Source organism: Kribbella sindirgiensis (assembly GCF_004331435.1).
Taxonomy (GTDB): Bacteria; Actinomycetota; Actinomycetes; order Propionibacteriales; family Kribbellaceae; genus Kribbella; species Kribbella sindirgiensis.
In genome coordinates this window covers 168,380-225,382 of record NZ_SJKA01000008.1, presented here as the reverse complement: position 1 = coordinate 225,382, position 57,003 = coordinate 168,380, and the positions used below count along the sequence as shown (strand labels likewise).

At 67.2% G+C, this 57,003-nt stretch carries 54 protein-coding genes (2 of these 54 only partly in view); 27 read left to right on the top strand and 27 right to left on the bottom strand.

What is annotated here, in order from left to right; all coding sequences use genetic code 11:
- Positions 1-452, top strand: the end of a protein-coding gene (locus E0H50_RS24395) for a tetratricopeptide repeat protein (RefSeq protein ID WP_131292472.1). It extends 811 nt beyond the left edge of the window; the window shows 452 of its 1,263 coding nt (coding positions 812-1,263); its start codon lies beyond the left edge, outside the window; the stop codon is at positions 450-452.
- Between the two features lie 402 nt (positions 453-854).
- Here the strand turns inward: E0H50_RS24395 and E0H50_RS24390 are convergent, their stop codons facing one another.
- Positions 855-3,017: an elongation factor G-like protein EF-G2 gene (locus tag E0H50_RS24390; RefSeq protein WP_131292469.1), complete on the bottom strand. Its 2,163-nt coding sequence runs from the start codon at positions 3,015-3,017 to the stop codon at positions 855-857.
- A gap of 120 nt (positions 3,018-3,137) precedes the next feature.
- Between E0H50_RS24390 and E0H50_RS24385 the strand changes: the two genes are divergently transcribed.
- The 3 genes from E0H50_RS24385 to E0H50_RS24375 are packed head-to-tail and all read left to right on the top strand — an operon-like array spanning position 3,138 to position 8,919.
- Positions 3,138-5,030 carry a DUF2207 domain-containing protein gene (locus tag E0H50_RS24385; RefSeq protein WP_131292466.1) on the top strand — a complete coding sequence of 631 codons (1,893 nt, stop codon included), beginning with the start codon at positions 3,138-3,140 and terminating at the stop codon, positions 5,028-5,030.
- Positions 5,031-5,080: 50 nt separating this feature from the next.
- Complete coding sequence (locus tag E0H50_RS24380) at positions 5,081-6,988, top strand: DUF2207 domain-containing protein (protein ID WP_131292463.1); 1,908 nt, start codon at positions 5,081-5,083, stop codon at positions 6,986-6,988.
- Between the two features lie 32 nt (positions 6,989-7,020).
- Entirely contained in the window at positions 7,021-8,919 is a 1,899-nt protein-coding gene (locus E0H50_RS24375) for a DUF2207 domain-containing protein (RefSeq protein ID WP_131292460.1), read from the top strand.
- A gap of 1 nt (position 8,920) precedes the next feature.
- Here the strand turns inward: E0H50_RS24375 and E0H50_RS24370 are convergent, their stop codons facing one another.
- From E0H50_RS24370 to E0H50_RS24360, 3 genes are read right to left on the bottom strand one after another with little or no spacing between them, the layout of a single operon-like run.
- Positions 8,921-9,448: a ferritin gene (locus E0H50_RS24370; RefSeq protein WP_131292457.1), complete on the bottom strand. Its 528-nt coding sequence runs from the start codon at positions 9,446-9,448 to the stop codon at positions 8,921-8,923.
- A 51-nt stretch (positions 9,449-9,499) separates the two neighbouring features.
- A complete protein-coding gene (locus tag E0H50_RS24365) occupies positions 9,500-11,407 on the bottom strand; it encodes a DUF2264 domain-containing protein (protein WP_131292454.1) in 1,908 nt (635 codons plus the stop codon).
- Positions 11,404-12,420 carry a hydroxyacid dehydrogenase gene (locus E0H50_RS24360; protein WP_238151177.1) on the bottom strand — a complete coding sequence of 339 codons (1,017 nt, stop codon included), beginning with the start codon at positions 12,418-12,420 and terminating at the stop codon, positions 11,404-11,406. The genes E0H50_RS24365 and E0H50_RS24360 overlap by 4 nt, the downstream gene beginning before the upstream one ends.
- A gap of 151 nt (positions 12,421-12,571) precedes the next feature.
- Between E0H50_RS24360 and E0H50_RS24355 the strand changes: the two genes are divergently transcribed.
- Positions 12,572-13,486, top strand: coding sequence for a proteasome assembly chaperone family protein (locus E0H50_RS24355; protein ID WP_131292451.1), 915 nt, complete (start codon positions 12,572-12,574; stop codon positions 13,484-13,486).
- 314 nt (positions 13,487-13,800) lie between these two features.
- Positions 13,801-14,652: an acyl-CoA thioesterase gene (locus tag E0H50_RS24350; RefSeq protein ID WP_131292448.1), complete on the top strand. Its 852-nt coding sequence runs from the start codon at positions 13,801-13,803 to the stop codon at positions 14,650-14,652.
- A 3-nt stretch (positions 14,653-14,655) separates the two neighbouring features.
- On the opposite strand, the gene E0H50_RS24345 is transcribed toward E0H50_RS24350, so the two are convergent.
- On the bottom strand, positions 14,656-16,014 hold the full coding sequence (locus E0H50_RS24345) for an aminotransferase-like domain-containing protein (protein ID WP_165547280.1): 1,359 nt from the start codon (positions 16,012-16,014) through the stop codon (positions 14,656-14,658).
- Positions 16,015-16,166: 152 nt separating this feature from the next.
- On the opposite strand from E0H50_RS24345, the gene E0H50_RS24340 reads away from it, so the two are divergent.
- From E0H50_RS24340 to thrS, 6 genes are all read left to right on the top strand, one after another.
- A complete protein-coding gene (locus E0H50_RS24340) occupies positions 16,167-17,120 on the top strand; it encodes a substrate-binding domain-containing protein (RefSeq protein ID WP_131292442.1) in 954 nt (317 codons plus the stop codon).
- Complete coding sequence (locus tag E0H50_RS24335; RefSeq protein WP_202868307.1) at positions 17,117-17,941, top strand: deaminated glutathione amidase; 825 nt, start codon at positions 17,117-17,119, stop codon at positions 17,939-17,941. The genes E0H50_RS24340 and E0H50_RS24335 overlap by 4 nt, the downstream gene beginning before the upstream one ends.
- A 16-nt stretch (positions 17,942-17,957) precedes the next feature.
- On the top strand, positions 17,958-18,893 hold the full coding sequence (locus E0H50_RS24330) for an ABC transporter substrate-binding protein (protein ID WP_131292439.1): 936 nt from the start codon (positions 17,958-17,960) through the stop codon (positions 18,891-18,893).
- A 2-nt stretch (positions 18,894-18,895) separates the two neighbouring features.
- On the top strand, positions 18,896-19,819 hold the full coding sequence (locus E0H50_RS24325) for an amino acid ABC transporter permease (RefSeq protein ID WP_131292436.1): 924 nt from the start codon (positions 18,896-18,898) through the stop codon (positions 19,817-19,819).
- Positions 19,816-20,580, top strand: a complete 765-nt coding sequence (locus E0H50_RS24320) for an amino acid ABC transporter ATP-binding protein (protein ID WP_131292433.1) — start codon at positions 19,816-19,818, stop codon at positions 20,578-20,580. The genes E0H50_RS24325 and E0H50_RS24320 overlap by 4 nt, the downstream gene beginning before the upstream one ends.
- Positions 20,581-20,734: 154 nt before the next feature.
- Positions 20,735-21,982: a threonine--tRNA ligase gene (thrS, locus tag E0H50_RS24315; protein WP_131292430.1), complete on the top strand. Its 1,248-nt coding sequence runs from the start codon at positions 20,735-20,737 to the stop codon at positions 21,980-21,982.
- A 44-nt stretch (positions 21,983-22,026) separates the two neighbouring features.
- Here the strand turns inward: thrS and E0H50_RS24310 are convergent, their stop codons facing one another.
- Genes E0H50_RS24310 through E0H50_RS24295 form a run of 4 tightly spaced genes read right to left on the bottom strand, consistent with a single transcriptional unit; the run spans position 22,027 to position 26,267 of the window.
- Positions 22,027-22,884 (bottom strand): MaoC/PaaZ C-terminal domain-containing protein, encoded by an 858-nt coding sequence (locus E0H50_RS24310; RefSeq protein ID WP_131292427.1) that lies wholly within the window; start codon positions 22,882-22,884, stop codon positions 22,027-22,029.
- 1 nt (position 22,885) lies between these two features.
- A complete protein-coding gene (locus tag E0H50_RS24305) occupies positions 22,886-24,232 on the bottom strand; it encodes a 3-oxoacyl-ACP reductase (RefSeq protein ID WP_131292424.1) in 1,347 nt (448 codons plus the stop codon).
- A gap of 8 nt (positions 24,233-24,240) precedes the next feature.
- Positions 24,241-25,518 (bottom strand): acetyl-CoA C-acetyltransferase, encoded by a 1,278-nt coding sequence (locus tag E0H50_RS24300; protein ID WP_131292421.1) that lies wholly within the window; start codon positions 25,516-25,518, stop codon positions 24,241-24,243.
- Positions 25,515-26,267: a TetR/AcrR family transcriptional regulator gene (locus E0H50_RS24295; RefSeq protein ID WP_131292418.1), complete on the bottom strand. Its 753-nt coding sequence runs from the start codon at positions 26,265-26,267 to the stop codon at positions 25,515-25,517. Before E0H50_RS24295 ends, E0H50_RS24300 begins: the two co-directional genes overlap by 4 nt.
- A 114-nt stretch (positions 26,268-26,381) precedes the next feature.
- Here E0H50_RS24295 and E0H50_RS24290 point away from each other — a divergent pair, with 114 nt between their 5' ends.
- Positions 26,382-27,662: an acyl-CoA dehydrogenase family protein gene (locus E0H50_RS24290; protein WP_131292705.1), complete on the top strand. Its 1,281-nt coding sequence runs from the start codon at positions 26,382-26,384 to the stop codon at positions 27,660-27,662.
- 13 nt (positions 27,663-27,675) lie between these two features.
- Here the strand turns inward: E0H50_RS24290 and E0H50_RS24285 are convergent, their stop codons facing one another.
- The 3 genes from E0H50_RS24285 to E0H50_RS24275 form a co-directional block, all read right to left on the bottom strand.
- Positions 27,676-29,013, bottom strand: coding sequence for a tyrosine-type recombinase/integrase (locus E0H50_RS24285; protein ID WP_131292415.1), 1,338 nt, complete (start codon positions 29,011-29,013; stop codon positions 27,676-27,678).
- A 343-nt stretch (positions 29,014-29,356) separates the two neighbouring features.
- The gene (locus E0H50_RS24280; protein ID WP_131292412.1) at positions 29,357-29,575 is read right to left on the bottom strand and encodes a hypothetical protein; all 219 of its coding nucleotides are present in this window, start codon (positions 29,573-29,575) and stop codon (positions 29,357-29,359) included.
- 83 nt (positions 29,576-29,658) lie between these two features.
- Entirely contained in the window at positions 29,659-30,072 is a 414-nt protein-coding gene (locus E0H50_RS24275; RefSeq protein WP_131292409.1) for a DUF6086 family protein, read from the bottom strand.
- A 135-nt stretch (positions 30,073-30,207) separates the two neighbouring features.
- Between E0H50_RS24275 and E0H50_RS24270 the strand changes: the two genes are divergently transcribed.
- Positions 30,208-30,783 carry a hypothetical protein gene (locus tag E0H50_RS24270; protein WP_131292406.1) on the top strand — a complete coding sequence of 192 codons (576 nt, stop codon included), beginning with the start codon at positions 30,208-30,210 and terminating at the stop codon, positions 30,781-30,783.
- A gap of 112 nt (positions 30,784-30,895) precedes the next feature.
- Here the strand turns inward: E0H50_RS24270 and E0H50_RS24265 are convergent, their stop codons facing one another.
- Positions 30,896-31,282 carry a DUF7660 family protein gene (locus E0H50_RS24265; RefSeq protein ID WP_131292403.1) on the bottom strand — a complete coding sequence of 129 codons (387 nt, stop codon included), beginning with the start codon at positions 31,280-31,282 and terminating at the stop codon, positions 30,896-30,898.
- A gap of 215 nt (positions 31,283-31,497) precedes the next feature.
- Between E0H50_RS24265 and E0H50_RS24260 the strand changes: the two genes are divergently transcribed.
- A complete protein-coding gene (locus E0H50_RS24260) occupies positions 31,498-32,067 on the top strand; it encodes a hypothetical protein (RefSeq protein WP_131292400.1) in 570 nt (189 codons plus the stop codon).
- A gap of 229 nt (positions 32,068-32,296) precedes the next feature.
- Here E0H50_RS24260 and E0H50_RS24255 read toward each other — a convergent pair whose 3' ends face one another.
- On the bottom strand, positions 32,297-32,620 hold the full coding sequence (locus E0H50_RS24255) for a hypothetical protein (RefSeq protein WP_131292397.1): 324 nt from the start codon (positions 32,618-32,620) through the stop codon (positions 32,297-32,299).
- Between the two features lie 30 nt (positions 32,621-32,650).
- Positions 32,651-32,995: a hypothetical protein gene (locus tag E0H50_RS24250; RefSeq protein WP_131292395.1), complete on the bottom strand. Its 345-nt coding sequence runs from the start codon at positions 32,993-32,995 to the stop codon at positions 32,651-32,653.
- A 286-nt stretch (positions 32,996-33,281) separates the two neighbouring features.
- On the opposite strand from E0H50_RS24250, the gene E0H50_RS24245 reads away from it, so the two are divergent.
- Positions 33,282-34,667 carry a helix-turn-helix domain-containing protein gene (locus tag E0H50_RS24245; RefSeq protein ID WP_131292393.1) on the top strand — a complete coding sequence of 462 codons (1,386 nt, stop codon included), beginning with the start codon at positions 33,282-33,284 and terminating at the stop codon, positions 34,665-34,667.
- Complete coding sequence (locus E0H50_RS24240; RefSeq protein WP_131292391.1) at positions 34,664-35,554, top strand: phosphotransferase enzyme family protein; 891 nt, start codon at positions 34,664-34,666, stop codon at positions 35,552-35,554. Before E0H50_RS24245 ends, E0H50_RS24240 begins: the two co-directional genes overlap by 4 nt.
- Positions 35,555-35,568: 14 nt before the next feature.
- Here E0H50_RS24240 and E0H50_RS24235 read toward each other — a convergent pair whose 3' ends face one another.
- From E0H50_RS24235 to E0H50_RS24200, 7 genes are all read right to left on the bottom strand, one after another.
- Positions 35,569-36,192 (bottom strand): 3'-5' exonuclease, encoded by a 624-nt coding sequence (locus tag E0H50_RS24235; protein ID WP_131292389.1) that lies wholly within the window; start codon positions 36,190-36,192, stop codon positions 35,569-35,571.
- Between the two features lie 1,267 nt (positions 36,193-37,459).
- A complete protein-coding gene (locus E0H50_RS24230) occupies positions 37,460-39,685 on the bottom strand; it encodes a S8 family peptidase (protein ID WP_165547279.1) in 2,226 nt (741 codons plus the stop codon).
- Entirely contained in the window at positions 39,675-40,805 is a 1,131-nt protein-coding gene (locus E0H50_RS24225) for an AAA family ATPase (protein ID WP_202868306.1), read from the bottom strand. The genes E0H50_RS24230 and E0H50_RS24225 overlap by 11 nt, the downstream gene beginning before the upstream one ends.
- Before the next feature lie 499 nt (positions 40,806-41,304).
- A complete protein-coding gene (locus E0H50_RS24215; RefSeq protein WP_131292386.1) occupies positions 41,305-42,831 on the bottom strand; it encodes a hypothetical protein in 1,527 nt (508 codons plus the stop codon).
- Positions 42,824-43,324 carry a Mov34/MPN/PAD-1 family protein gene (locus tag E0H50_RS24210; protein ID WP_131292384.1) on the bottom strand — a complete coding sequence of 167 codons (501 nt, stop codon included), beginning with the start codon at positions 43,322-43,324 and terminating at the stop codon, positions 42,824-42,826. The genes E0H50_RS24215 and E0H50_RS24210 overlap by 8 nt, the downstream gene beginning before the upstream one ends.
- The gene (locus tag E0H50_RS24205) at positions 43,321-43,722 is read right to left on the bottom strand and encodes a hypothetical protein (protein WP_131292382.1); all 402 of its coding nucleotides are present in this window, start codon (positions 43,720-43,722) and stop codon (positions 43,321-43,323) included. Before E0H50_RS24205 ends, E0H50_RS24210 begins: the two co-directional genes overlap by 4 nt.
- Positions 43,723-43,736: 14 nt before the next feature.
- Positions 43,737-44,054, bottom strand: coding sequence for a hypothetical protein (locus E0H50_RS24200; protein WP_131292380.1), 318 nt, complete (start codon positions 44,052-44,054; stop codon positions 43,737-43,739).
- 218 nt (positions 44,055-44,272) lie between these two features.
- Here E0H50_RS24200 and E0H50_RS24195 point away from each other — a divergent pair, with 218 nt between their 5' ends.
- The 4 genes from E0H50_RS24195 to E0H50_RS24180 all read left to right on the top strand — a co-directional run bounded on the left by E0H50_RS24195 (position 44,273) and on the right by E0H50_RS24180 (position 48,413).
- Positions 44,273-44,671 carry a hypothetical protein gene (locus E0H50_RS24195; protein ID WP_131292378.1) on the top strand — a complete coding sequence of 133 codons (399 nt, stop codon included), beginning with the start codon at positions 44,273-44,275 and terminating at the stop codon, positions 44,669-44,671.
- On the top strand, positions 44,668-45,672 hold the full coding sequence (locus E0H50_RS24190) for a hypothetical protein (protein ID WP_131292377.1): 1,005 nt from the start codon (positions 44,668-44,670) through the stop codon (positions 45,670-45,672). Before E0H50_RS24195 ends, E0H50_RS24190 begins: the two co-directional genes overlap by 4 nt.
- 826 nt (positions 45,673-46,498) lie before the next feature.
- Positions 46,499-47,368 carry a hypothetical protein gene (locus tag E0H50_RS24185; RefSeq protein ID WP_131292375.1) on the top strand — a complete coding sequence of 290 codons (870 nt, stop codon included), beginning with the start codon at positions 46,499-46,501 and terminating at the stop codon, positions 47,366-47,368.
- 37 nt (positions 47,369-47,405) lie between these two features.
- On the top strand, positions 47,406-48,413 hold the full coding sequence (locus E0H50_RS24180; RefSeq protein WP_131292373.1) for an ImmA/IrrE family metallo-endopeptidase: 1,008 nt from the start codon (positions 47,406-47,408) through the stop codon (positions 48,411-48,413).
- Positions 48,414-48,836: 423 nt separating this feature from the next.
- Here the strand turns inward: E0H50_RS24180 and E0H50_RS24175 are convergent, their stop codons facing one another.
- A complete protein-coding gene (locus E0H50_RS24175; RefSeq protein ID WP_131292371.1) occupies positions 48,837-49,520 on the bottom strand; it encodes a hypothetical protein in 684 nt (227 codons plus the stop codon).
- 221 nt (positions 49,521-49,741) lie between these two features.
- Positions 49,742-50,179, bottom strand: coding sequence for a hypothetical protein (locus E0H50_RS24170; protein WP_131292369.1), 438 nt, complete (start codon positions 50,177-50,179; stop codon positions 49,742-49,744).
- 148 nt (positions 50,180-50,327) lie between these two features.
- Between E0H50_RS24170 and E0H50_RS24165 the strand changes: the two genes are divergently transcribed.
- Complete coding sequence (locus E0H50_RS24165; protein WP_131292366.1) at positions 50,328-50,621, top strand: hypothetical protein; 294 nt, start codon at positions 50,328-50,330, stop codon at positions 50,619-50,621.
- Between the two features lie 11 nt (positions 50,622-50,632).
- Positions 50,633-51,040: a hypothetical protein gene (locus E0H50_RS24160; RefSeq protein ID WP_131292364.1), complete on the top strand. Its 408-nt coding sequence runs from the start codon at positions 50,633-50,635 to the stop codon at positions 51,038-51,040.
- Positions 51,041-51,353: 313 nt separating this feature from the next.
- Here the strand turns inward: E0H50_RS24160 and E0H50_RS43090 are convergent, their stop codons facing one another.
- Positions 51,354-51,512 carry a hypothetical protein gene (locus tag E0H50_RS43090; protein WP_165547278.1) on the bottom strand — a complete coding sequence of 53 codons (159 nt, stop codon included), beginning with the start codon at positions 51,510-51,512 and terminating at the stop codon, positions 51,354-51,356.
- A 1,124-nt stretch (positions 51,513-52,636) separates the two neighbouring features.
- Here E0H50_RS43090 and E0H50_RS24155 point away from each other — a divergent pair.
- From E0H50_RS24155 to E0H50_RS24145, 4 genes are read left to right on the top strand one after another with little or no spacing between them, the layout of a single operon-like run.
- Positions 52,637-54,061: an MFS transporter gene (locus tag E0H50_RS24155; RefSeq protein ID WP_165547277.1), complete on the top strand. Its 1,425-nt coding sequence runs from the start codon at positions 52,637-52,639 to the stop codon at positions 54,059-54,061.
- 37 nt (positions 54,062-54,098) lie between these two features.
- Positions 54,099-54,677 carry a TetR/AcrR family transcriptional regulator gene (locus E0H50_RS24150; RefSeq protein ID WP_131292362.1) on the top strand — a complete coding sequence of 193 codons (579 nt, stop codon included), beginning with the start codon at positions 54,099-54,101 and terminating at the stop codon, positions 54,675-54,677.
- Positions 54,678-54,705: 28 nt separating this feature from the next.
- A complete protein-coding gene (locus tag E0H50_RS43085; RefSeq protein WP_165547276.1) occupies positions 54,706-55,119 on the top strand; it encodes a DUF6153 family protein in 414 nt (137 codons plus the stop codon).
- On the top strand, positions 55,074-55,805 hold the full coding sequence (locus tag E0H50_RS24145) for a DUF305 domain-containing protein (protein ID WP_238151176.1): 732 nt from the start codon (positions 55,074-55,076) through the stop codon (positions 55,803-55,805). The genes E0H50_RS43085 and E0H50_RS24145 overlap by 46 nt, the downstream gene beginning before the upstream one ends.
- 76 nt (positions 55,806-55,881) lie before the next feature.
- Here E0H50_RS24145 and E0H50_RS24140 read toward each other — a convergent pair whose 3' ends face one another.
- Positions 55,882-56,490 (bottom strand): DUF2867 domain-containing protein, encoded by a 609-nt coding sequence (locus tag E0H50_RS24140; protein WP_131292360.1) that lies wholly within the window; start codon positions 56,488-56,490, stop codon positions 55,882-55,884.
- A protein-coding gene (locus E0H50_RS24135) for a molybdopterin-dependent oxidoreductase (RefSeq protein WP_131292358.1) crosses the window boundary here: on the bottom strand, positions 56,487-57,003 show its 3' portion. It continues 164 nt past the right edge of the window; the window shows 517 of its 681 coding nt (coding positions 165-681); its start codon lies beyond the right edge, outside the window; its stop codon occupies positions 56,487-56,489. The genes E0H50_RS24140 and E0H50_RS24135 overlap by 4 nt, the downstream gene beginning before the upstream one ends.

Below are 57,003 nucleotides of genomic sequence, written 5' to 3'. Positions count from 1 at the left end.
TGCTCGCCGCGACCAACGCGCCGTGGGACGTCGACGAGGCGATGCTGCGCCCCGGCCGGTTCGACCGGGTGATCTTCGTGCCGCCGCCCGACGAACCGGCCCGCGCCGACATCCTGTCCGTGCTGACCAAGGAGGTCCCGGCCGACGGCCTGGACCTGAAGGCACTGGCCGGTCAGACCGCGATGTTCAGCGGCGCCGACCTGCGCGCGCTGATCGAGCGCGGCGTCGACAAGGTCATCGACGAGGCGCTCTCGAGCGGCGGAGAGCCACCGCTCGCGATGCGGCACCTCACCGACGCGCTGGCCGCGGTGAAGCCGTCGACCCTCGACTGGCTGCACCGCGTCCGCTCGTACATCGAGTTCGCCAACCAGAGCGAGCGGTACGACGACGTGGCGGCGTACCTCAAGTCCCGCGACGTACGCCGCCGCCTCAGCCGCGACTCCAAGAGCTAGGTCCCGCCGAACCGCCCGGGTCGCCAATCAGTCAGCTCGCCCGGCCGGCGCCGCACACCCGCGCAGCGACGCCCCGCACTCATGGGCCCCAAACCAGTTCGGGGAGCCCTACCTGCCCGGATCGGGACGCAGGACTCCCCGGTTGGTGTGCTGGTGTTCCCCAAACTGGTTTGGGGTGTTTTACGTGCCCGGGTCGGGATGTGGGGTTCCCCGGTTGGTGTGCTGGTGTTCCCCAAACTGGTTTGGGGTGTTTTACGTGCCCGGGTCGGGATGTGGGGCTCCCCGGTTGGTGTGCGGGCTCCTCCCCAAACTGGTTTGGGGAGGAGGGCGTCGGTGGGTTGAGGATGGCTCGGAGTGGTGGTGGGTTCGTCGCTGAGTAGTCAGTGGTGACGAGGCACTAGGTCATTTGAGTTTGGACGCGACCGAGTCCGGCATCGCCTCGTAGCGGGAGAACTCGCGGGTGAACGACGCCGAGCCGTGCGACAGCGAGCGGAGGTCGATGGAGTAGCGGGTGATCTCCACCTGCGGTACCTCGGCCTTCACCAGCGTCCTGTTCTCGCCGACCTTGTCGGTCCCGAGCAGCCGCCCGCGACGCCCGGACAGGTCGCTCATGACGGCACCGACGAGGTCGTCGGGTACCAGCACCGACACCAGGTCGACCGGCTCCAGCATCGAGACCTTGGTCGCGGCCGCCGCCTCGCGGAGCGCCAGACCGCCGGCCATTTGGAACGCCATGTCGGACGAGTCGACGCTGTGCGCCTTCCCGTCGCGCAAGGTGACCCGGATGTCGACCATCGGGTACCCGGCCCCGACGCCCTTCTCCATCTGCGCCCGGATGCCCTTCTCGACACTCGGGATGAACTGCCTCGGCACCGCACCGCCGACCACCTTGTCGACGAACTCGAACCCGGACCCGCCCGGCAGCGGTTCGACCTCGATGTCACAGACGGCGTACTGACCATGGCCGCCCGACTGCTTCACATGCCGCCCGTGTCCCTTGGCCGGCCCGCCGAACGTCTCCCGCAGCGGCACCCGGAGCTCCACGGTGTCCACGGTCACGCCGTACCGGTTCGACAACGCGTCCAGTACGACGTCGGAGTGCGCCTCACCCATGCACCACAGGACGATCTGGTGGGTCTCGGGGTTCTGCTCGATCCGTAGTGTCGGGTCCTCGGCCGCCAGGCGCTGCAGGCCGGCGCCGAGCTTGTCCTCGTCGGTCTTCGCATGCGCCTGGACGGCGATCGGCAGCAACGGCTCCGGCATGTTCCACGGCCGGAGCAGCAGCGGGTCTGCCTTGTCGGAGAGCGTGTCACCGGTCTCCGCGCGGGTCAGCCGGCCGATCGCGCAGAGGTCACCGGCGACCACGAGTCCCGCCGGGCGCTGCGTCTTGCCGAGCGGGAACGACAGCGTGCCGATCCGCTCGTCCTCGTCGTGGTCCTCGTGCCCGTGCGTCGCCCCGCCGTGTCCACCGTTGTGGTCCCCGAAGAACGACGTGAAATGGCCCGACACGTGAACCGTCGTGTCGGGCCTGATGGTGCCGGAGAACACCCGCACCAGGCTGACCCTGCCGACGTACGGGTCCGACGTCGTCTTCACCACCTCGGCGAGCAGCGGGCCGGCCGTGTCGCATGTGAGGCCCTGGCGGGCGACTCCGTGCGGGGTGAAGACGTCCGGCAGCTTGTGCTCGAGCGGTGACGGGAACCCGCTGGTGATCACCTCGAGCAGCTCCAGCGTGCCGACCCCGGAGGCGCTGCAGACCGGGATCACCGGGAAGAACGAACCGCGCGCGACCGCGCGTTCGAGGTCCTCGATCAGCACCTTCTGGTCGATCTCCTCGCCCTCGAGGTAGCGGTCCATCAGCGACTCGTCCTCGGACTCCTCGATGATGCCCTCGATCAGCGTGCCGCGCAGTTCCTCGATCTCGGCGGCGGACGACGGGTCCGGCTCCGCGATCGAGCGTTTGCCGTCGGCGTACTCGTAGTACGACTGGGACAGCAGCCCGATCAGCCCGTCACCAGCGGGCAGGTAGAGCGGCAGGACCTTGTCGCCGAACGCCGTCTGCGCCGTGGAGAGCGCATTCTGGTAGTTCGCGCGGGCGTGGTCGAGCTTGGTGATCACGACCGCGCGCGGCATTCCCACCTGGTCGCACTCCTGCCAGACCGTGCGGGTCGGCTCGTCGACGCCCTCGCTCGCCGAGATCACGAACAGCGCACAGTCCGCGGCGCGCAGCCCGGCCCGCAGCTCACCGACGAAGTCGGCGTACCCGGGCGTGTCGATCAGGTTGATCTTGACCTTGCCCTGGCCGCCGTCGTGCGGCAGCGAGGCGAGCGACAGGCCCACCGACCGCTGCTGCCGGATCTCGGCGTCGTCGAAGTCGCACACGGTGGTTCCGTCCAGGACGGTGCCGGGTCTGTTCAGGACTCCGGAGGCCACCAGCAGGGCCTCGACGAGGGTGGTCTTGCCGGAGCCCGAAGGGCCGACCAGGACCACGTTGCGGATGGCTGCCGGGCTGTCCACAGCGGGCGCGGCTCCGGTGCCTTGGGAAGTGTTCGTCTTGTCTGCCATGACGTTCCTCCTGGTCCACCCACGATTCCCCTAACCGACACTTCGCACAAGGCCCCTCAGCTCCCGGATTCGTGTCGAGCCTGCAACCCCCGGACCCCGCCCCTCGATAGGGTCCGGGGCATGCGTAGGGCACTCGGGGTCGTCATCAGTACGTTGTTCGCCGTCCTGGCGCTGGCCGGTTTCGCCGTGCCCGCGAGTGCGCGGACGATGGAACCCGGCGACGAGGTCAAGAACTTCACGATCGCCTACACCGTGTCCGAGGACGGTGTGCTGCACGTCGAGGAGACGATCGCCTACCACTTCGAGGGCAGCGGCCGGCACGGGATCTACCGGGACCTGGTCACCCGCGAGCCCTACAAGGACGACGACTCGAAGGACCAGGAGTACCAGGTCTCGAACATCCAGGTGTCGTCCCCGAGCGGCGCGCCGGACGAGTTCACCGTCGACACGTACGAGGGGAACAAGGGCCGGTACGGCGAACTGCAGATCAAGATCGGCGACCCGGACCGGGTGATCTACGGCACCGAGGCGACGTACAAGATCACGTACGACGTACGAGGCGCGCTCCGGCACTTCGACGACCACAGCGAGCTGTACTGGGACGCCACCGGCAGCGCGTGGGACGCGGTGATCGACCAGGTCACGGTCAACGTCGACGTACCGCAGGGTGTGACCAGGACCGAGTGCTTCCTGGGCACCGCCGGCTCGAACCGGACCTGCCCGCGGAAGTCGGTGGTCGGGGACAAGGGTGTCTTCGGTGCCTCCCACCTCGAGTCCGGCGAGCAGTTGACGATCGTCGCCGGGATCGCCGCCGGCGCCGTCCGGAACGACACCCCGATCCTGGTCGACCCGCCGAACTGGCTCGAGCGCAACGGGGTGTCCTGGCTCTCGCTCATCGGCTCCGGGGTCGCGACCGTGGCCGCCATCGTGTTCGCCACGCTCTACTCGAAGTTCGGCAACAAGGACCAGCGGTACGCCGGGATGCCGCCGGGCGCGTTCCCGCCGGACGGGGTCGTCGCGCAACCCGTGAAGGACGACCTCACCGAGGACCAGATCCCGGTCGCTTTCGCGCCACCGCGGATCCCGGTCGCCGAGGGCGGTCTGCTGATCGACGCGAAGGCGAACACGACCGAGACGGCCGCGACGCTGATCGACCTGGCGGTCCGCGGCGGCGTCCGGATCGACAACGACGGCACGTCGCAGAAGGCCGTGCTGCTGAACCCGGCGGCCGCGACGGCGCCCCACGAGCAGGCGCTGATGCTCGGCCTGTACCCGGGATTGCAGCCGGGTATGGAGGTGCTGCTGGAGCGCGGCGCGGTGGGCGACAACACCATGCGGAACGCACACAACGAGATGATCTCCGCGCTCCGCAAGCAGGTGAAGGATCGCCAGTGGTACCTGCGGATGCCACGGGCCGGCGGCGGTTCGGCGTTCAAGAACGGCTTCGGCTGCGCCTGTATGGCGATGATCGCGATCTGGGTCGTCGGCGCCGGGCTGATGGGGACCGTGATCAGCGCGGCGACCGGCGGCTTCGGCCGGGCGGTGGTCGTCGCGGTGCCGGTCATCGCCGTACTCGTTGCCATCGGCATCTGGATCGGGATCCGGGGCCGCGGGCAACGGAACCCGGCCGGCCGCGCGGTGGCCGACCAGCTGATCGGCTTCCGGAAGTACCTCGCCACGGCCGAGGCGGACCAGCTGCGTTTCGAGGAGGGCGAGGACATCTTCTCGAAGTACCTGCCCTGGGCGATCGCCTTCGGCCTCGCCGACCGCTGGCAGAAGGTGTGCGAACAGCTCGTCGCGGCGGGCCGCATCACGCCCGACCCGTACTGGTACTCCGGACCGTCGTACTACGCCTCCGGCTGGACCGCGGGCGCGGTCGGCGCCACCCTGTCGAACACGTTCGACCCGCCGCCCACGCCGTCCAGCTCCGGCGGAGGCGGCGGCAGCTCGTCCGGATTCAGCGGCGGCTCCTCCGGCGGCGGTGGCGGCGGTGGCGGCGGCGGCAGCTGGTAGTGGCCCGGTAGTGGCCCGGTAATGGCCTGGTGCCCCGCTACATTCCCGTCATGCGCCGGGGGCTCGGGATCGTCATCAGCACACTGTTCACCGTTCTCGCGGTGGCAGGTTTCGCCGTACCGGCCGGGGCCGCGACCACGGCGTACGGCGACGAGATCGAGTCGTTCACGATCGCGTACACGGTGTCCGAGGACGGCGTACTGCACGTCACCGAGACGATCGATTACACCTTCGCGGAGTCCGGACGGCACGGGATCTACCGCGACCTGGTGATCCGCGAGCCGTACGCCGACGACCCGACCAAGGACCAGAAGTACGAGATCTCGAACATCCTCGTGTCGTCGCCGACCGCGCCGGACCGGTTCACGAAGGAGACGGCGAAGTACAACCTCGACCGGGACCAGACGCTGCGGATCAAGATCGGCTCGAAGGACCGGACGATCTGGGGCACCAGCGCGAAGTACGTGATCTCGTACGACGTCCGTGGCGCGCTCCGGCACTTCGCAGACCACAGCGAGCTGTACTGGGACGCCACCGGCTCTGCCTGGGACGCCCACATCAACAAGGTAACCGTGAGTGTCCAGGTGCCACAGGGCGTGCAGCAGGTCGAGTGCTACAGCGGCAAGGCCGGCTCCACGAGCTCCTGCGAGAAGAAGTCCCTTGCCGGCGGCATCGGGCTGTTCACCGGCTCCAAGCTGGTCCGCGGTGAGCAGCTGACGATCGTTGCCGGGATCAAGGCCGGCGCCGTGCGGAACGACACCCCGATCGTGGTCGACCCGCCGAACTGGCTGGAACGCAACGGGGTGTCCTGGCTCGCGCTCGCCGGGTCCGTCCTCGCGACCGCGGCCGGGGTCGCCGCCGCCGTCCTCTACCACCGCCGCGGCCCCCGCGACCTGCGGTACGTCGGACTGCCGCCGGGGACCGTCCCGCCCGCGGGCGCGAGCGCGCAGATCGGCAAAGATCAGCTCGCCGCGGACCAGATCCCGGTGGCGTTCGCGCCGCCCGAGGTCACGGTCGCCGAGGGCGGACTGATGGCGGAAGCGACGGACAAGCCCACCGCCCTCGCGGCGACGCTCATCCACCTCGCCGTCCGCGGCGCGATCCGCCTCGACAACACTGACGAGGGTGCCCGCAAGGCGGTCCTGGTCGATCCCGAGGTCGCGACGGCGCAGCACGAGAAGGTGCTGCTCAAGGGCTTGTTCCCGAAGCAGGAGCCGGGCGAGGAGCGGGCGCTCGAACGCGCCGAAGTCGGCGACTACTCGCTGGTGCAGGCAGCGGACAAGATGTATGACGCGGTGTGGACCAGCATCAAGCGGCAGCAGTGGTACCTCAGGTTGCCGGCCGCCTCCGGGAACGACGACGGTTCGACCGCCCTCGGCTGGATGCTCACGATCGCGCTCGTCATTCTCTGTTTCGGCGTCGGCCAGATCGGGTCAGGTCCGGCGACCGCCGGCCGTGTGATCGCGATCATCGTCCCCGGGAGCGCGCTGCTGACCCTGCTCTGGATGTGGATCGGGCGGAAGCGGCGCGGGCAGCGGAGCGCGGAGGGACGCGCGATCACGGACCAGGTCCTCGGGTTCCAGCAGTACCTTGCGACCGCCGAGGCGGATCAGCTGCGGTTCGAGGAGGGCGAGGACATCTTCTCGAAGTACCTGCCCTGGGCGATCGCGTTCCGGCTCGCGACCCGCTGGCAGCGGGTGTGCGGTGAGCTCGTCGAGGCGGGCCGGCTGACACCCGATCCGACCTGGTACGTCGGCCCGTCCTACTACCACTCCAACTGGTCGGCGAGCTCGATCAGCACCGCCGTCCAGAGCACGTTCGTGCCACCACCGGCTCCCGCGCCCGCGGCCGGCTCCGGCGGCGGCAGCTCGTCCGGCTTCAGCTCGTACAGCAGCTCCTCGTCGTCCTCAGGCTCCTCGGGCGGCGGGGGCGGGGGCGGTGGCGGCGGCAGCTGGTAGCCGCGACCTCTACGCTCGGTAATGTCGCGCGCATGCGTCGTGCGCTCGGTGTCGTCGTCACCATGCTCGCCGTCGGGATCGCGCTGGCGGGGTACGCCGTCCCCGCGTCCGCCGCGATCGGGGACCGGGTGCGGTCGATGGCGATCGCCTACGAGGTCGGCGCGGACGGCGTACTGCACGTCACCGAGACGATCGAGTACCACTTCGGCGACACCGACCGGCACGGGATCTTCCGCGATCTCGTCGTCCGGGAGCCGTACGCCGACAACGCGACGAAGGACCAGCGGTACGACGTCACGAACGTCCAGGTGTCGTCGCCGACGGCCCCGGACGAGTTCGACCTGTCGACGACGAAGACGAACAAGGCCCGCGACCAGGTGCTGCGGATCAAGATCGGCTCGTCGGGCGACTCGGTTCCCGGGCAGGATGCGACGTACCGGATCAGCTACGACGTCCGCGGCGCGCTGCGGCACTTCCCGGACCACAGCGAGCTCTACTGGGACGCGACCGGGTCGAGCTGGGAGGCCTCGCTGGACCACGTGACCGTCACAGTCACCGTGCCGCAGGGCGTGACCAGGGTCGCGTGCTACGAGGGACCGCCCGGGTCGACGGAGAGCTGCAACGAGAAGTCGATCGTGGGCGGCAAGGCAGTCTTCACGCAGGAGACCGATGTCGTCCGCGGCGAGCAGCTGACGGTCGTCGTCGGCCTCAAGCCGGGTGCCGTGAGCAACGATCTGCCGATCGTCGTCGACCCGCCGGGCTTCCTCGCCCGGTACGGCGTCAGCTGGCCGGCGGCGATCGTCTCGCTCGCCCTGACTGCGTTGGCGATCGTCGGCGGCAAGATCCTGGTCCGATCCAGGAGTGATCGCCGGTACGACGGGATGCCGCCGGGCACCGTACCGCCCGAAGGCCGCACGGCGCGGACCGTGCCGGATCGCGTGGCGGACAAGGAGATCCCGGTCGCGTTCACGCCACCGAACATCACCGCGGCGGAAGGCGGTCTGCTGCTCGACGGCACGGTCGACACCTCCGAGGTCGCGGCCACGCTGGTCGATCTCGCGGTGCGTGGTGCGGTCCGGATCGAGGGCGAGAACGACGTACGGACAGCGGTTCTCGTGGACGCCGGAATTGCCGAGGCGACGCATGAGAAGGCGTTGCTCAAGGGGCTGTTTCCGAAGCAGGAGCCCGGCGGCGAGGTGCGGCTCGTCGCGCCCGCGGTCGGGGACACGCGACCGCAGCGGGCCGCGGAGCGGATGGGCGAGGCGCTGTGGAAACGGGCCGCGGAGCGGAACTGGTACCTGCGGATGCCGCGCCGCCCGAAAGTCGTGGCGTCCTCGGGTTACGGCTGGGTGCCTTTCGGCTGCGGGGTCTTCCTGGCAGTGCTGGTCGGCCTGGTCGGGCTGGTCGTGTCGACGGTGAAGTTCGGGGCACCGTCCTGGCTGGGCCCGACGATCGTCGTGGTGCTGCCCGTTCTGGCTTTGCTGAATGCGCTGATCGACCTGTTCCTGCACAACCGCAAGGGGCGCCGCGATGCGCGCGGGCGGGCGCTCACCGACCAGGTGATCGGCTTCCGCCAGTACCTCACCACCGCCGAGGCGGATCAGCTGCGCTTCGAGGACGGCGAGGACATCTTCAGCAAGTACCTACCGTGGGCGCTGGTCCTCGGCCTCGCCGACCGCTGGCAGCAGATCTGCCGCCAGCTTGTCGACTCCGGCCGCCTGACGGCCGCACCTTCCTGGTACTCCGGGTCCAGCTCGTATTACGACTCCGGCTGGACCGCCGGGAGTATCTCCACGACGGTCTCCAGCACGTTCGCCGCGCCGCCCACGCCGTCCACCGGAGGCGGCTCGTCCTCCGGCTTCTCCTCCAGCAGTTCGTCCTCGTCGTCCTCAGGCGGCGGGGGAGGCGGAGGCGGCGGCGGGAGCTGGTAGGTCAGACCGTTCCGCCGGCGGCCGTCGGGGCCGTCGGGTCGGTGCCGGCGTCGCCGACAGTCTCGCGGGCGAGGAAGTCCTCGAGGTGGAACAGGTTGTCGCCGGCACGCTTGGCGACGTTCACCAGGGTCTTCATGGCCGCGACCTCCTCGACCTGCTCCTTGAGGAACCACTGCATGAACTGCTCGCCGATGTAGTCGCTCTCGTCACGGGCGGTACGCGCGAGCATCTCGATCTGCTTGGTGACCGTGATCTCCTGCGCCAGCGCGAGCTCGAGCGGCTCCAGCGCGGTCTTGAAGTCCGACTCGACCTCGCCGACCGACGGGATGTGCGGCCGGATGTCCTTGTCGAGCAGGTACTGGACCATCATCATCGCGTGGTTGCGCTCTTCCAGTGACTGCTTGTAGAAGTGCGCGGCCAGCTGCGGAAGGTCCTGGTCGTCGAACCAGACAGCAACTGCCACGTACTGCTGCGCGGCCGTGAATTCGTTACGGATCTGTTCCTGCAGGAGTTTCTCGTACGTGCTCATTCCGTCAATCTAACGGCCATCCGCCGAATCCACACCCTTGGCGAGCCTGACCTAACCGGCTCGATTCCGTCCCAGTTCGACCACCTCGGTACCGCCTCCGGGCAGGCTGATCCGCACCGTCGTACCGTGCACGGCCACATCGATGCCCTCGGCAATCGCTTCCGGCCGGAGCGCGTCGCGGGTCAGGAGTACGGCGTTCACGAGCACCAACGGCTGCCCGTGATGCGGTGCCGTCAGGTACGGCGTCGCCGAGTGCGCGCCGTACGGGTTCACTCCGAGCCCGCGGTGCACACCCGCCGCGTCGTACCCGTGCAGGCCGACCACCGCCGACACCAGTCCGTCCGAGTTCCGTGCGGAGGCAGCCTTCTCGCTGGATGTTGCCTCGGGCAAAGAGTCGCCCGCGACCGCGAACCCGCCGCTGCGCACCAGCGCACCGTCCGGGCCGTCCACCAGCGCGCACCGGATCTCCCAGCCGCTGTGCACGACCGACGTGATCTCGATCGTCCACGGCCCTTCGTCTCCGAGCCAGGCGTTGTGCCACGAGGACGCCGTACGGCCGTCCACGCCGAGCCGACGGATCCGCCCGCGCCCGCTGGCCACGCCGTCGGGGGAGACCAGCGAGATCAGGTTGTCGACGTGCGGCTCGTGATCGGACAGATCCGGGCCCGCATGGTTCGCGTACGCCAGCCGGTTGTAGTGCGGATCGCCCGCCGGCTCCACGCCCTGCGGCTCGGCCACCGGCGCGTGGTCGGCGCCGTGGTTCACCAACTGCACCACCTGGTCGTGGCGGCTCGCGTGCACGATCCACCCCGGCTCCGGCATGGCTTTGAGTTGGTCCGCGTTGTCCAGCGGAATCGAGTCCTCCGGGTCCGCCCACACCGGGTGCTCCGGCGGCAGGATCAACCCGACGAACCCCTTCGAGGCCCAGTACGGCGAACCAGGACCGGAGTACTGCTGCGTCGTCGGCAGGAACGTGTCGTACCACCCGAGCGTCAGCACGCCACGCTCGTCCGGTATGCCGTGCTGCACGAAATGCCGCGCGACTCCCGAACACAGCCGCCGCGTCTCGCCCGGCGTCAACGGCGTCGAGTCGAGGATCGCGCCCATCCAGTACGGCGCCGCGGCCGCCATCCGGTACGTCAGCGACCGCCCCTGGTAGATCGGCGCGCCGTCGTTCCCGACCAGGTGTACGGCGTCTTCGAGGAAGAGCTTGATCCGCTCCTGGTAGAGCTTCAGCCGGTCCTCGTACTGCGCACCCGGCGTCGCGGCGGCCATCCGCGCCCACAGGCCCGGGTACAGGTGCATGGCCCAGCCGATGTAGTTGTCGAAGTTCTGCCCGTCGCCATCGGAGTACCAACCGTTGCCGACGTACCAGTCCTCGATCCGGTCGAGACCTGCGTCGATGTCGTCCTGCTGGTACGGCGCTCCGACCGAGGCGAGGAACTGCTCGCTGACGACCTGGAACAGCCGCCAGTTGTTGTCGTGCGTCGTCGACCCGTTGAAGCCGCCGAGCCACTCCGCGACGTGTTCCTGCGCCCGGGTGTCGAGGCGGTCCCAGATCCATTCGCGGGTCTCGTGCAGCGACACCGCGATCGCCGCGGCCTCCACCATCTGCTGCGACCTCGGGGTGAGCCGCAGCCACGCCTCGGGGTGGTCCGGGTTCGCGCCGTTCGCGACGCCCCGCGCGTACCGCTCGATCAGGTCCTCGCAGCCCTTGCCCTGGACGCCGGCGATCCGGAACGCGGCGAGCATGAACGACCGGGCGAATCCTTCCAGCGCGTCGGACGCCGTACCCGACCGGCTCGGCCGGCCCGGGAGCTCGACCAGGGAGGCGCCGGGGGAGAAGTACGGGACCAGCGAGTCGAGCAGGTGATCCGCGAGCGCCTCCCAGTGCGCCCGGACCCATCCGGTCTGGCGGGACAGCTCACGGTCGGTGTCGGGCAGGATCAGGCGGGTCATGCGAGTCTCCCGATTTCGGCGGGGCTGATGGCGTGTTCGAGGGGTTGGCCGGCGGTGAGGCGTTCGAGTTCGCTGACCGCGAGTTCGCCGAGGCGGGCGATCTCGTTGCCGACGGCGCCGGCGACGTGCGGGGTGACGAAGACGTTCGGAAGGTCGAGCAGCGGCGAGTCCGGCGGCAGCGGCTCGGGGTCGGTGACGTCGAGGACCGCGTCGATCCGGCCGGTCACGCACTCGCGGATCAGCGCGTCGGAGTCGATGATCTTGCCGCGGGCCGTGTTGATCAGCGACGAGCCGTCCTTCAGCAGCGCGAGCAGCCGCGCGTCGACCAGGCCGACCGTCTCCGGGAGCAGCGGCGCGTGCACGCTGAGGATGTCGCTGCGGCGGAACAGCGTGTCGTTGTCGACCAGTTCCGCGCCGAGCGCCGCGGCCTCGTCGGCCGTCAGATACGGGTCGCTGATCAGCACTTCCAGGTCGAACCCGCGCAAGCGCTCCGCGACCATCTTCGCGATCCGCGACGCCCCCAGCAGGCCGACCGTCGTACCGTAACTGCCCGGCATCCCGTGCGGGTCCGCCTTGCGCCGCTCCAGCCGGTACTGCGCCGCGAGCCGGAACGCCCGCTTCCCGGCCAGCACGATCGCGGCGACCGTGAACTCGGCGACCGGCTGCGCGTTCGCCGTGGCCGCCGACGAGACCTGGATCCCGCGGTCGAACGCCGCCGGATCGACGATCGCCTTGACCGAGCCGGCCGCGTGCAGGATCGCCTGCAGTTTCGGTGCCGCGTCCAGCACCTCCGGCCCGATCCGCGGGCAGCCCCAGCCGGTGAGCAGTACGTCGACGTCCGGCAACGCCGCCCGTACGGCGGGGTCGGCGAGGAAACTCGCCCCGGGGCCGACCGGCAGCACGGTGGCGATCGCGTCGAGGCGCTGCCGGACCCGCGGCACGAGGACGCGGTCCCGGCTGGCGTCGTTCATCGCCAGCATGACGGTCAGGGCGGAGTTTGGCTCAGGGCTCACAGCGATAACCTAGCAAGCGCTTTCCAACCTGTCGCGCCGGAGGCCGAGTCTTGGAAGATCCTGAATCTTTCCCGGCAGCCGGAATTTGTCCGCGACACCGATGCGTTGGTCAAGGTAGAACGGCCTGCTGGCAATTGCGAAGGAGACGACGATGCTGCGACCGGACGACCTCTACGAGATCGTCGACGAGTCGGTGGCGACCGGCCCGGCGGCGACGCCGAAGGTGCTGGTGCACTCGCTGGACGGGTTCATGGACGCCGGCCTGGCCGGGCGCGTGACCGCGGACCACCTGCTCGAGGTGCTGGACCACCGGCTGCTGGCGCGGTTCGACGTCGACCTTCTGCACGACTACCGGGCCCGGCGGCCCGAGGTGACGTTCGCCGAGGACCGGTTCACCGACTACACCCCGCCGCACCTCTCACTGCATCTGGTGACCGACGACGCCGGCGTGGAGTTCCTGCTGCTCGAGGGCGCCGAGCCGGACAACCACTGGGACCGGTTCGCCGGGGCGATCCGGCAGCTCAACGACCTCTACAACGTCACGCTGACGATCGGTGTGCACGGCATACCGATGGGTGTGCCGCACACGCGGCCCCTCGGCCTGACGGCGCACGCGACGCGACCCGAGCTGGTCACCCGCTCGAACATCTGGGACGGCGAGATGGTGCTGCCCGCGAGCGCCGGGACGATGCTGCAGGTCCGTCTCGGCGAGGCGGGCAAGGACGCGATGGGCTTCGCCGTCCACGTGCCGCACTACCTGGCCGAGAACCGTTTCCCGGGCGCCGCGCTGGCCCTCGTACACGCGATCTCGGCCGCGACCGGCCTGCTCCTCCCTAGCAAGGGCCTGCTCGACGAGGCCGCCGTCACCGGCCGGCTGGTCGACGAGCAGGTCGAGGCCTCGGACGACGCCAGCGCAGTTGTCAAGGCGCTCGAGACCCAGTACGACGCGGCCGAAGGCTCCGTCACCCGCAAGAGCCTCCTCGCCGACTCCACCCCGTCCGCAGACGAGCTAGGCGCAGAAGTAGAACAGTTCCTAGCCGAACTCAACCGCGAAGACAACGACTAACCCCCCGCCGCGCACCGTGTATCGGGGCGCTGCACAGGAACCGGGGGCGTTGCACAGATCACTGCCTGTGCAACGCCCCCGGTACTTGTTGTGCGCCGAGGGCGCGCGACGTGGGGCCCCCTCCTCACCCCCGCATTTGCCTGGCTGACCCATCAAGTCCGGGGTTGGTGACCCTCAACCAGGGTCAGGAACCCCCGATTTGATGGGTCAACCAGGCAAATGAGGGGAGGGGGCGTGCGCGTGCGTGACGGTTTCCACAACGGCTACCCAGTGGGTACGTCGTTGTGGGGCGGTCGGGGCTGTCAGGATGAGGCATGCCTGAGTCGCTGGAGGACCTGGTCGAGCTGCTCGACCTGGAGAAGATCGACGTCGACCTGTTTCGTGGGCGTCAGCCGCAGACGTCGATGCAACGGGTGTTCGGGGGGCAGGTGCTCGGCCAGGCGCTCGCGGCGGCCGGGCGGACCGTCGACGCCGAGCGCCTCGTGCACTCGCTGCACGGATACTTCCTGCGCGCGGGCGACACGTCCGTGCCGATCGTGTACCGCGCGGAGCCGACCCGCGACGGCGGATCGTTCAGCAGCCGCCGGGTGGTGGCGTCGCAGAACGGGAAGCCGATCTTCTACATGTCCGCGTCCTTCCAGCGCCCCGAGCCCGGCCTCGACCACCAGGATCCGATGCCGGACGACGTCGTACCGCCGGAGGAGGCGCCGCGGCTCGCGACCGTCCTGGAGGCACGGTCGGGCCGCCCGGCCGCCGACTGGGACCGGGAGTGGGCCTCGCTCGACGTACGCCTGGCCGGTGTCACCGGCCGGCAGTTCTGGATCCGCGCCGCCGGCAAGCTTCCCGACGACCCGGCCCTGCACGCCTGCGTCCTCGCCTACGCCAGCGACCTGACGTTGCTCGGGGCAAGCTTGCTTCCGCACGGCATCGTCATCGGCGACCGCCGCATCCAGCCCGCCTCCCTGGACCACGCCCTCTGGTTCCACCGCCCGTTCCGCGCCGACGAGTGGCTCCTCTACGACCAGTCGTCCCCCTCAGCCTCCGGCGCCCGAGGCTTTGCCACCGGCCGCCTCTACACCGCCACCGGCCAACTCATCGCCTCGGTCGCCCAGGAAGGCCTGATCCGCCCGGTCGGCCTCGACCTGGACGAACCACGCGATCAATAGGGGTTAGCGGGCCTGTACGGCGAGGGCGACGGCGTCGGCCACCCGCTCGGGGTCGGGGATGGGTAGGCCCGTGGCGATGCGGATGGCGGGTGGGCCGGGTTTCGTCCAACTGGCGTTTGCGCCTGCGACGGCGATGCCGTGTGACGCAAGGACGAGGGTCGCCTCGTGTTCGCTCCGGACGGGGACCCACACCGCGAGACCGTCGACTCCGGTCGGCTCGAGGCCGCGTGCGGACAGCAGTCCGGCGAGGTGCTCGCGGCGTTCGCGGTACGTCGTACGCGCGGTGGCGACCGCAGACGTCGCGAACTCGTCCTGGAGGAGCCACGCGAGCGCGTTCTGCAGCAGGCGACTGGTCCACCCCGAGCCGAACTGGCGATAGACCCGCACGCGCTCGATCGGCTCGGCGGCCCCGGCCATGACGGCGAGGCGCAGATCGGGGGAGTGGGACTTGGAATAGCTTCGAACGAGCACACTCTGATCAGGCAGCACTTCGGCGACCCCGTGGTAGTCGAACGAACTCAGCTCACCGAGACCGTCGTCTTCGACCACGAGTGTGCCGGTGCCGGCCAGCAGCGCCGCCAGCTCGTCGCGGCGTGCCGGCGTGACCGAAGCGCCCAGATGCGAGCTGCTCCGGGGCTCGTACACGAACGCGACGGGATCCTGCTGGAGCGCCTCTCGCAGCGACGCCGGGATCGGGCCCTCGGCGTCGGTCGCGACGGGCACCGGGCGCGCGCCGACGTTGTCGAGGATGTCCAGCAGGCGAGGGGTGGCGGGCTCTTCGATCGCCACGTGTTCGCCGGGAACAACCGTCGTACGCATCAGCAGGAGCAGACCTTCGTAGCCGCCGTTCACGCACATCCAGTGGTCGGTCTCGAAGGGCCAGGTTCGTCCGGCGGCCTCGCGCAGGGGGCCGCTGATCGACACCACCTCGTACGAGTGCACCTCCGGATCACGGAGCGCGTGGACGAACGCCTCGGACATGCTCGGCAGGAGCGCCGGATCCGGGACCGCGCGCGAGAGATTGAGCGTCTGGTCCGGCCAGTAACGGGAGATGTTCTCGTAGCGGGCCGGTCGGGGGACCGCCAGGCCACCGAGGACCCAGGTGCCCTGCCGTCCGCCGCCGGCGACCACGCGTTGCTTGCGCAGGGTGGCCCAGGCCGCGGACACGGTCGCCGGACTCACGTCGAGCCGCGGAGCCAGCGCTCGGACCGTCGGCAGCCGGGTCTGTGGGGCGAGCTCACCATGCCTGACGAGCCGGGCGATCGCCGCCGCGATGCCGGCCGCGCTGGACTCGGCGATCTGCTCGGCCAGCCAGGCGGACGACACCGCCGGTCCGTCCTGCGGCGGGACGTCTTCGGTCATGCGCTTCCCCAGTTTTTGATCAGTAACATTCAAGATCATTGTTCGAGCATTGAGCTGAACATAGGCTACCGCGTATTCCAGCTCGCGACAGCGACGTCGCGGACCGACCCGGACCCCACGAGAGCGTCCCGGCAGCGAAGGAACCTCAGCGCGTGAAGCTTCACCTCGGCGTACGCCATTGGGACCACGTGATCCCGCTGGCCCTCGGCGACGTCCCCGGACCGACCGTCACCCGGCTGGAGGCGACGCCGGATCTGTGGGATGCACCCGAGTACGACGGCGGCGAGACCTCGTTCAGCCGCTACGTCCGGGCCCGTGCGGCCGGGGACGACCGCGTGGTCGCGCTGCCGATCTTCCTGATGCGCGGCTTCCGGCATCGCTGCATCATCGTGCGGCGGGACTCGACGGCCGAGACCGCGGCCGACCTGAAGGACGGCCGGATCGGCCTGACCGGCTGGCCGGACAGCGGCAACACCTGGACCCGCGCGATCCTCGCTGAGGCCGGCGTCGGTATCCATGACGCAGACTGGCAGGTGGGCCCGCTCACCGCGGCTCATCCGGTCGTGGACCGCATCGGCGGAGTTGCTGTCGGCAACAACGTACGGCACACCGCCGACGGTGCGCGGCTGGTGGACCTGCTGCTGGACAAAGAGCTCGACGCCGTGATGACCCCGTTCATGCCACCCGGATTCCATGCCGAGGAGTCGCCGTACCGCACGCTGTTCCGTGACACCCGGGCCGAGGAGCGTGCGTACCACGGTCGCCATGGCTTCGTCCCCGGCATCCACTTGCTTGCCCTGCGCAAAGAAGTGCCGGCGGAGAGGCCCGAGATCGCTCAGCAGCTCATCGACCTGTTCGAGCAGGCGAAGCAGCTCAGCTTCCAGCGCCGGAACAAGCTGATGGACATCACCCCCTGGCACAACGAGGAGGTCGGCGTCACCACCAGGATCTTCGGCCCGGACTGGATGCCGTACGGCGTCTCGGCCGACCGCCGCATGGTCGCCGCGTTCCAGGACCACCTCGTTGCCCAGGAGCTCCTCGCGCGGCCGGTACCCGCCGAAGACCTCTTTCCTTACCAGATCGACCCGTTGGAGAAGATCGCATGAGTACGCTGAAGGTCGCGGCCGCGCAGTTCGTCGCGAGCATCGACTGGCAGGAGAACCTGGATACGGCGACCCAGCTGATCAAGCAGGCCGACGTCGACGGCGTCGACCTGCTCGTGCTCCCCGAAGGCGTACTCGCGCGCTTCATCGAAGAGCGTGAGCGGATCCGCGAGCACGCCCAGCCACTCGACGGCCCTTTCGTCACCGGCCTCCGTAAGGCCACCGAAGGCCTTGCGGTGACCGTTGTCGTCGGCATCCACGAGAAGTCGGACAACGACAAGCCGTTCAACACCCTCGTCGTCCTCAAGGGCGGCACCATCACCGGCCTCTACCGCAAACTCCACCTGTACGACGCCTTCAGCGCGCTGGAGTCCGACAACGTCACCCCGGCTGACGTCGTACCCGGGCTGATCGACGTCAACGGCTTCAAGGTCGGCCTGATGACCTGCTACGACGTCCGGTTCCCCGAACTGTCCCGCCTCCTCGCCCTCGACGGCGCCGACGTACTCGTGCTGCCGGCCGCCTGGGTGAAAGGCCCGCTCAAGGAACACCACTGGCAGACTCTCGTCACCGCCCGCGCGCTCGAGAACACCCTGTACGTCGTCGCGAGCGGTGAATGCGGTCAGCGCAACATCGGCCAGAGCCTCATCGTCGACCCGCTCGGCGTACCGCTCGCCCAAGCAGCAGAGGAGCCGGCCACCATCACGGCCGTCGTCTCCCGGCAGCGTCTGACCGACGCCCGCCGCCGCCTGCCGGTCCTGACCAACCGGCGCTTCTCCGTCAGCCCCACCCCTCGACCGGTCGAAGCCGTCCCCACCAGCTGAAGCCGTAGGAGTAGTCGTGTCCATCCCCCGCAGCACCACTCTCGCTGTAGTCGCCGCAAGCCTGCTCGGCCTGACCGCCTGTACCGCGGACCCGGTCGACACCAGCACCAACGCCAACGCGAAGGCGCCGGCCGCCGCGATCCCGCAGCAGCAGGTCGACAAGGCCCTGCACGACCAGCTGCCGGAGAAGATCAAGAGCGCCGGCAAGATCGTTGCCGTCAACAACGGGTCGTTCCCGCCGTACGTGATCGTCGGCACCGACAAGGACACGTCCATCGAGGGCGCGACGGCCGATCTGTCCCAGGCGATCAGCCAGTTGCTCGGCGTCCGGATCGAGCACACCACGGTGGACGGACTGGCCAGTGTCCTGTCCGGGATGCAGGCGAAGCGGTACGACCTGGACCTGGGCCCGACCGGCGACTTCGTCGAGCGGCAGAAGCAGGCGACCTTCATCGACTACGTCCAGGAGTACGTCGTCTTCGCCGTGCACAAGGGGAACCCGAAGGGCATCGACGGTCTGGACACCGCGTGCGGCAAGCGGATCGCCGTACAGGCAGCGGGATCGGCGGAGAAGGTGATCAAGGCGCAGTCGGCGAAGTGCGTCGCGGCCGGTCAGCCGGCGGTGGAGGTGCAGTCGTACAAGGACCAGCCGTCGTCCATCCTCGCGGTGCAGTCCGACCGGGCCGACGCGTTCTTCTCCTCGCAGGCGCCGCTGACCTACTTCGTCGCGCAGTCCGGTGGCAAGCTGGAACTGGCCGGCGTTGGCAAGGGCAACGGTTTCGAGGACCTGTTCCAGGGTGCGCTCGTGCCGATCGGGTCGCCGCTGGCCGACGTACTGCTCGCTGCGTTCGAGAAACTGCATGCCAACGGCACCTATGACGCGATCATGGCGAAATGGGGCCTGGAGAAGAACAAACTGGCCAAGCCGGGCCTCAACCTCGGGAAGGGCTGACCATGGCAACCACGGTGCAGGACGCTCGCGCCGCCGGTCTGGAGCTCGATGTCCGCAACGCGGCGCATCGCAAACACCCGTGGCGCTGGCTGTCGGCGCTCGTCGTCCTGGTGTTCGCCGCGCAGCTGGTGAAGATGCTGGTCACCAACGAGAACTTCGGCTGGGACGTGGTCTGGGCCTGGTTGCGTGCCGAGTCGATCGTCCGGGGCCTCGGCATCACCCTGATGCTGACCGTCGTCGCGATGGTGATCGGCGTCGTGCTCGGCGTACTGCTCGCGGTCTGCCGGATCTCGGCGAACCCGCTGCTGCGCGCCGCGGCCGGGCTGTACATCTGGTTCTTCCGCGGTACGCCGACCCTCGTGCAGCTGATCTTCTTCTACAACCTGTCCGCGCTGCTGCCGACGCTGAACCTCGGCATCCCGTTCGGGCCGGTCTTCGCCAGCGTCGACACGAACACCTTGATCACCCCACTCCTGGCCGCGATCCTGGGATTGGGGCTGAACGAGGGCGCGTACATGGCCGAGATCGTCCGCGGCGGCCTGCTGTCGGTCGATCCCGGTCAGCGGGAGGCGGGTCAGGCGCTCGGGATGAAGAACTCCCGGATCATGAAGCGGATCATCCTGCCGCAGGCGATGCGCTTCATCGTGCCGCCGACCGGCAACCAGGTGATCAGCATGGTGAAGGCGACCGCGCTGGTCAGCGTGATCGCGCTCTCCGACCTGCTCTACACGGCGCAGTCGATCTACAACCGGACGTTCGAGACGATCCCGATGCTGATCGTGGTCTGCCTCTGGTACCTCGCGGTCACCTCGGTGCTGTACGTCGTGCAGTCGTTCATCGAACGCCATTACAACCGCGGCGCCCGGCACCAGGCTCCCAGCTTCTGGGACTTCCTGAGAATCCGTCCGAAGGGGTTGGCAGCATGAGTACGGCGGTATTGCAGGCGCGTGGTGTCCGCAAGAGCTTCGGGCACACCGAAGTCCTGTCCGGGATCGATCTCGACGTGACGCCGGGCGAGACGGTCGTCGTCCTCGGCCCGTCCGGGTCCGGCAAGTCGACCTTCCTGCGATGCATCAACCTGCTCGAGTCCCTCGACGCCGGCCGCATCACCGTCGACGGCCGCGATGTCGGGTACGACGTACGCAACGGCCGGCTGCACGAGCTGTCGCCGAACGAGATCGCCCGGCGGCGCCGGGACATCGGCATGGTGTTCCAGCAGTTCAACCTGTTCCCGCACATGACCGCGCTGGAGAACATCGTCGAGGCGCCGATCGCCGTCCTGGGAGAGGGGCGACGGGAGGCCACCGCGCGAGCCGTCGAACTGCTCGCCGAGGTGGGACTGGCCGGCCGGGAGAAGGCGTATCCGCGCCAGCTGTCCGGCGGGCAGCAGCAACGCGTGGCGATCGCCCGGGCGCTGGCGATGCGTCCGAAGCTGATGCTGTTCGACGAGCCGACCTCCGCACTCGATCCCGAGCTGGTCGGCGAAGTGCTCGCCACGATGAAGCGTCTCGCGAGTGCCGGTCTGACGATGGTCGTCGTCACCCATGAGATCAGTTTCGCCCGCGAGGCCGCCGACCGGGTGGTGTTCATGGACGCCGGCCAGGTGGTCGAGCAGGGCACGCCCGAGCAGGTGATCGACAATCCGCAGCACGAACGAACCCGTGCTTTTCTTTCCCGTTTCCTCTGATACCTTGGAGACATGTTGCAGCGCGCAGTAGTCACGACGACGCCGGACCTCGTCCTGGCGCGCTGACATCTGACTGTCTGACCAAGCCCCGGGGCGAGTGCCCCGGGGCTTTGTCGTGCTCCGTGGGTGCCTCGCCTCACCCCATGGAGGAATCATGTACGACCACCGCAAACTCGGCCGCGAACTCGGCCTGTTCGACTCCGACCCGCTGATCGGCGCGGGCTTGCCCTACTGGCTGCCCGCGGGTGCCGCGGTACGCCGTGCGCTCGAGAGCTACATCGCCGAGGTCGAACGAAGAGCCGGCTACCAGCAGGTCTATTCACCGGTCCTCGGCAAGCGCGAGCTGTACGAGATCTCGGGCCACTGGGCGAAGTACCACGAGGACATGTACCCGCCGATGGAGATGGGCGGTGAGGAACTGGTCCTGCGCCCCAGCATCTGCCCGCACCACGCGCTGATGTTCCGATCCCGCTCCCACAGCTACCGCGAACTCCCACTCCGCTTCTCCGAGCTCGGCGGGCAGTACCGCGCTGAACTCTCCGGAGCGATCGGCGGCCTGAGCCGCGTCCGCGCCATGCAACTCAACGACGCCCACATCTTCTGCCGCCTCGACCAGGTCGCGTCCGAGGCCGCCGAGGCGCTGCGTTTGATCAAGCAGGCGTACGCCGACATGGGCATCGCAGCGTCGCGCTACGTCCTCGCGCTCCCGTCTGCTGACGCGGAGTTCAACAGCCCGGCCAGCAAGTACGTCGGTGACGCGGCGAGCTGGGCGCAGGCCGCCGACCTGCTCCGCGAGGTGCTGAAGAACGCCGGCGTCGAGTACGAGGACGCGCCGGGCGACGCGGCGTTCTACGGGCCGAAGATCGACATCCAGATGGAGGATTCGGCGGGTCGCGAGTTCAGCCTGTCGACCGTCCAGATCGACTTCCACCAGCCGGAGCGGTTCGGGCTCGAGTACATCGGTGCCGACGGCAACAAACACCGTCCGGTGATGGTGCACCGGGCGATCGTCGGGAGCATCGAGCGAGCGGTCGCCCAGCTGATCGAGGTGCACGGCGGCGCGTTCCCCGCGTGGCTGGCGCCGGTCCAGGTCGTCGTACTGCCGATCTCCGACGACGAGGAGAAGCTCGCCGCGGAGGTTGCGCGGCGGGCCTCGGACCGCGGGCTCCGCGTGGAGATCGCGCACGCGGACGAGGGCAGCCTGGGCGCCCGGATCCGCGAGAGCCGGCTGGCGCCGTACGCCGCGGTCATCGGTGCGCGCGAGGCCGCGGCGGGCGAACTCGCGGTGCGCCTACGCGACGGGCAGCGGTGGGACCCGGCGCCGATCGGCGCCGTACTGGATCGGATCCGGGCGGAAGCGGTTCCCCAGGCCCTCGCAATTGCCGACGACGAGGAGGTGTGAGCGTGAGCCCCGACCGAGGAGCGCGATTGTGATGGCCTGGCGGTTCAGTTCGCCTGGAGTTGCCCGATCAGGTGGGTCACGTCGTGCGCCTCGTCGTACAGCGCGAAGTCGACCGTCTTTCCGGTCTGCTGGAAGCCGAACCCGACCCGCGACGGCAGCAGCAACGGCTTACGGAAGTCCACGCGGACCGTGAAGGCGTCCGGCAACACGCCGGCCCGCTGGATCGACGCCAGCGCGGCGGCCTTGGCCCACATCCCGTGAGCGATCTGGCGCGGGAACCCGAACGCCTGAGCGGTCAGCTTGAACAGGTGGATCGGGTTCCGGTCGCCGGACGCCGCGGCGTACCGGCGGCCGAGGTTGCCCCGCAGGTCCCACCATGCGCTCGGGCTCAGCACCGGGTCGGTGAGCAGGTCGGCGTGCGCGCCTTCCGTCCCGGCCGAGCGGCTGAGCAGGGTGGTGAGGTCGCTCCACACCAGTTCGTGATCGACGAAGACCTCGCTGATCACGTCGAAGACGGTGCCCTTCGGATGCGGGCGTTCCGCCGTACTGTGCACGCGGATCGCCGGTTCGGCGTGCAGCGGGATCGGCTGCTTCTGCGTGATCGTGTTGGACAGGTGCACGATCCCCATCGGCTTGTACGGGAACGAGGGATCGGACATCAGGTCCAGGTGCAGCGGGAACGCCAGGACATGCGGGTACGTCGGGGGCAGCGCGGGACCCGCTGCGAATCCGGTGACTTCTCGGTAGGCCTGGAGGTGGTCCTGGTCGATCGCGGACCGGGGCAGCTCGAGAGTCAGGCCGTCCTCGTCCGGCTCGTAGTCGGCGCGCCGCAGGGTGGCTTTGACGGTCCGCGCGTACAGCGCGCCGAGGCCGGGGGAGTCGTCGTACCGTCGGGTCGGCATCTCAGGCGCCCAGCATGCTCTGGCCGCAGACCCGCACGACGTTGCCGGTCACGCCGGCCGACGCCGGATCCGCGAACCAGGCGATCGTCTCGGCCACGTCGATCGGCAGACCGCCCTGCTGCAGCGAGTTGATCCGCCGCCCGACCTCGCGGATCGTGAACGGGATCTTCGCGGTCATCTCGGTCTCGATGAACCCGGGCGCGACCGCGTTGATCCGGATCTGCCGCTCCGCGAGGGATGGCGCCAGCGCCTGCACGAGACCGATCACGCCGGCCTTCGAGGTCGCGTAGTTCGTCTGGCCGTTGTTGCCCGCGATCCCGGCCATCGACGACACCCCGATGATCGAGCCGCCGTCCCGCAGCGCCCCGGACTCGACCAGGTGCTTGGTGATCCGCTCCGGCGCGCGCAGGTTCACGTCGAGTACGGCGTCCCACGCGTCGGTGCGCATGTTGACGAGCCGCCGGTCACGGGTGATGCCCGCGTTGTGGACGACGATGTCGAGCCCGCCGTGCTGCTCCTGCGCGTGCGCCGCGATCCGCTGCGCCGCGTCGACCGCGGTGACGTCGAGGAGGAGCTCGGTGCCGCCGATCTTGGAGATCACCTTGCGCAGCGGGTCCGCGTTCTGCGGTACGTCGACGCCGATGATCGTGGCGCCGTCGCGGGCCAGTGTGTCGGCGATGCTCGCGCCGATCCCTCGAGCCGCGCCGGTGACGAGGGCTGTGCGACCGGCGAGCGGCCGCGCCGGGTCGTTGCTGACCAGCGGTCCGGTCCCGATCCGGGCGACCTGGCCGTCGACGTACGCCGACTTGGGGGACAGGAAGAAGCGGAGCGTCGAGTCGAGTTGCTCGTGGGCGTCCGGGGCGACGTACACGAGGTTGACCGTGGCGCCGCGCTTCACCTCCTTGCCGAGACTGCGCGTGAAGCCCTCGAGGGCGCGCTGGGCGACCTGCTGCTCGGGGGAGCTCGCGAGTTCCGGCGTACGGCCGACGACGATCACGCGGCCCGCCGGAGCGAGCTGGCGGACAACGGGGGAGAAGAAGCGCTGCAGGCTGGTCAGGTCCGCGGTCGAGACGGCGCCGGTCGCGTCGAAGACGATCGCCTTCGGCCGGATCGTGCTCGACGCGACACCTTCGGCCGCCGTACTGAACGAGGCGCCGATATCGCGCAGCAGCGCCTGGACCGCCTTGCCGGCGTCGGTCTCGCCGATCGCGCCGAAGACGACCGGCCCGTCGATCACCTGCGAGCCCTCGGTCCAGCGGGGCAGCGGCGTCGGGTCGGGCAGACCCAGGTTCTTCACCAGCGTCTTGCCGAGCGGCGTCGTGGTGAAGGTCTGGTAGCGATCCGTCATCTCAGCTCCTACTTCTCGAGGATGGCGACGACACCCTGGCCGCCCGCGGCGCAGATCGAGATCAGGCCCCGGCCGCCACCGTTCTCGTCCAGTTGCTTGGCCAGCGCGGCGACGATCCGCCCGCCGGTCGCCGCGAACGGGTGCCCCGCGGCGAGCGAGCTGCCGTTCACGTTCAGCTTGCCTCGATCGATCTCCCCGAGCGGCGCGTCCAGGCCGAGCCGCTCCTTGCAGAAGATCGGATCCTCCCACGCCTTCAAGGTGGACAGCACCTGCGACGCGAACGCCTCGTGGATCTCGTAGTAGTCGAAGTCCTGGAGCGTCAGTCCAGCCCTGGCCAGCATGCGCGGTACGGCGTACGCGGGCGCCATCAGCAGGCCTTCCGCGCCCTTCACGTAATCGACCGCGGCGGTCTGCGAGTGGGTCAGGTACGCGAGCGGCCGCAGACCGTGCTGCTCGGCCCACTCGTCGGTGCTGAGCAGTACGGCCGACGCGCCGTCGGTCAGCGGTGTCGAGTTACCGGCCGTCATCGTCGCGGTCTCGCCGTTGCCGTACACCGTCCGGAGCTTCGCGAGCTTCTCGAGGGTCGTGTCGGGGCGCAGGTTCTGGTCCTTCTCGAGGCCCAGGTACGGCGTGATCAGGTCGTTCTGGAAACCCCGGTCGTACGACTTCGCGAGGTTCATGTGCGAGTTGTACGCGAGCTCGTCCTGCGCCTCGCGGGTGATGCCCCACTCGAGCGCGGTCAGCGCGGCGTGGTCACCCATCGACTTGCCGGTCCGCGGCTCGGCGTTGCGCGGGATCTCCGGTACGACGTCCTTCGGGCGGACGCGGGCGAGAACCTTCAGGCGGTCCGGGTACGTCTTGGCGCGGTTCAGGTCGAGCAGCACGTTGCGCAGGTGGTCATTGACGCTCAAGGGCGCGTCGGACGCGGTGTCGACACCGCCGGCGATCCCCGCGTCGATCTGCCCGAGAGCGATCTTGTTGCCGACCAGGATGGCGGCCTCGAGACCGGTGCCGCAGGCCTGCTGGATGTCGTACGCCGGGGTGGTCGGCGCGAGCTTCGACCCGAGGACCACCTCGCGCACCATGTTCCAGTCGCGGGCGTGCTTGAGGACGGCTCCGGCGACCACCTCACCCACCTCCTGACCGCCGAGGCCGGTGCGGTCGACGAGACCGTTGAGGGCGGCGGTGAGCATGTCGGAGTTGGAGGCGTGCCGGTAGGTCTTGTCCTGCCGGGCAAACGGAATCCGGTTGCCGGCGACCACTGCCACCTTGCGCGGTTCGGTCACGATATGTCTCCTGCTCTGGCTCTCGCGGAGCGGGTCTGTTTGGTGGTCAGCTTGGTTGTCAGCGCCTTCTGCCCGACGGCAGTGGCGAGTGTCGCTGTGATGGCGGTCGACCGGACGGTGCCGACATCGGCATGATGCACCACCGGGTGACCCGGGCCGCTGCCCGACACGATCAGCCCGACCCTTGCCATGTGCAACGATCCTAGTGTCTGCGTGTACAGGTGGTTCGCGAGGTACGCGGTGTCGACCTCGTCGAAGACGCCGGTGCGCTGGCCGGCCTTCAGGATGGCGGCGATCCGGTCCAGCGGCGCGGCCATCGCCGTACCGAGTTTGACCATCACCGGCTCGGTGATCTCACCGAACAGCTCGTCGCCGGTCCGTCGGAGCAGGCTCATCGCGCAGTCGGTGAACGCCGGGTACTGCAGACAGAAGTCGACGAACGTCTCGCTGAGGCTTCTCAGCCGGTTGAGCGGTTGGCGGCGCGGGTTGTCGACGTACTCGAGTTTTTGGTCGAGCTCGCCGAGGTAGTCGACCAGGGTGAGCGCGAACAGCTCTTCCTTGCCGGCGAAGTGCCGGTAGATGAGGGCCTTGTTGATCCCGACCCGCTTGGCGATATCGTCGATCTGGGCGTCGATCGTGCCGCGCTCGTCGAAGATCTCGCGGGTGGCGCGGATGATGTCCCGCTCGCGGTCGCGCCGACGCTCCGCCGTGGTACGGCGGCGTCCGATCGCGAGCAGCGCGGAGCTCATGAATCGATCTTAGCCACAGTGGTACCCCTTGGTGCAAACGACAGTTACACTCGTCGGTAACATACCCGCATTTGTGAGGACCTGATGAGCGACCCTGTTGTGTCCGCAGACGTGATGTCGCTGGCCGGCGAACTCGGCGCCGAGCGCTCGAAACCGGACTGGAGCACCTTCTCGCTGGCGATCAACGACGACCAGCGCGAGATCCGGGACTGGGCGCACACGTTCGCCGCCGACGTCATCCGCCCCGCCGCGGCCGAATGGGACGAGCGCGAGCAGACCCCCTGGCCGATCATCCAGGAAGCGGCCAAGGTCGGCATCTACGGCCTCGACATGAACATCAACCTGTTCGTCGACCCGACCGGCCTGCTGATGCCGCTCGTCCACGAGGAGCTGTTCTGGGGCGACGCCGGCATCGCGATGTCGCTGAAGGGCACCGGCCTGGCCTCGTCCGCGATCTTCTCCAACGGCACACCGGAGCAGTGGAGCCAGTGGATGGGGCGGTGCTACGGCACCCCGGACGACGTACGCGTCGCCGCCTTCTGCTCCTCCGAGCCCGGCGCGGGATCGGACGTGTCCGCGATCCGTACGCGGGCTGTCTTTGATGAGCGCACCAACGAGTGGGTCATCAACGGTCAGAAGGCATGGGCGACGAATGGCGGCATCGCCGACATCCACGTCGTTGTCGCCACCGTCGACCCCGCACTCGGCACCAAGGGCCAGGCCGCCTTCGTCGTACCCAAGTCAGAGGTCCGCGGCCTGGAGCAGGGCACTAAATTGAGGAAGCACGGCCTCCGCGCTTCCCACACCGCCGATGTCTTCTTCGACAACGTCCGCATCCCCGCCGCCAACGTCCTCGGCGGCAAGGAAAAACTCGACGAACGCCTGGCCCGCGCCCGCTCCGCGACTCAATCGACCGGCCGCAACGCCTCGATGGCCACCTTCGAAATGACCCGCCACATCGTCGGCGCCCAAGCCGTAGGCATCGCCCGCGCCGCCTACGAGGTAGCCCTCGACTACGCCAAGACCCGCGAACAGTTCGGTCGCCCCATCATCGACAACCAGGGCATCGCCTTCAAACTCGCCGACATGGCCATGGAAATCGACGCCGCCCGCCTCCTCGTCTGGCGAGCCGCCAACATGTCCGCCGCCCTCATGCGAGGCGAAACCCCCGACTACCGCCACGGCGAAGGCTCCATGGCCAAACTGAAGGCCGGCGAGGTAGCCGTCAAGGTCACCGAAGAAGCCATCCAAATCCTCGGCGGCAACGGCTACACCCGCGAATACCCGGTCGAACGCATGCACCGAGACGCCAAGATCTACACCATCTTCGAAGGCACCTCCGAAATCCAGCGCCTCGTCATCGCCCGCGCGATCTCAGGCATGCGCATCCGGTAGGTGTTTCCGCAGGTCACAGGCTGATTCCAGGGTCATCGAGAGACTGGCCGCCGTCGGGTTCCCAGTGGGTCGTGGGGGACCGGCCGGCGGCCAGCTCCGTCACAGCTCCGTGAGATTCCATCGAGAAGAGACGGGACAGCCGCGAGTCGACAGCCTTCCGCGCTCGCTCGTACGATGAGGGCAGCATGTGGGTGTAGAGCCGGAGCGTGAACCCTGGGTCGCCGTGCCCCAGGTACTGCGCCAACTCCTTGATGTTCACGCCGTCCGCCAGGGTGATGCTCGCGTAGTAGTGCCGCAGCGCGTGCATGCCGTTCTCGCGACTGGAGTAGTACTGCCGCCTGCCCCGCGCGTCCTTCGTCGGCTCGGGTATGACGCCAGCGTGGAAGAGCGCCGGCTTCCACACCAGCTCGTCGTACGTCCGCGCCCGGATGTGCTTGTCGTCTGTCCACCGAAACAAGAGGTTGACGGTGTGTGGCTTCCCGTCGATCTTCTCCCACGGCAACGTGTAGGCCCGCGGCTTCGCGGTCTCGATGTACTCCGTGAGCATCACGGCTACACCTTCGGACATCGGCACCGTCCGCTCGGTGTCGTTCTTGGGCAGCGCGAAGACGAACTCCCGGCCGAGCTTCTTCACCTGTCTCCGGACTCGGATCACCATCTCGTCGAAGTCGACGTCCTCCTCGGCGAGTCCGAACAACTCACCTTGCCGCAGCCCGCACGCAGCACCGATCGACGCGATCGGCCTGTACTGCGGCGGATGCCCCTCCACGATCCGCAGCACAACCTCATCACTCCAGGCAGTGGTCTTCCCGCCCTTCTCCGCCGGCACCTTGACCACTCGCGCCTTGGCCGGATTCCGCTTGATCGCCTCATCATCAACGGCAACCTCCAACGTCCCGTGCAACACGAGGTACGCCGTACGCGCCGTAGACGCCCCGAACCGCGCATCGAGCCCCGCCACCCACGCCGCGATCTCCGAAGGCTTGATCGTCCGGAGTTGCCGCCGCCCAAACACCGGTACGACGTGAAGCCGCAAAGACGACTCGTACTTCATCGCGGTCGCTGGATCCACCACCCGTGAAGCAAGCCACCTCTCGGCAACCTCCTCAAACCGAACCTTCCCAGCATCCGGATCGATGTACTCCCCACGCTCCCGATCCGTCTCCATCGCAGCGCCGTGCCGCTCGGCTGCCGTCTTCGTCCCAAACGCCTTCGACCGCTCCCGCCCCTCCGGGTCCACCCACCCCGCCAACCACCGCTTCCCTCGCCCCCACTTGGCCGTACGAACTCTCTCGATCGTCCCGTCGGCCTGCTTCACCGCCCGAGTCCACTGATCCTTCACGTAAGCCACCGCGCCGCACCTCCATCATGTCGATGTGCGGCAGCTCAACGTTTCGAGTGTGGAGAGAATCGACCGTCCTCCGGGCGTACGGCGATAGTTCGCGAAGACTTAGTCGCGTGCGGACTTGAGCACCAGTCGAGTTCAGACCGTCCACCCCTGACCACCGTGCGCCTGGACAGGCCTAACGATCCAGCGGAATGTCCGGGTCGATCCGAGGCCGCTGCTGATCGATAAGAGCCAAACTCACCAGGGTGGGACGAGAGGGGGGCGACTGATGCGCGGCACTCGTCCGCCAGGTGATCTGCGACATTCGAAACACGGATCGCGGCACGAGCGGTCGCTTCGAACGGCGCTAGCCCTCACCTTCGCTTGCTCGCCACGCGATCATGCGATCTGCTACGCCGCGCCGCCAGTCAATAGGCTCGCCGCTCTCCTCCGCCTCCTCCACGTATTCGGCGAGCCGCTGGAAAAGGGCCGCGGCCGTGACTCCCTCCCAGCGGCCGGGATGGTCATAGGCGTCGTCGCGGAGATCCCAGAAGTTGTCCACAAGTCTGCGCTCGACGCTCACCATTGCAGGATCCTATGCCGACGACTGGCACACGCTCATGGGCCGTTCCGAGCTTTCACTCTCCGCGGCATGAGTGCGTTTGCTGCCTAGCGCGGCATGAAGCGCAGCATGGCATGCGCTCGCTGACGCAGGTCGTCCTCGGTTTCGACTGAGGGCGCTTGCCCACTGCCAGCCTGGACGTCGTGTTGACGGCCGACGAGGCCAGACGGCCGGACCTCGACACCAGCTCTCTCGGCGAGGGCAAGAACCGTGATGACGAACCCGTCCATCATGGCGCGGAGAATCTGGTGGTTCGAGGTTCCACGGTAGGTGAGGAGTGCCGCAGCGAACGTGCCGAATTGCTCGACATCGACTTCGCACTCGTCGACCTCCATTGGCCCCACGCCGGATGCCAACGACAGTTCGTCTTCGAAGAGGCGGACCTGGGCGCGAAACACTCGGGAGACCCCCGATGACGGATTCCACAGCACGATGTCCCGAGCCTGGTAGTACTGGCTCATCCGACCGCCTCTTCGCTCACCCGAATGAGGATAGGTGCATCGCCAGTGTCCTGACCCCCCTCCGTTCGTCACGAGCTCGGAACGCGGCTGATGCGGACGTTTCGCACTGCCGCAGGCTACGGGCATGCTGTAGCGATGGGTAGGACTGAGGATCCGACGGGCGACGACCGACGCGAGGCCGTCAAGGACGGGTTGGTCGAGTTGCTCGGGTTCGATGAGCGCAGGCGCGGTAGATGGCTTGACCGCCGCCAGCTGGCGCCGAACGAGAGAGCCAACCGGTGGCTGTACCTAGTTCTGGTCATCGATCAGGAATTGGATGGGCAGTCGAGCGGACAGGCGGATTGGGCGGAACTGACGCTCTGGCTCCTGCGCCAAGGACAGGCACGGGGCGTGTTCACCAAAGCAGGGAGCGCAGAGCAGCTTGCGTATTGCACGATGAAGATGCGGCGCGCGGGCATCAGCTTGGCCGTGCTGCCATCGGCTGACGAGATCGTCCGGACGTGCCTGGACGCACTCCCAGTCCGTCTGAACGAGGTCACGAAACTCGCTGACCGGCGCGAACTGCGCGGCCTTGACCGCAGTCAGATGCGCCAGTCCCGGCAGGCGAACAGACTGGTCGGCGCTGCCCAGTGGCACCCGGACCAAGTCCAGGATCCGCGCCTCGCCTCGCAGCTGCGCGAATGGATCGGCGTCAAAGCGCAGCTCGTGTAGCGTCCGCGTCGTCCGAGCACATTCGACGGGAACCCTCGCCATGGCAAGCACGCTTGGCTTCGGGCGCGCCGATCAGGCGTGATCACCTCTCGCTCCTCGGTGGCATGTGCGATCACTCGTAGACTGTCGCGGCCCTGAGAGCATCGTTTACGACTTCCCAGCCATTGCCGGGCGGTACGGTTCGTCGATTGAGGTAGTAGCCGCCCGAATCGGCAAGCCACGATGCGAGGGCTTCGAGGTACTCGTGGAGTGCTGCATTACGCCAAGGCGCAGCCATGGCCGCCTCTTCAGCGAGGTCTCGGGCAGTTGCTATGACCCGCTCCCGGCCGTTCGCCAACGAGGCTGAAGGGCATCCACCAGCTGTGCACTCCTCGTCAACGTCAAAATCACCATGCTCGAACTCGTAGTGAAAGCACACGTAGTGCATTCGCTCGAAGACCTCGAACTGTGCTGCGGAGACCTTGACCGGTCGGCGGCATCGTCGGCACTCAAGCTCCATTCCCGCAGCATGCCACGCGGCGCCCTCGCGGTTGACAGGCAGTTCGGGTGAACGCCCGCACATCGGCTGATCCGTGCGTTCGCCGGGTCGTTCAGCGGCGCCAGGCTTCTGGGCTGTTGCGGATCAGTTGGCGGACAGGTGTCGCGGATCTATTGTCGGATTCACTGGGCCTATCGGGGAGGCAGCGTACCGTCGTTCCGGAAGGAGCCGAGTCCATGAGTGATAGTGACGCGGGCTCGCACGCGGAGGCGGGTGCCAAGGTTCCGAAGGACCCTGAAGGCCCGGTCCTGGGGGAAGTTCAGCCAACGCCCGAAGACGAAGCGGCTCAAGCAGTGATGGAGTGGCTCACCGAGAATCCCGACACCAACGCGGGCAGCGTTCGCATTCTCGCTGACCACAAGACCGTCGTGGTCTATTGGAAAGGCGATCCTCCGGCTGAGCTGCAGCTAGTCGTGGCGAGTCAGCCAGTGCCGGTGGCCATCCGCCAGGCGACCTACAGCAGGGACGAGCTCGTGGCCGCCGCCAGATCGCTGATGGCTGCCAACAGAGGCGTCATCAGCTCGGCCGGGCCGAACTATGACTTCTCCGGCGTGGGGATCACGCTCAGCTCCAAGGCGCCACAGACAGCGCTGGCAGCGGTACGGGCCCAAAGCGCAGTACCGATCGAGTTCCGCGGGGTTCTGGATATTACGCACGGCCGCCCATCGTCGCGGACCTTCGATTGGCGACGCCGAATCGGCAGGTTGCGCGTGTGTTCGGTGATCACCAAGTCAGCTCGCGTCTGATGCCGGTCGGTCGCTTACGCTCAAACAGGATCAACCGAATGGTGAGCCGGGGTCTCGGCGCTTCACCGTGCGCCGCGCTGCGTCCGCTCAGGCGCAGGGGCACCGAGCGGACGCAGCTTCGGGGCCGGAACGCCGCCCGACTCAGTGAGGTGGATCGGGCAGCGCTCCCAGTGGAGTGGCGGAACGGACGCGGGGTGCAGGGGACTTGAGGAGAACGAGGGATGTCCCCTCAGCACGTCCGCTCCGCCGGCTTGGTGGCACTCAGGACCTCGTGGGTGCATTGGCGGAGGTGGTCTCTGATCTGTGCGGGATGCCCGAGTACGGCGAGGTGATGCAGCGTTGGAACGACGAGCGGTTGCCCGTCGGACTCGAGGAGCGATTCGAGAAGGTCGAAGGCCGCGCTGGGCGGTCCGGGTTCCTCGACGTACACCTTGGTGAGCTGGAGCCCGTGCTCGGTCGCGAACGACTTCAGCTGTCGGCGGATCGCGAGGAGCTCGCCGGTATTGCGCACGAAGGACATCGAGATGAACCCGAGGGCTGGGGTCGTCGGCATGTGCACCACTCGTCCTGACGGTCGCGGTGCCTAGCCGCCGACCACGATCGTGATGCCGTTCGACTCGAGGCGCTGTTTCACCGACGACGGGTCGCCCGCGACCTCGAGGTGCTGGACGTCGGGCGTGATGATCATTCGCTGTGCTTCCTGCATCACGATCGCGAGTAGATCGTGGAACGCCTCGGGCGATGTCTCGATCTCCTCGACGTGAATCGCTACCAGTTGAACGCCACGACTCTGAGCAGCGTCGACGACGAGTTTCCGAGCGCTGGCCAGCTCCGAATCGTTCATGAGGAAGTGCTTCCGGATGTAGCCGTACGCCCGCATGGCGTTGCCCCGCTCGTGGTGATCTGTGCCTGAAAGAGTGCTTCTCATCTGTCCTGCCGCCATGTCATTCGTTGCGGCCGGACAGGTCTCGGAGCAGATCAGTGATCATTGCGATGGTCAGCCCCGTGGTCAGGCAGATCACGATGAACAGTGGCGTCGTCATGGTGGGCGTCCTTTGTCAGTGGATGTAACACTCTGTGTCCACACCATGGCGCTGTGACGGTGGCAACCACTACAGGCTGTGCTCATCGAGCCGACCTATCGGCCGGGCCGATAGACGCACCGGATGCGGTCGGGCTAACTTCACAGAGCCGCCTAGAGACAAGGAGTGACGATGACGGCACCGCAGCCGCAGCTCGACTCCTCTTGGTGGGATCACGCGGAGCTGCGTCCTGTCCTGGCGTCACGTGACGTGGCGGGCATCTTTCGCTGGCTGCAGCGGCACGGCTGGAGTCAGACACAAATCGGAGCCCGCACCTGTCAATCCCAGGGTGAGGTCTCGGAGATCCTCAACGGCCGCCAGGTGAAGGCGTACGACGTCCTTGAGCGTGTCGCCGATGCGTTCGAGATTCCGCGCGGACGGATGGGGCTCGCATACAGCTCATCCGGCGAAGGGGAGGGCGACAAGTCGAGTGAACTGACCTGCCACGATCGCCGGGACTTCGCCGGCGCTGTTGCGAGCGTCGCGTTCGGTTCAGTCAATGACCAGGCACGGAAGTGGCTGCCTGAGTTGCCGAACAGTGTGGCCGCGGCACCGGCTGTGATCACCAATTCTGACGTCGAGCAAGTAGCGTCGATGACCCTGGAGTTCCGCAAGCTCGATCAGCGTTACGGCGGGGGAGCAGCGGTTGACGCGGCCCGCGGTTTCTATGGCTACGCACGGCGGATGATCCACTCGGCCGCGGACCAATGCACCCACCGGGACCTCAAGGTGTCTCTGGCGGATTTCAGCAGCATGCTCGGTTGGTCGTTCCACGATATCGGCGATCAAGCAGCAGCCCGACGCTTCCTGATGAACGCTCTCGTCCTCGCCAAAGACGCCGACGAACCCTCGCTCGCCGCTTCCATCCTGTACCGGCTCGGTCGGGTCAGCATGCAAGAAGCGCAACCAGTCGAGGCACTGAAGATGCTCCAGCTTGGCCAGCTCGCAGCACAGGACGCGGGCGATCCGGCCGAGGTCGCACGACTGCACGCGAACGAAGCGCTCGCCTACGCGATGCTCGGCAAGCACGATCACGTCCTCGACGCACTCGCTCGTGCGGAGCATGAGATGGGTCGTGCCGACAAAAGCCGAGTGTCTCCGTGGACGACGCTGTACTTCACGCCAGGCGACTACACCGGGCACCAGGCGCTGGTGTACAACTCGCTGTCGGGCTACGCAAAGGACGAGACACAAGCCCGCGAGTATGCCGTACGCGCCGTCGAATTCGCGCAACAGGCCATCACCGAGTCCGGATCCGACAGATCGCGCCGCAGCCGTACTTTCGACCGGATCATCTTGTCGACGAACCTGCTGCGTACGAACGAACTGGACGCCGGCGTCGAGGTAGCTCGCGATGTGATCAACGAAGCCCAAGTCCTCCGCAGTGGCCGTGGCCTCAGCCGCCTCGCGGAGATCGGCGCCGCAGCTTCACACCATTCCGGTAGCTCCGACGCCTTGGACTTGCTCCACCAGCTCGAATCCGTCCGCACAACCGCGCCGAAGGCCCTCACCGCATGACGAACCTGTCCCCAGAGCTCGACCAGCGGCTCAAACACGCCCTCAAGGGAATCTGCCAAGAAGCAGGCCTTCTCCCGGACGAAGCCGAACTCATCAAGTACACGAACAACGCCGTGTACCGACTGCCCAACCAAGGCGTCGTCGTCAGGTTCGGCGCAGGCGACCTCGCCAGCCAACGCGCCGACCACGTCGCACGAATCGCCACCTGGCTAGAGCAGCACGATGCGCCGGCCGTCAGGCTCGCTCCAGATCTGACCCAGCCCGTCCTGTTCGAGAACTACTCGGCCACCATCTGGCATCTCCTCGAAGGCAGCAACCCCACGTGGACCGGCGCCGCGCTGGCAGCACCACTACTCGGCTGGCACAAACTCGAGCCGATGCCCAACCTCAAACCATGGGACCCCTTCAGCAGCGCCCGCAGCCGCCTCGCCATGGCCGACGGCCTCACCGCCGACGACCACGCCTGGCTCACCGAGCAGTGGGCCAATGTTGAGGCCGACTACCGCGCACTCACTCCGGATCTTCAGATGGGTCTGCTCCACGGCGACGCCTACATCGGCAACCTGCTGCGAGAACCCACGGGCCGCTTCGTCCTCTGCGACTTCGACGGCACGAGCATCGGCCCGCTCGCCTACGACCTAGTCGTAGCCGCCGTCAGTGCCCTCCGCTTCGGCGCGACGCAAGACCACGAAGCCCTAGCCACCACCTACGGCCTGGACGTCACCACACTGTTCTCCTGGCCGACCCTCCGCCGCATCCGCGAATTGGTCCTAGTCACCAGCGTCATCACCGACCTCCGCAACCGCCCCGACATCGCCAAGGTCCACGCGCACCGGCTGGCTACTCTCAGATCGGGCGCCAACGAACTGTGGCATCGATACAAGTAGTTGTACGCACCGGTTCAAAAGAGGGTCGCGGCTGCCCCATCCGCCGCGTTGTTTGTTGCGGCCTTGCCGACTGTGGCATCCAGCAGTTCGGCGAATGTGAGCGGCTCGCGGCCGGAAGACGTCGCCAAATGCGACAGGAGCCGGGCGCAGACCAGCGCGTCGTAGGTCGCTCGGTGCGGCACCAGGTCGGCCGGAAGGCCTCTGGCTAGCCCGAACGCGTCGACGAGCGCCCCGAGCTTGTACGAGTCGCGGCCCGGAAGCAGCCGGCGCGCGAGCTTGAGAGTGTCAACGACGCGAGCGGGTTGGAAGCCCGGCAGTTCGCGGTCGAGCACCGCGAGATCGACGCCGGCGTTGTGGGCAACGAACACCTTGTCGCTCAGTGCCCGGCGCAGTTCTGCTTCGATGCCGGCAACGGCCGGAGCGTCGACGACATGGTCGTCCGTGATCTTGTGGAAGCGTCGCACCATCGGAGTGATCGGCCGAGGCGGGCGAACCAACCAGCTCCGCGGCTGGCCGATCAAGCCGTCCTTGATCGCGACAATCGAGATCTCAACCAGATCCGGTGGCCGCTGCCCGTTGCCCTCGACGTCGACAACGGCGTAGTCGAATGCCGTCCACGGGTCGGCAGGTTGCTCCATTCTTCGTCTCCTACCCTCCGATGATCGTGCCTCCGGGGCGGTCGCGTGTCTGCAGTCCTCTGCAGTGGACGTGTCGAGCTACTCCAAGTCTGCCGCCGCCGGTTGCTCCGGCGCTGCATCCGAACCGGCGCGCGTCGCGGGCAACTGGTGGGGCCACCGCACCCAACATCCCGCTGGACCTGAGCTGCTTCACTGGGCGCAAAGGCCGGGACGGAATCGGTCCCCGTGGCTCGCCAGGCTTGGCCGATTCAGCCCGAATATCCATAGACCCGCCGAGGCCACGGCATCGCGGTGATCAAGCGCTTCTGTGCCTGAGAAAGTGCCTCCCGGAGCGTTGCGTTGGCCTGCTGGAGCTCCGTGACTTGGTGCTGCAATCGGTCGACTTCCGCGAGGAGCACGGTGACGTGATCGGCCTCGATTGCCTCTGCTGAGCGGACTCGCCGACGGCTTCGCCAGTTGCGGAGGCGGCAGCGATCCGAGCAGAAGCGCTGGTCGGATCTGGCCACGGTGTAGGTGTCGCCGCAATGCTCACAGACGTGTTGGCGCGCGCTCAGATCGTGTCCGAACGGAGGTGGTAGGTCATCCATAACTACTCAACGCGCGGCCCGCGGGCGGTTCGAAATACGCGTTGCAGATTGGTGATACGCCTCGGATGCCAGATGTGTGACAGCTTCTGACCTGTGTTCGGCGGTCAGTAATTGAATCCTGGTCTTCCTCGTGGTCAAGGCTCGGGCGATCTGGTTAGACCGCGATTGAGTTCACGAGCGGTGGACGTCCTGGATAAGGTGATCGAGGATCCGGCCCGCCTTCGCTCCGGCGGATCGTGAGTTCGCGGGGGCGGCAGCCGGACATGACGCGTCGTCGCCTCGCCTGCAGCCGCCGCGGGTTGGAGAGCTGGAGCCGCCCGGCGCTGCTAGCGCCTGTCTAGAGCTGTAAGCGGAGCAACCCGTCGCCGCACCCTGGCCGTACGGGTGGCGCGAAGTTTTTGTGGAGAGCTGGTCGTCATGCCGCGGAGCGTCATCCAGATGCTTGAGTCGACGGAGCATCCGCGCCCGCGTGTGGCGGATGGACAGTTGAGAGCCTTCTGCACGACACACATGTGGGAGAGATCCACCAATTCGACTGATCAGTCTCGGGCTGGAGGAACGGAGAACGGGAGTGGGCTCAGTGGTCGACGGCAGGGCTCGGGTCGGCGGCCGACGATGTAGGGAGGCCGGATCCACAGTCCTGCCTTGAACGTAACAATTCGACGTTCGGATCGGTGCGGCTACGTCTGTACCTGGACCGGGATGTCGACGAGGGGCACCAGTGCCTCTAGCTGGCCGGCGTAGAGGGCGCTGACTCGGTCGTACAGGTCGGGTGTCCGTGGTGAGAGCACGTCGACGACCAGGGCGTATCTCATGCGCGGCGCGTGCCTAGCTTCACCACCGCCCTCACGGGCGTTGTAGTGGATGTCGAACACGGGTCGCATGAGGCTTGTTCCGCGAAACCGCTGCTCATGATGCAGGATGGTTTCCCACTTCTGTGCATCCTTGCGGAGGTCATGCTCTGGATCGAATTCCGTGCGTTTGAAGAAGGTATGGGGGGCCGGGTCGACAGCGTCGTCCTTCTTGAACCTCTCCGCGTGTGGGCGGAAGGTGACCTCGAGCCCGGCGCGTGTGTAGTTCCCGGGGTCTTGCGGGTCCACTGGCGTCGCGTAGCAGAAGGTCGCCCGCAGGGTGACAAAGCCAGCCATCGTGGCGGCAGGTGTGGGAATGACGGCTCGCAGAAATTGTCTGGGGCTCAACTCGCCCTGGTAGATGACGCGGACCATGCCGTCGCTGCACACGGCGATCTCGTCGAGGTCGGAAGGTGTCTTACCCCAGCCGACCTCGTGTCGGAGGAGCTCTTGCGGATCGGCAGCGTGGATAAGCAAGGCCTTCAGCGCCAGCGGGCTCAACCGGCTTCCGAAGTGCGCGCGCAGCCCTACGGCCTGGCGCAGCAGGCTCGGCGCCGCAAGGGAGGTCCCGCTGGTACGCGAGAGTGACGGCGCGGAATCGCGGTCGATCACAAGGAACGGTTGTGTTGCGGATCCGCCGAAGTTCAGGAGATCTGGCTTCACGACTCCAGGGCTGCGTCCGGGACCGATGCCGCTGTAGGGCGCGCGCGTCCACCCGGCGCCCGTGCTGTCGGCGGCTCCAACGGAGACGCCGTTCACGCAGTCGCTAGGAACCTGAATGCGCGGCTCGGATGTCGCTCCGGAGTTGCCGACGGCGATGCTGGCAAATGCGTGACCGTCGGCGAGGTGTTCGTCGAGCACAGCGGTCCAGGGATGGACCTCGTCGTTCTCGGTCGGGACATGCGGCCCGAGACTGAGGTTGAAGAACTCGTAGCGGCGGTCACTCAAGACCTTCTGGATGCGACCCAGTACGTCGTACAACTCGAATGGGTCCGCTTCGGTGCTGTCGTCAAGGACACGGAAGTGGTCAACGGTGCAGTAGGGCCGGGTGACCTCCGCTCCGGGTGCGAGCGAGCCGAACAGGAGGGCAGAGGTGACCTCGTGGCCGTGTCCGAGGAAGGTGTCGACTGGTTTGCCGACCCCATCGGTGTCGTGACCAACCGCCCACGGCGCGAGGGGCGACCCGTCAGCGAGGCCTCCATCGAACACGGCAACCCGAAAATCCGGGTCGAGGGGTCCTTCCGTGGGCAAAGTGACGTCGGGAAGGTCAGGAGAGGGCACAGAGCGTTCGATGGGCGTCGCGATGTCGCGCATGCGACTGACCGGTCGTGCGACGCGCAGGAAGGAGAACTGGCTCAGTCCGTCGATCTGATCCACTGATGCGACGACGGGGATGAAGCACAGTCCGCCGGCGTAGAGGCGCATGCCGAGGCGGGCGTCGACTCCGAGCTGGTCAGCGTACTCGGCGAACGCTTCCACGATATATCCGTCATCGCCGGTGTCAGCGGCGTGCAGGACGACCTCAAGGTAGGCCGTCCTGGCTATGCTGTCGCGCGCATCGAGGCCGCGAACTCGCTCAGCGACAGTGAATGGATGGATGTCCTCGATCCGGCGCAGGCCCTCGGGCACCGCGGTGTCCAAGGTGTGTAGCGCCTGGGCGAACGCGTTGAATGACTCGCGCCGTCCGGCGATGAACAGGTCCGTCGATGGTGTGGCGGCGACTTCGTCCTGGCGAGTCCACTGCTCCGGCGTGACCAGAACGGGCCGGCTGCCGACGTGCCACAGTCCGTATTGGTTCAGCAGTTGGGCGGGGAAGTACGACTTCGCCACCGCCTGAGGGTGCATGGTCATCACTGCAACTACCTGTTCGCGCGGGCATGCTGCTGCCGGTAGTTCGTCCAGGCGGTCCACGGTCTCGCCGAGCCGGGGTGCGAGCCGCTCGACAGCCTCCTCGAGCGTGTACGGCGGCTCGGTCCCCCGCCCGCCGGGCGGGGGCGGGACGCGGCCGGTCAGTCGCTCGCCGTAGCCGAGGAAGTATCGAGGCTCACTGGGCATCGGTGCCTCCATCGTCCGCGCGCTTGCGCAGGGTGTCGCGGCTGACGCCGGTCAGCCGCGACACCTGACGCTGGCTCATGCTGGTTTGACTCAGCACACGGGTCGCGAGCTTAATGCGCTCTGGTTGGGAGAGTCGTTCGATGTGGCCCCTCTGGATCTCCAGTAGCGACTCATCGAGGGCCAGGTCACCAATGGCGGCAAGGCGACGCGCGGCCAGCACGTCGCCCTCGAGCGCGCTGAGCGAGCTGCCATCGGAGGCTGCGACCACCATTTCGGTCACCACAGGATCGACGCACTCGTCGGCTAGCAGTTGACGAACGGCCTCGGCCCGCGCGGCGGCGGTCGGCAGCGGGAATTCAAGCACAGCCTCGAACCTGCGCCACACCGCCGGATCGAGGAGGTCGCCGTGGTTGGTGGCCGCGATGAGCAGCGAACCTTCGGGCCAGCGGTCGATCTCCTGGAGAAGTACGGTGACGAGGCGTTTGAGCTCGCCGATCTCGGTGGCGTCGTCGCGCCGCTTCGCGATGGCGTCGAGTTCGTCGAGCAGCAGGACGCAATGGTTGGCTCGCGCGTGGTCGAGCACGCGACGAATGTTGCTGCCAGTGCGCCCGAGGAAGCTGCTCATCACCGAGGACAGGTCCAGTGTCAGCAGCGGAAGGTCGAGAAGTTGGGCAATCCAGCGGGCGGCTAGCGTCTTGCCGACACCGGGAGGACCTACAAAGAGCGCAGTGCGCGTGGGAGCGAGGCCGACGGCGTAGAGAGCTTCGCTGCGGAGGTGCTCGGCAATGATCTGCTGGATCGCGGCGGAGAGCGCGTCGTCGTAGATTGGGCTCACCCGCATCGCGACCGGCTCTTCGCGGCGAAGCAACGGGAGACGGGAGTCGACATCGACCGGGTCGGGCGTCGACGCTGCTGCACCCCGGACTGGGCCTGCCCGAAGGATGGTGACGAGCTCTTCGGCGGCCCGCCCGTTTTCGGTGCGGTATCGGCGCGCCAGCCGGCGGAGCAGGATGGGAGCCGCTGGGCTGTCGCTGGAGGCCGCCAATGCTGCCAGCTGGACGAACTCGTCAACCGCGAGCGTAACTTGGTCCGCACTAGCTGTTGCCTTCTTTACGCTCACGCACGCCACTGTAGTCGGCGCGTATGGACGATCCACAGTTGGACTCACGAAGAATGGTCCACCAAGTCTCCTCAAGCTTCCGCCTTCCGCGTGATTGAAAGTTAAGGGGCCGGTCCGCGCCGCACCGAGACAGCGTTCGGGATGTGCGGTTCGCGACGAGGTCATTCGACGAACCGGTTCTGGACGCGCGCCCAGTCGAGGTAGGCCCGGTTCGGGTTGAAATGGTGGGGACGGGACGGCGGCGTCGTCCGGTTGTAAGGCGATTGGTTCGTCGGCTTCAGAAATGTGCCTTGCCGTTGGGTCTGGGAGCGGACGGCGTTCTCGCTGCGGCCGATCTTTAGACCTATGACGCGGGCCGGTGCGCTCGTCTTCGCCAAGCTGGGCAGTTCGCCCTTGTCGGACGAGGTCTAGGGCTTTTCGTTGTTGCGGGTCGACTTCGGCATGAGGTCCTCCTGCTGGTTGGTGTTGTTCGGCGGGTCTGGGAGAGCCCCGGCGCGACCTAGCTCGCGGTCCTGGTGAAGGCGTCTGGATAGAGAGCGTGCATCCAGCGGGTCCGGATGGCGCGGGCGCATGCACAACGCCCGGTGGTATCGGCAGGGCGGATGTGGACGAAGTCGCCGGGGTAGCCCAGCAGGTCGACCTCTACGCGTCGGTTCACCGAGGCGAGGCCGCGGGCGTATTTGGCGACCTCGGCCGCGAGTAGCACGCCAACGGCCCAGGACACGAACGGCGCCGAGAGCGGGGCAGGCGGCGCAGCGTTCGGGTCGGCTGCGGGAATGGCGGCCTGGGCATAGAGCCGGTTCCGCAGGTCGGCGAGGCGGGCCCCGAGGAGGCCCTGAGCGGTCTCGGGAGTGAGTTTGCCGGCGCTGAGCATCTCGTTGATGTCCTGCTGCTCTAGGCCGGTGTCGTTGTGGAGGAGCTCAACGATCCGCTGCTCGCCGAGACCAGTGAGCTTAGCGTCGGCTGCTGCCTGCGCGAGGGGTGAGGCGGCGGTGACGAAGTCGCAGAACGGGCAGCGGAGCCCGTCGCCGAGGTGTTCGCGCTGGATGTGGAAGCTCAGGGCGCGCACGGCCGCGGACAGTGTCGTGCGGGCCAGGAGGTCTGCGACCTCGTACCGTCCGTCGACATCGTCGACGGACGACACAACGATGCCGTCGAACCCGGGGGCGGGCTGACTCGTCGTCCAATTGCGGATAGGTCCGACGAGGTGGTCGGTGGTGGCGCCGGCGGCCGCGAGGATGTCGCTAACCCAGCTCGCCTTGGCGGTTCGAGCCATACGGTTGGTCGCCGCGGGATAGCGGAACGTGTTCCGGACGGGGTCGAAGTCGTCTCCGTCGACCGCGACGGCGTTCATCCCGGTCAGGTCGTCGCATGCGAGCGCTGCCGCCGCGCTCGAGCCCACCGACCCGCACCCGCCGAATAGCACTGGCGCCCAGACCGGCGGTCCGAGCTTGCTCGCGGGCGCGGACTCGTAGGTGTAGTCGAGCAGGTTCCAAACGAACGTCGGGCGCCGAGGTGCGACGGGCAGGCCGAGCGGTGCGAGCGCGTCGCAGAACAGGTCGGCGGCCACGATGGCGGCGGCGAACATGCCGCCGTACGGCGCGACGGCCATCTCGATGCCGTCCGCCGGGTTATCTGCGAGCGCGCTCGGGGTATCGGTGACAGAGACGGTCCACGCGGCCGGAGCGATGTAGCGGTCGGCGCCTGGGGCGGTGCCGGTACTGATGGTGAGAGTGCACTCCGGCTCGGCCTGCGCGATCGGCCGGACTGCGGCGAGGCTGGTGAGGAGCTCGGAGAGGGTGACGACACCCCATGGGTTGTGCGGCAGGGCTGCGTCACCGTATACGTCGACATGCGCGTGGGTGCGTGCGAGGAGTACGAGCGCGGCGGCGGCCGTCAGGGCTGCCGCGGGCGAGCCGCCGGGGACGATGACGACGCCGACATGGTCGAGCGCCTGCACCGCAGCGACAGCGTGTTCGGGGAGGAGCTCGTCGCTCAGGTCGACGCGGGGGTCACGCTCACTCACTGACCTTCACCCACGTCTCACGCTCGGGGCCTCCTGCCGGAAGTTCGCGCCAGCGGCCCTTCTCGCGCACGTACACCGCGCCCGCGTCGAGCCCGTGCCGTAGCCCGAGCCCGAAGAAAGGCGCGACGATGGAGATGGCGCTCTGATGGGTCAAGGCAGGGTTGTTGTCGTCCGTGCGGGAGTGGAACGCGAGGCCCGGGTGGCTGTGGATGCGCGCCAAGTACCGCTGCTCGGGGCGCAGTGCGGTCAGGAGCTCCAGGTCACCGGTTGGGGTGACCGTCACCGACACGTGCGGGGCCGCGGTCGAGGCCTGGTCGGGAATGACGAGGGTGTCGCCGCGCAGGGTGCTGTTTTCGCTGACGGTGCCGGCGATGAGGGCGGTGCCTTCGCAGCCGTGCACGCCACAGGCCTCGAAGAACGTGCCCGCCTCCTCGAGGACAGCGGCGGTGAGCAGCAGAAGCCGGCGCGTCGGCCGGGGCTTGGTGATGCTCATGCCGTGCACCTCTGGAGGACGTGCTCGATCACATCAGGCACGCGGAGATCGGCGCGACTGGCGTCCCAGCTGTCCGCGGCGGCGGTGTGCCCCGCGTACAGGTGGTACTCCAGCGTGCCGCGCAGACACGTCCACGGCGTGCCAAGGACAGGGTGGTGCCCGCCCGTGGTGATTGGCGGCCACCCCTCCGCGGGCAGCGGGTTGCCCGTCTCGTCGACGAACGACAGCGACAGAGGGCGTCGGTCGTAGTCGGCGCCGGTCAACCGCATCCGGCGCTCGACACCGTGCGCGATGAAGTGAACCTCGACGTTGTTGGCGCCGACGCTGATGTTCGTGACGCGGTCGCCGAGGCGCTCCCGTGCGACGTCCGCTTCGGCCTCGAGGAGGTCTCGAAGCACTCGAGGGTGGAGGCTCACCCGTCAGTCTTCGGCTGCTTGGGGACAAGGGCGAGGCGGGAGTGCTTGCGCACGCCGGCTTCCTCGAGACGGGCGGCGTCGTCGAGGGTGCTCGCGGTGCCGTCGACGATGAGGACGAGGCTGCACTCCATCTGCTCCATCTCGTGGGCGCGCACGAAGATGCGCACGGCCTCGCGCGCAACCTTGTCGACACGGTCGTGGAGGTCGACCTTGAAGGCGCGGGAGGCGTTGTTGGGGGCGGCGATCGTGACGACGACGTCGTGGTCGTGGCCGCTGTTGCCGCCCTGCTCGTCGGGCTTGGCCTCGGTACTCACGCTGGTGGTCCTTCCTGGTTGGGGCGCCGTCTTCGGCGCGTCACATCGACTGGGGATGGCGGACCGCGCCGTCTTGTCCAAGTCCGGCCCGAACTTTCATGACCCGCCTGGGGAACGCCCGGACGGCGGGGAGTCTTGTGGGGCCTCGACAGCGGTTCGGTGCGCCTGCCCGTCTGCTCGGTGGCCTAACATCGGTCGCACGCCTGAAGGCGTGCCGCGTGTCTGGGCCGACCGAGGAGGTGCCAGCGATGTCGCTACTAGGTGTCCCTGTGCGTCGCCCGGCGATCCAGACCGCGTACTGGATGCCGCACGAGTTGTACGACGAGACCGACGACCGAGACCACCCCGTTCTGGTCGTCTCGGTCGACGAGGTGACTCGGATGGCTCAAGTGGTGACCCGTACGAGCAACGTCGGAGCGGGCGGCCCGAGGGCTGTCTCTCACCCGCCGGAGCCGCAGCTCCAGCTAGACAAGCCAGGGTGGTGGCGTGTGTTCAAGCGCCACCACGTGCCGTGGGTGCACTTCGCCGACGAGGATGTAGACGTGCTCGGGAAGATCGACGCCAAGACGTGGGAGAGGGTGCTGCAGGCACTGACCGGGACGGAGGGACCGCTGTGACCGCGCTTGAGGAACTGCGCTCCGGCCAACTCGGCGAGGAGTTCGCCAAGCTGCTGTATCGGCGCGTCCTCATCGTCGGTGTGAGATACCGCTTCCCGCCGCCCAAGGGCTACGCGAAATGGGGCCCGGACGCGGCGCATGAGGCGGCACACGAGTACCTGACGCACGCCGAGAACTACCCGAGGCTGGTCGAGTTGGCCGCAACGGTCAGCGATAACGCTGGCCTGGAGCGGAAGCTCACCGTCATCCTCCGCAACTACATGCGCGCAAGCGGCCGCCGAACGGTCATCGGGAAACTGATCCGTCGACTTCGGGGTCTACTCAAGGACGACGATGGTTTCGTCATCGTCGCCGACGGGGTGCCCGGCGAGGGGAACGCCGCCCTTGTCGACGGTCCCACCGAGCAGTACAGCGGCGACCCGGCGCTGCTGCGTGCCGCAGCCCGGACCGTGCGTGACGTCACCATCGTTCGGTGGGGCGCCAACGTGCCTCGAGAAGGTCCGGTCGCGGACAGGCCCTCGCTGGTCGCTCTTTCGAAGGCCGTGCTCGAGGCTGCCGGTGGGTCACTTCCGTTCGTCGACCTCGCCGAGGTCGTCGCCGCTCGCCTGAGCCTCGACCCCAACAATGTCCCTGGGGCGCTGCCAGTCGAGGATGTCGACGAGCTTGCCGGCCGCGGCGAAATTGACGCGGTTCCGGACGCGTTCTCGCCTGAGGCAGCGATTGGCGCGGTCGGGGTCTCTATGGAGGACGAAGAGATCGCGCGGGCAGTACTCGAGGAGTTCAGCGAGAAGGAAAAGCTTGTCCTGGCGTGGCTTCACCTCAAGGTCCGCGATATCTCCAAGGAGACCGGGCTGGCGGTCTCGACTGCAGGGGCCGTTAGCCAGCGCGTCCGGGACAAGCTCTCACATCGGCTCGCAGGAATGGGCGAGGCTTCGATGGAGCGTATCGCGTTCGCGGTTCGTGACGCTGCCCGAGCGGAGCTTGGTCTTGACGCCCTCTGACGGCCTGGCGCGCCCGTTGTCTCCAAACGCGGTCGCGCTCGTACTGGGGCCGACCCTCGCTGCACGTGCCGGAGACGGCGTCCGCGAAGCGCCATATAAGAGGTGTTCCCGGAGGCGAACTTGGATAGCGGCGACGATGTGGACACCGGACGCGACCGTTGCCGTAGCGGCGTGCACGGAGGCCCGGTCTGCGGATGAGTGCGTTGCGAGTCGTCTCAAAGAGAAGGAACATCGTGTGTGTCGCTGGAAACTGGTTTAGGAATCTTCACAACTGGATTCGGACAGATGCATCTGGTCCGCCACTGGAATGTGTTGTCCACGTCGGAAGGGTTGATGTCAGCAAAGATGGCTTCGCGAACGTCTTCGCAGGAGCGCGGAGAGAGCGCTGGGACAGCATGGCGACGACCCCGACGAGACGCAGACTGCAACCGTGCGAGGGAGGTGAGGGTGGCTACGAATAGGTTGCCCGTCGGCAATGAATGAGCGTCGAAACCGGCTCGGCTCGCCCACCGCAGCCGCTTGGGCGCACCTTGGCGACGCCGAGCTCGCAGGGGTCGCGCTGAGTCAGACGGCCGAGGAGCACCTCGCAGGCTGTCCCTGGTGCCAGCGGCGCCGGCAAGCGATGTCCGCTCAGGACCGCGACGAACTGAGCGCCATGCTCGAGGAGCTGGATGCTCAGCCTGTGTCGTCCGCAGCGCTGGAAGCAGCTGCCGCTTGGTCACTGCCCAGCGAATTAGAGGCCTTGCTTCGAACCGATGAGGCTGGGCGGCCCGACGTCGCCCCGGCACAGCTGTGGCGATTGTCCTGGCGAGGCGAGGACGCACTTGTGGTCGTTCTCGAACGCGACAGTTGGTGGGTCCGCGTTGCTCCGCTGACTACAGACGTAGCCCTCGCGGACGAGTACACCTTCGTCGCCGATGAGAACAGCACCACGCTGCGCCACCCGACAGGCATCTTCCTGCGCGCCGCCGCGACTGTCCCGATGTACACGTTCGCTCGGTTCCTCGGCGATGTCGGCACGGCTGGTAGCGACGATGTGGGCGAGAGTCTTCGCCGGTTGGAAGCTTCCTGCATTAGGCAGGCAGCGCCCCCGGACGGGCTAACGACGGGCTCTCGGCTCGAGCCGGACGACTGGGACAGGCTCGAGGCTTTGGATGCGCTTCATGACCAGATGCGCTGGTTCGAGTCAGCAACCCGCGGCGTCGTCGACAAGTCTGGACTGATCGTCGGAAGAGACGGCGAAATAGAATCGTCGCCAGACGCAGTCGATGCGAGTGAACTGCTGAAACGACCCGGCGGGACTCTCGGAGAAGTCATGGCCGCTACGCACATAGAGGCTGTACGGCTGCAGGCGCTCAAGACTGGCCGCGCCAAACCAACGCGCGACGAGCGAGCGGTTCTGGAGCAGTATTTCGGAGTGCCCGTGAAGACCGCCCATCCGCCGAAGAAGCGCCTGGCGTTGCTTGAGGTCCTCTCGCGCCCTTCGCACCGAGACGACTGGCTCGAGTGGCAGCAACAAATTGATGCGTTGGACGTCGAGGTTGAAGACGCCCTGGTCCCGTTCATGGAGCACATGCTTGAGGCATCGCCCGCGATGCGGAGCGGCGTCACTCGCTCTGTCCAACCCGAAGAGGAGTGGAGTTTGGACGAGTGGCGGCGATGGTGGGAAGAGCGCTTCGCACTTCGTCGCAAGTAGCATCCTTGAGTCGGGGTAGGGCGCCCCGCAGCGTCCGATGAGTCGGCAGGCGGCGCAGCTCGCCGAGCTGTTGCTTGAGCAGGTTCGCTCCGCTGGAGTCGTCAAACTTGAGGAGCTCAGTCGTGAGCCGCGAGGGGCGCTTCAGGCAGACTCGTCCATTCAAGTCACGTGGGTTCCTGCTGAGCGTCTGCCACCGGCTTGCTCGATCGCAGCAACATACGACTCGTCGACATCTCCGGCCAGCATCGCCGTCGCCGAGGACGCGTCGTTCGGGCGTCGTCGCTTCAGCCTTCTCCACGAGTACGGGCACCACCTCTGCAACCAGGTCTTCGCGGTGCTCGAAGAGCTCTTCGCCCATCCACGCGCCGCAGAACTGGAGGAGAAGGTCTGTGACGCGTTCGCGTCCCGCGTTCTCGTGCCGGAGGCCGCACGTGAATTGGCATTCTCCGACGGAGTCACTGCCCGCGCCGTGGTCGACCTGATGGAGGCATGCAGTGCGTCGGCTCAGGCGGTAGCGGTCGCTGCTGCAGAGTCGATGAGCGAACCCGGATACGTGGTGCTCCTCAATCCTGCAGGCGCCGCGGAGTTCGCTGCACGGTCCGGTGGCGTGTTCCCGGCCCGCCGTGGGGCACCACAGGCGGGTTTATTGAAACGGGCGGCTGCAGGTGCGGTGGTCCGCGGAGTTGCTCATCTCGACCTCGGAGGAGGGTCGACCACGCGCGAGCTGAACATAGAGTCCGCCGTGGCACAAACCTGTGTGGTCGCCGTGATGGTCGACGGACCTGCCCCGTGGATGCAGTTCAGTGCCGGCCGAACCGCGTACTCGGCTCCGAACGATGGTTGGTGCGACAACTGCACTGCGGCGTTCACCACATACCAGGCCGCATGCGATTCCTGCGGTGACCTCAAGTGCCCAACGTGCGGCGCCTGTGGGTGCGGGTGCAAAGCCATCGCCGGCGAGCGCCGATGCACCGGATGCTTCATCGTCCAGCCTCCAAGAGCCTACGAGAGCGCAACTGCGTCCAGGTGCCGAGACTGCGACTAACCAGGTGGAGCGACGCGCGCTGCACCGGTCGCCACACAGCGCCTTTCGTCGCACGTCGGCAACGGCCCGTCATCGGCATGCCAGACGTTGCACCTCACGCGGCGCGCTGCCAGCAGTTGACGCCCGCTGGGCGGGCGGAGACCAGCACTACTACTCGCCGTAGCGAGCCAATGGGGTGGTCCGGTAGCTCGGTGGGCTCTAGTGTCCTCAGGCATCGTCACCGCACTGATCGGGGTGGTTGGTCCGTTGGCAGGGGCGACTGCTATCGATGGCCTGCCCCTGGACCCGAGGGGCGCACACTGCCTCGTTCCGACGGGCCTCGCTACACGGAGGCGCGAGTCGGAAGGTGTGGGTTCGGCGGGACATAACCCGAGCCTAAGCCTCGGGCTGCGGATCCAGGTGGCGCTCCCAATAGGTGGGTCGTCAGTTATCTGCGGAGATGAAGCGTAGGAAGCGGCGTCCCAAGCCAGTCGTCTGGCGGTTGAAGCCGCGGAGGTTCTCTGCGGGGTGCGACGACCCTCTCGAGCTAATGTCGACGAGAAGACTGGTGCCAACCAAGTCTGATATCAGAAGCTCACGCCATCCCATGTTTCCTACGAACTGGGGTACAACCTCATCGAGCAGTGCCTCGAGGCTCAGTGTCTGAGGGCCATGTTTGCGCCCGAGACGGAAGGCCGCGCTGCGGGGGTCGTCGAGCACCTTGAGTAGGACGATGTGGGCGGCCGAGAATTGGTCGACCAATCGGAAAAATCTGGCTTGCTCGCCAACTTGCGGGGCGTCTGGCGCGACCGAGTTCGCAACGGCGTTTCTCAATGCCTCGAGCTTTTCCCCTTCATGCGTTGCCTGTGCAGCCCTTGTGGCGTTGACGAAAGCGTCAAGGAAAACCTCACTGTCGAGGAGGTTGTCATATCTCTCTGCGAGGTCGTTCACTACCTCTGTGATTACCTGCCGCCACGCATCGAGTCGCCTGTTGTACGGTCCCTCCATCAGATTCTGATACCAAGCTGCGGCGACACCGCCCACTACAGGAACCGAACTGAGGCCACCGGCGAGAAGCTTGTCCGTGAGCGCTGCGCGAGGCGTCCCTGGCGGGTGCTGGACCGTCATGGCGGACCATTATGGCGTAGCTTCTGGATGCGGTCGAGCGCTCGCGCGATATCGCTGAGGCGTAGAACGGAAGCCCGGCACGTGTCCCTCCGGTGGAGACGGGTCCGTGTAGTGCTCCCTCCGTTCGGCGCCTGGACAAGACGGACCGGACGCTAGCGTGACGTATCTAAGACGCACTGTCGGCGCGCTTCTGGGAATGCCGACACGTTGGCGATCCGACCTCATTGCTTCGTGTTGGGTTTGCCGTGCCGGCTGGGACTTTCTGCCGACTTGGTCAACGGTGCTGTGACTTGGCCGTATCTCGGTTCGAATGTGCCGAGCGACGGTGACCGGCGGTCGAGGGCATATGCTCCCTTGATCGCAATGGCGATTGCCGACAGGTGCTCGCGGGCGCGGCGGATGGTCAGCGGTGATCGACTCTTCTTGTCGTCGAAGGCCGGGACAGACTCCGACATGTTGTCTATCGCGAGCACCAAAGGGCTGTCGGGAAGCAGTTGTAGGGCGAGTGGCATGTAGCGTGCGATCATGTCGTAAGTAATGTTGTCGACAGGTTCCGAGGCCTGGTCCGCGGAAAGTTCGCGCCATTGCTGGCACCATAATTCGCAGACCTGAACGAGCTCTGTGGCTTGTCGGCGCGTCGCATCGTCAAGCTGAATCATCGCGCGCGCCCGTGGCCGAGTGTCGGGGCGCCGTCTGCGCTATCTCCTGACCTGGCCATGTAGGCATGGTCCGCGTACGCTTTTCGTCACGTCAAGTTGCTTGGACCAAGGGGCGGTCGAGTTGTCTGATACAACGATCGGGGGCAGGGTGGCGCGCGATGACCCGCTGACGCGAGGAATCGCGATGGGGGTTGCGCGTCTGGAGCGGTATGGCGTCGTCGCTGAGTTGAACGATGTCGAGCTGGCCACGCGGCAGGCGGTCGACGTTATTGCGAGATTAGACGTTCCGTCCCGTGGCGCCGAACTTCTAGCTGAACACATCGTCATCGCGACCATCATGAGAGTGGTGAACAACGAGGGTCCGCTCACGGCCGACGAGATCGACGCATACTTAGCGGCGGCCGGCCCTTTTTTCAACAGCTTCTGGCATGACGATCTCTGAGGTCGGTGAGGATGGCAGCCACCGGCACATTTGAACGTCAGAGCGAGAAGTACCAGCGCCGTGCACAGCTGTGTACTTATCTCGCTGGAGGATTGGCCGGGATCGCACTGTTTGGCGCGGGAGACGTTGGCAACGGCCTCTTCTCAGATGTCAAGCCGTTCTACCGCGCGGTATTCTTCACCTTGGCTTTCTCTACCGGCGCGTGCCTCGGGATGTCTTACAGCGGGTTCCAGTGGGCTGCAACCGTGCTTCGGCGATTGGCCGATGACGGTGTCTTCAGGATGACTGATCCATATGATGCGGTGACCTACCCTGCTCCGATGCGCACGGAGTTCACGTACCGTATCGGCTCCGTCCTGCTCTGCCTGACGGGGGCATGGCTGCTGGTCACTGCCTGGATCGACGTCGCTGCGGGCTAGCTGTACCTCCAGCAAATCCGGTCGGGGTTTGTCTGGCGATGAACCGCAGGTCGAGGGGGACTCCTGTGGATCGACGGTCGACAACACATGCCTGCGGTTCAAGACGGCTACCGACCGCGTCGTTGCCGTGGGTGGGCCTGCTCCGTCACTAAGACGGCGACAAGCGATGGGTGGTATCGGTCGCCATCGGAGTGATCGGCCGAGGCGGGCGGACCAGCCAGTTCCTCGCTTGCGCGATCAGGCCGTCCTCGATCGCGACAATTGAGATTTCGACCAGGTCAGTTTGGTCGCTGTCCGTTGCCCTCGACATCGACTACGGCGTAGTCGAACTCCGTCCACAGGTCAGTAGGTTGCTCCACTGCTCGTCGCCTCCTCCGATGTTCGTACGGCCGCGCCGGTCGACCTGTGCGTCCTGCGCTGCGGACGTGTCGATCAACTCCAAGTCTGCCGCCGCCAGCAGTTCCGCGGCCACCTACGGACCATCTCATCGAAGCGGCCCGTCCCCCGTCAATCAGTCAGTCCTGTTCCCTCGACAACCCGTGTCAAAGACTGGGACCTGGACCATACCGGCGCCCAGCGGACCACCAGCCACCGCAGACGACGCCTGGACCACGATCCAGTCGGTGGATCGAGGCTTAGCCGACGCGGGCTACACGCTGCGTTGTCGCTTCCGTGCCGGTCACATCAGCAGCATGACCACATCTCGCTTCGAACGGTCATCCGGGCCGGTTCGTCTGGTGGTTCTGCTCCGTCGCTGGATCCCAACAAGTTGCCATGGGCAAGGTCTTGCTCCGTCACAGCTCCGTGAGACGCTGGCGAACGATGATCACCGCCGATCACCGATGAGAGACAAAACCGCAGGTCAGGCCCGACTTTCAGTCCTTCTGGCCGAGATTGCCCGCGAGCTGAAATAGATCTACACCATCTTCGAAGGCACCTCCGAATTCAGCGCCTCGTTGTCGCCCGAGCCATCTCCGGCATGCGCATCAGGTGAGCGGACGCTCCCTGTCTTTTCTTCGAACGGTGGCCTGTCGCAGGATGACCGGGTGGCTTGTCCGTTCGTGACGACGGCGTGCGGCGTGGGCGCGTCAGCGCTGTTGGTCCAAGCAACGGCCAGCGATGCGCGCGACGGCGATCCAGCTGGCAGCTGTGACGGCGAACGAGGTGCCGGCCATGACGCGAAACGGCCTCGATCGATGGCCGAACCGCGGGCGGCGCGAAAGCGAGTGCGTTGGTCCAACAGCCGATCGCCAGCGGAACGGCGACGGAACGTGGCAAGCGTGGCAGGGCGGCGCCGGTAGCGGTCACGGGGCCGCCCATCATCACCAGGTCCAGGTGTAGCTGACGGATGGGCCTCGATCCCTAGCTGACTGGTGAGGCCCGACCTGTAGGTCGCTGCGGCGTAAGGGAATCCGGTCAAAGCCCCGACGGCGATCTGCACCAGCCCGGACACCACCGGCCCGTTGACGACCCGCTTCTCATGCGGCGCGGCCGAGTTGCTCATGATCACTCCTCTTGCCTTCTGTACCGGGGTAGGGTATCAAGTAATCTATACACCAGTGTCAAGGTTAGGGGAGCGTGATGAATCACCCGCAGATGCACGTGGAGACTACGGACGGGGTGGACGGGCGGCGGTGGCTGACGTTGGTGCTGCTGGCCTTCGCGCAGTTCATGCTGATCGTGGACATCACGGTGGTTCAGGTCGCGTTGCCGAGCATCGGCGATGACCTCCGCCTGGAGCGGGCCGCGCTGACGTGGGTCGTCACGACGTACACGCTGGTGTTCGGCGGGCTGATGATCTTCGGTGGCCGGCTGGCCGACCTGCTGGGTGCGCGGCGGACCCTGCTGGCAGGGCTGGTGGTTTTCACGCTGGCGTCGCTGGCCTCCGGTCTCGCGCAGAACGCGGCCGTGCTGATCACCGGGCGCGCCGGCCAGGGGATCGGGGCGGCGTTGATGTCACCGGCTGCGTTGTCGATCCTGACCGCGACTTTCCATGGTCGTGAACGCCATCGTGCGCTGGGCATCTGGGCTGCGATCGGTGGCGCCGGCGCGGCGATCGGCGTACTGCTGAGCGGGCTTCTGACGGCAGGCCCTGGTTGGCAATGGGTGTTCTTCGTGAACGTGCCAATCGGTGTGGCAATCCTCGTCCTCATCCCGCGTCTGGTAGGCCCGGACCGGTCGCGTGAACGGCAGAGCCTCGACGTACCAGGTGCGCTGCTGGTGACTGCTTCCACGGCGGCACTGATCTACGGCCTGGTCCACGCAGGCGATGCGGGCTGGGGATCCACGGGAACGCTGGCGGCCGTCGGGGGAGCGATCATCGGGTACGGCGCTTTCGCGCTGACGGAGGCGAAGGCCGCCGCACCGCTGATGCGGCCGCAGACTCTGGCCCGTCGCCCGGTCGTGTCGGGGACGTTTCTGATGCTGCTCGCGACCGGATTGCTCCTCGGATTGTTCTTCGTCACCTCGCTGTACTTCCAGCACGTGCTGCGTTTCAGTGCGCTGAAGACAGGTCTGCTGTTCCTGCCGGTCGCGATCGCGATCACGATCGGCGCGCAGCTCGGCGCCCACCTGATCAGTCGTGTGGGCGGTCGAGTCATCGCGGTGGCGAGCTTCGCACTGGTCGCGGCGGGTGCAGCGATGTTGACTCAGATCTCACCGGGCGACGGCGTGGCCACTTCGGTGCTGCCCGGATTCGTGATCGCCGCGCTGGGCGTCGGCCCGGTGTTCGTCACCGCGACCACGACGACGCTGGCGAACGTGCCCGCGGCGGAGTCCGGCGTCGCGTCCGGGGTGGTGAACACCTTCCACGAACTCGGCGGCAGCATCGGTGTCGCGGTCGTCTCGACGATTGCCGCCGCCAGCCTGTCGTCGGCCGGAACACCGGACCTTGGCGGCTTCACCGATGCCTACCTGGCCAGCGCGATCGCCGCGGCCGGCGCTGCAGTGGTCGCGTTGGTGCTGGTTCCGGCGGGCAAGCCGCAAGCGGTGGCCGGCCATGGTCATGGCCATGGCCACTGATTCGTCGTTGTGGCGCAGCGGTTCGTAGGCTTCGAGGATGGCCACTGACCAGCGTCGCCGCCGGGCGGACGCCGAGCGCAATGCGGACACCGTCCTCAGCGCCACTCGCGACCTCCTCGTCGGCGGCACCGTGCCGACGATGAGCGAGGTCGCGAGCGCTGCCGGCATCACCCGGATGACGCTGTACGCGCACTTCGCGACCCGCGAGTTGCTGGTCGAGGCCGTCGTACGGCGGGCCATCGCGGAGACCGACGATGCGCTGACAGCGCTCGAGCTCGACACGTTCGACGTCGACGAGGCCCTGGATCGCCTGGTCCGTACGTCGTGGCCGATTCTCGATCGCTACCGCAAGGTGCGGGTCGCGGCGGTCGACGTGCTGGGCCCCGCTGCACTGCGGGAGCAGCACGATGCGGCGTTCCGTCATGTCGAGCAGTTGATCGCACGTGGCCAGCAGGACGGTATCTTCCGTGTCGATCTGGCCCACGACTGGCTGGTCGCCACGTTCTACGCCGTGCTGCACGCAGCCGCCGACGAGGTCGACGCGGGCCGCCTCAGGTCGGAGGCGGCTCCACCCACGTTGGTCTCCACGCTGCGCTCGCTGCTTCACACCCGGTGAGGACGGGGTGCCGACTATGGTTGGCGGCGTGACTGCCGGCGGCTGCGGGATGAGATCGGGCCTGGGGAGGGCTCTGACTGTCATCTGTCTGCTCGCCGGGGTGTTCGCGATGCATGGACTGACCAGTCAGCATGACGCGATGCTGGCAGTTCGTCACACGCTGTCCGGCCAGGTTGGCGTTGCGCATCATGCCGATAGTCCAGTCACCGTGGGGACTGTCGGCGCCTCCGTCGTCCCGGTCTCCGATGCTGATTCCCACTCGGAGGACCTCTGCCTGGCAATCATGACGGCGCTGGCATTGGCGTTGGCCGGCACCGCCGTACGGCGCTTGATGGCAGCCGCAAGCAACCGAGACTTCTCGGCCCTGCCAGGCCTGCACCCGCCGAACAGGCCGCCGTGGATCTCACCGTCCTTGTCGAAGTTGTGCGTGCTGCGCATCTGACTCGTCAGGTGTTTCGCACAGTTCCCGCAGGTTTCGACAAAGGAATGAAGACGATGCGACACCCAACTTGGACCGGTGCTGCCTCTGCAGTCCTGGTTCTCGTCTCCGCCGTCGGTCTGGCCGGTTGTGGCGACGATTCGGCTGCGACGGCCGGGGCCAACGGTGCTGGGAAAGGCACGACCTCGGCGGGCGCGTCCGCTCCGGCCGCCGACCACAACGAAGCGGACGTGGCCTTCGCCTCGCACATGATCCTGCACCACCAGCAGGCCTTGCAGATGTCCGGAATGGCCAAGTGGCAGGCCACGAGCGCCCAGGTCAAGCAACTCGCCGCGGCGATCACGACGGCCCAGGAGGCGGAGATGAAGCAGATGTCCGGCTGGCTCACCGGCTGGGGCGAGCCGGTTCCGGCGGCGTCGCACAGTGGGCACGCGATGGAGGACGAGATCCCCGGCATGATGACCGAGGACGAGATGCACGAACTCGGCAAAACCAAGGGCAGCATGTTCGACCGGGTGTGGATCCAGATGATGATCAAGCACCACCTGGGGGCACTGACCATGGCGAAAGCAGAGCAAACAGGCGGCAGGAGCCCGGCAGCGACCACACTCGCCAACAGGATCACCACAGCCCAGACTGCAGAAATCGCCACACTGAACCGCCTACTGGCCCAACTTCCCACTGCTTAGCCCAACGGCGGTCGGCGGGCGCCTCCAGCGCTTGGTGATCGCCAGGGTTATCAAGCCCGGCCGTCGTCGTCGCTCGTCAGTGGTGTTGTGACCAGGTTCGTTCGAAGTGTCGCATGAGTGCCGGATAGACGATCGCATAGCGGAATGGCTTGATGAAGGCCATGTATGCCTTGCCGAAGGTGCCGCGGGGTTTGACGTAGACGGTCATCTGCGCGCGGTAGCGGCCGCTTCCCTGGTCGACCCAGGCCAGGTGCATCACGCCGTACATGGTCCGGTTGGAGATTTCCTCGGCGAGCTCGGTGTCCGTGCGGTACAGCGGCCGGAACGGCTTGTCGGTGAACGGCGATGCTGGGGACGTGTCGCGGAGGTCCTCGGGGAGCCGCACGAGCAGCGATGGTTCGCCGGTGCCGGGAACGGGTGGCCAGGCGCCGGCGGCGTCTGCGGATGTCGAAATGCGCCCCAGTCCGAACGCGCGTCCGAGCAGATCGCGAATGCCCCACAGCAACCGCACCGGCAGCGGCGCGGACGCCGGAAAGTCGAGGGAGTCCTGCGCCTGGATAACGGCTGGAAAGTCGTGCGCGCCGCCCTCGGCGGGAAGGGCCCAGACGTCCTCGACGTCGAAGTCGGGCACGATGTCGTCGATGATCCAGTGCTGGGTCTTCAGCACATCGTTGGGGAGTCTCATCGGTCTTGCGTTCCTTTCGCGCAGAGGGCGCGGATGGGGCGGATCAGCGGACGGTAGAACGGCCGGATCAGCCATCCCGGGATGTGGCCGTGGCGCTCCTCGTGCCGGACCCGAGCCCGGGGATGGCCCTCGATCAGCCGGCCGATGATGCTCCGATCGAGGCGATGTGCCGGCAGCGCGGAACACACCTCGACCTGGCACAGGTGCTTGATGCTCATGTAGCCGTACTGGGCAGGGCTGACCAACCGGATCGGCGCGCCGTGGTCGCCGCCGAGCAGGCCCCCGTTCACCCGGTCCGCGAGCAGGACGTCGTCCGCCAGCGCGTCCTGCAGTTCGACCACGGAGCTGATCCCGTCCAGACCCACGAACGCGAGGTGGCTGACGGAGACCTCCGGGTCGAGCGCCGGCTCGACGAAGGCGCGAAAGAAATCGGCGAACCGCACCCCTTCCCACTGCAGGTCGGTCGCCGTCCAGCCTGAGACGCAGTGGAAGTCGGCGACGACCTCGCGCCGC

Coding starts and splice junctions, on each gene's coding strand:
- E0H50_RS24260 (WP_131292400.1), top strand. CDS start 31,498: ATGAGTGATAGTGACGCGGGCTCGCACGCGGAGGCGGGTGCCAAGGTT.
- E0H50_RS24150 (WP_131292362.1), top strand. CDS start 54,099: ATGGCCACTGACCAGCGTCGCCGCCGGGCGGACGCCGAGCGCAATGCG.
- E0H50_RS24245 (WP_131292393.1), top strand. CDS start 33,282: ATGACGGCACCGCAGCCGCAGCTCGACTCCTCTTGGTGGGATCACGCG.
- E0H50_RS24255 (WP_131292397.1), bottom strand. CDS start 32,620: ATGCCGACGACCCCAGCCCTCGGGTTCATCTCGATGTCCTTCGTGCGC.
- E0H50_RS24230 (WP_165547279.1), bottom strand. CDS start 39,685: ATGCCCAGTGAGCCTCGATACTTCCTCGGCTACGGCGAGCGACTGACC.
- E0H50_RS24335 (WP_202868307.1), top strand. CDS start 17,117: ATGAGTACGCTGAAGGTCGCGGCCGCGCAGTTCGTCGCGAGCATCGAC.
- E0H50_RS24320 (WP_131292433.1), top strand. CDS start 19,816: ATGAGTACGGCGGTATTGCAGGCGCGTGGTGTCCGCAAGAGCTTCGGG.
- E0H50_RS24380 (WP_131292463.1), top strand. CDS start 5,081: ATGCGCCGGGGGCTCGGGATCGTCATCAGCACACTGTTCACCGTTCTC.
- E0H50_RS24265 (WP_131292403.1), bottom strand. CDS start 31,282: ATGGAGCTTGAGTGCCGACGATGCCGCCGACCGGTCAAGGTCTCCGCA.
- E0H50_RS24170 (WP_131292369.1), bottom strand. CDS start 50,179: ATGATTCAGCTTGACGATGCGACGCGCCGACAAGCCACAGAGCTCGTT.
- E0H50_RS24210 (WP_131292384.1), bottom strand. CDS start 43,324: ATGAGCATCACCAAGCCCCGGCCGACGCGCCGGCTTCTGCTGCTCACC.
- E0H50_RS24140 (WP_131292360.1), bottom strand. CDS start 56,490: ATGAGACTCCCCAACGATGTGCTGAAGACCCAGCACTGGATCATCGAC.
- E0H50_RS24280 (WP_131292412.1), bottom strand. CDS start 29,575: ATGGTGAGCGTCGAGCGCAGACTTGTGGACAACTTCTGGGATCTCCGC.
- E0H50_RS24250 (WP_131292395.1), bottom strand. CDS start 32,995: ATGAGAAGCACTCTTTCAGGCACAGATCACCACGAGCGGGGCAACGCC.
- E0H50_RS24310 (WP_131292427.1), bottom strand. CDS start 22,884: ATGCCGACCCGACGGTACGACGACTCCCCCGGCCTCGGCGCGCTGTAC.
- E0H50_RS24370 (WP_131292457.1), bottom strand. CDS start 9,448: ATGAGCACGTACGAGAAACTCCTGCAGGAACAGATCCGTAACGAATTC.
- E0H50_RS24350 (WP_131292448.1), top strand. CDS start 13,801: ATGCCTGAGTCGCTGGAGGACCTGGTCGAGCTGCTCGACCTGGAGAAG.
- E0H50_RS24180 (WP_131292373.1), top strand. CDS start 47,406: ATGAGTCGGCAGGCGGCGCAGCTCGCCGAGCTGTTGCTTGAGCAGGTT.
- E0H50_RS24155 (WP_165547277.1), top strand. CDS start 52,637: ATGCACGTGGAGACTACGGACGGGGTGGACGGGCGGCGGTGGCTGACG.
- E0H50_RS24275 (WP_131292409.1), bottom strand. CDS start 30,072: ATGAGCCAGTACTACCAGGCTCGGGACATCGTGCTGTGGAATCCGTCA.
- E0H50_RS24345 (WP_165547280.1), bottom strand. CDS start 16,014: ATGACCGAAGACGTCCCGCCGCAGGACGGACCGGCGGTGTCGTCCGCC.
- E0H50_RS24160 (WP_131292364.1), top strand. CDS start 50,633: ATGGCAGCCACCGGCACATTTGAACGTCAGAGCGAGAAGTACCAGCGC.
- E0H50_RS24270 (WP_131292406.1), top strand. CDS start 30,208: ATGGGTAGGACTGAGGATCCGACGGGCGACGACCGACGCGAGGCCGTC.
- thrS (WP_131292430.1), top strand. CDS start 20,735: ATGTACGACCACCGCAAACTCGGCCGCGAACTCGGCCTGTTCGACTCC.
- E0H50_RS24385 (WP_131292466.1), top strand. CDS start 3,138: ATGCGTAGGGCACTCGGGGTCGTCATCAGTACGTTGTTCGCCGTCCTG.
- E0H50_RS24365 (WP_131292454.1), bottom strand. CDS start 11,407: ATGACCCGCCTGATCCTGCCCGACACCGACCGTGAGCTGTCCCGCCAG.
- E0H50_RS24375 (WP_131292460.1), top strand. CDS start 7,021: ATGCGTCGTGCGCTCGGTGTCGTCGTCACCATGCTCGCCGTCGGGATC.
- E0H50_RS24295 (WP_131292418.1), bottom strand. CDS start 26,267: ATGAGCTCCGCGCTGCTCGCGATCGGACGCCGCCGTACCACGGCGGAG.
- E0H50_RS24235 (WP_131292389.1), bottom strand. CDS start 36,192: ATGGAGCAACCTGCCGACCCGTGGACGGCATTCGACTACGCCGTTGTC.
- E0H50_RS24325 (WP_131292436.1), top strand. CDS start 18,896: ATGGCAACCACGGTGCAGGACGCTCGCGCCGCCGGTCTGGAGCTCGAT.
- E0H50_RS24305 (WP_131292424.1), bottom strand. CDS start 24,232: ATGACGGATCGCTACCAGACCTTCACCACGACGCCGCTCGGCAAGACG.
- E0H50_RS24355 (WP_131292451.1), top strand. CDS start 12,572: ATGCTGCGACCGGACGACCTCTACGAGATCGTCGACGAGTCGGTGGCG.
- E0H50_RS24290 (WP_131292705.1), top strand. CDS start 26,382: ATGTCGCTGGCCGGCGAACTCGGCGCCGAGCGCTCGAAACCGGACTGG.
- E0H50_RS24240 (WP_131292391.1), top strand. CDS start 34,664: ATGACGAACCTGTCCCCAGAGCTCGACCAGCGGCTCAAACACGCCCTC.
- E0H50_RS24390 (WP_131292469.1), bottom strand. CDS start 3,017: ATGGCAGACAAGACGAACACTTCCCAAGGCACCGGAGCCGCGCCCGCT.
- E0H50_RS24175 (WP_131292371.1), bottom strand. CDS start 49,520: ATGACGGTCCAGCACCCGCCAGGGACGCCTCGCGCAGCGCTCACGGAC.